This window comes from Amycolatopsis methanolica 239 (assembly GCF_000739085.1).
Classification (GTDB): domain Bacteria; phylum Actinomycetota; class Actinomycetes; order Mycobacteriales; family Pseudonocardiaceae; genus Amycolatopsis_E; species Amycolatopsis_E methanolica.
In genome coordinates this window covers 613,748-668,770 of sequence record NZ_CP009110.1, presented here as the reverse complement: position 1 = coordinate 668,770, position 55,023 = coordinate 613,748, and the positions used below count along the sequence as shown (strand labels likewise).

Here is a 55,023-nt window from a genome sequence, read left to right as displayed (position 1 = left end):
GTCGCCCTTCTTCACCTTCATCAGAGCACCTCCGGCGCCAGCGAGATGATCTTCATGAACTTGCGGTCACGCAGCTCACGGCCGACCGGGCCGAAGATGCGGGTGCCGCGCGGCTCGTTGTCGTTCTTGATGAGCACGGCGGCGTTCTCGTCGAACTTGATGTAGGAGCCGTCCGGGCGACGCCGCTCCTTCGTCGTGCGGACGACGACGGCCTTGACCACGTCACCCTTCTTCACCCCGGCAGCCGGGATGGCGTCCTTGACGGTGGCGACGATGATGTCGCCGATACCCGCGTAGCGCCGTCCCGAGCCACCGAGCACGCGGATGCAGAGGATCTCCTTGGCACCCGTGTTGTCGGCGACTCGCAGCCGCGACTCCTGCTGGATCACGTCAACTCCTGTATGTCGCGCCGGTTCTCACCTTCCGGCGAGCCTGGCGGAACGGAGGAGGCCCGAAATGGGCCTCCGATTACTTGGCCTTCTCCACGATCCGCACGAGCCGCCACCGCTTGGTGGCCGAGGTCGGGCGGGTCTCCATGAGGATCACGCGGTCACCGATGCCGGCGGTGTTCTCCTCGTCGTGCGCCTTCACCTTGCTGGTGGAGCGGAGAACCTTGCCGTAGCGGCGGTGCTTCTTGCGGTCCTCGAGCTCGACCACGATCGTCTTGTCCATCTTGTCCGAGACGACGTAGCCCTCACGGACCTTGCGGTAGTTGCGACCGGATCCAGAGAACACAGTGCTCTGCTCCGAGGTCGCGAGCTCTGGGGTCTGCTCACTCATCAGGCAGCACCTTCTTCATTCTCGGCGTCGGGGGAAACGGACAGGCCGAGCTCGCGCTCCCGCATCACCGTGTAGATCCGAGCGATGTCGGCACGGACGGTGCGGAGGCGGCGGTTGTTGTCCAGCTGCCCGGTGGCCATCTGGAAGCGGAGGTTGAACAGCTCCTCCTTCGCTTCCTTCAGGCGCAGCACGAGCTCCTCGTTGGTGAGCTCACGCAGCTCTGCGGCGGCGACACCTGCCTGCGCCATCAGAACTCACCACCTTCACGGGTCACGATGCGGCACTTCATGGGGAGCTTGTGGATCGCGCGGCGCAGCGCCTCGCGAGCCTGGGCCTCGTTCGGGAAGCTCAGCTCGAACATGACGCGGCCCGGCTTCACGTTGGCGACCCACCACTCGGGCGAACCCTTACCGGAACCCATGCGGGTTTCGGCCGGCTTCTTGGTGAGCGGGCGGTCCGGGAAGATGTTGATCCAGACCTTGCCGCCACGCTTGATGTGCCGGGTGATGGCGATACGAGCGGACTCGATCTGCCGGTTGGTCACGTAGTGGTGCTCAAGCGCCTGGATGCCGTACTCACCGAAGGTGACCTTCGTGCCGCCCTTGGCGGCACCGGCGCGCTTCGGCGAGTGCTGCTTGCGGTGCTTGACCTTGCGTGGGACGAGCACGCCTCAGCCCTCCGTCTTCTCGGCCGCGTCCGGCGAACCCTGCGCGGGCGCCTCGCTGGTCGCGACATCCGTGTCGGCCTTCGCGGCGGCAGCGGCGCGGCCGGCTTCGGTCGAGGTCGGCGTCGTGCCCTGGGCGCCGGAACGGCGCGGGCGCGACGGACGCTCCCGGCGCGGACGCTCGTTGGCGGCCGCGGCGTCCCGCTCGGCCTTGGCCTTCAGGCCGCCGACCAGGTCACCCTTGTAGATCCACACCTTCACGCCGATGCGGCCGAAGGTGGTGCGGGCCTCGAAGAAGCCGTAGTCGATGTCCGCACGCAGCGTGTGCAGCGGGACCCGGCCGTCGCGGTAGTGCTCCGACCGCGACATCTCGGCACCGCCGAGGCGGCCGCTGCACTGCACGCGGATGCCCTTGACCTGCGACGAGCGCATGGTCGTCTGGATCGCCTTGCGCATCGCGCGGCGGAACGCCACGCGGTTGGACAGCTGCTCGGCGACGCTCTGGGCGACCAGCTGCGCGTCGGCCTCGGGGTTCTTGACCTCAAGGATGTTCAGCTGGACCTGCTTGCCGGTCAGCTTCTCCAGCGAGCCGCGGATCCGGTCGGCCTCCGCGCCACGGCGGCCGATCACGATGCCCGGACGCGCGGTGTGGATGTCGACGCGCACGCGGTCACGGGTGCGCTCGATCTCGACCTTGGAGATGCCGGCGCGCTCCATGCCCGTGGACAGCAGCTTGCGGATCTTGACGTCCTCGGCCACGTACTCCGCGTACTGCTTGTCGGCGTACCAGCGCGACTTCCAGTCGGTGGTGATCCCCAGCCGGAAGCCGTGCGGGTTGATCTTCTGGCCCACTAGCGGCCACCTGCCTTCTTCTTACCGCTCTTCTTCGCTTCCGGACGCGACTCCACCTCGACCGTGATGTGGCTGGTCCGCTTCCGGATCCGGTACGCACGGCCCTGGGCGCGCGGCTGGATGCGCTTGAGGGTCGGGCCCTCGTCGGCGTACGCGTTCTTCACGAACAGCGTGTCCGGGTCCAGGTTGAGGTTGTTCTCGGCGTTGGCCACGGCGCTGGCGAGCACCTTCGCCACCGGCTGGCTCGCCGCGTACGGCGAGAACCGGAGCACGGCGAGGGCTTCGGCGGCGCTAAGACCCTTGATCAGCTCGATCACCCGGCGCACCTTCGTCGGCGAGTCCCGGACGAAGCGAGCCCGCGCCACGGCCACCTGGGCCGGAGCGGTTTCTGGGGCTGTCATCGCTTGCTTTCCCTAACTCTCGTGTGCCCGCTCAGCGGCGGCGCGACTTCCGGTCATCCTTGACGTGACCCTTGAAGGTCCGCGTCGGAGCGAACTCGCCAAGCTTGTGGCCGACCATGGCCTCGCTGACGAACACCGGCACGTGCTTGCGGCCGTCGTGCACCGCGATGGTGTGACCCAGCATGTCCGGGATGATCGTGGACCGGCGGGACCAGGTCTTGATCACGGTCTTCTTGCCCGACTCGTTGAGCGCGTCCACCTTCTTGAGCAGGTGGTCGTCCACGAACGGGCCCTTCTTCAGGCTACGCGGCATGTTGTCTTACCTCCCTGCTCAGCGCTTCTTGCCGGTACGCCGGCGGCGGACGATCAGTGCGTCGGACGGCTTGCGGCGGCGGGTGCGGCCCTCCGGCTTGCCGTTCGGGTTGACCGGGTGGCGACCACCCGAGGTCTTGCCCTCACCACCACCGTGCGGGTGGTCGACCGGGTTCATGACGACACCACGGACGGTCGGGCGCTTGCCCCGCCAGCGGTTGCGGCCCGCCTTGCCCCAGTTGATGTTCTGGTGCTCGGAGTTGCCGACCTCGCCGACGGTGGCGCGGTTGCGCACGTCCACGTTGCGGATTTCACCCGAGGGCATCCGCAGCTGGGCGTACGGGCCGTCCTTGGCGACCAGCTGCACGCGGGCGCCTGCGGAGCGGGCGATCTTCGCGCCGCCACCGGGGCGGAGCTCGATCGCGTGCACCACGGTGCCGACCGGGATGTTGCGCAGCGGCAGGTTGTTGCCCGGCTTGATGTCGGCGCGCGGGCCGGCTTCCACCGTGTCGCCCTGCTTGAGCTTGTCCGGCGCGATGATGTAGCGCTTCTCGCCGTCCGCGTAGTGCAGCAGCGCGATGCGGGCGGTCCGGTTGGGGTCGTACTCGATGTGCGCGACCTTGGCCGGGATGCCGTCCTTGTCGTTGCGCCGGAAGTCGATGACCCGGTAGGCCCGCTTGTGGCCGCCACCCTTGTGCCGGGTGGTGATCTTGCCCGAGGAGTTGCGGCCGCCCGACTTGCTCAGCGGGCGCAGCAGCGACTTCTCCGGCTCGGACCGGGTGATCTCGGCGAAGTCCGACACGCTCGAGCCACGGCGGCCCGGAGTCGTCGGCTTGTACTTACGAATACCCATGACAGCTTCCGTCCCTTACGCGGCGGGTCCGCCGAAGATCTCGATCGGCTTGCTCTCGGCGGACAGCGTCACGACGGCGCGCTTGACGTTCTTGCGCTTGCCGAAGCCGTAGCGGGTCCGCTTGCGCTTGCCCTGCCGGTTCAGCGTGTTCACGCTGACGACCTTGACGCCGAAGATCTGCTCGACGGCGATCTTGATCTGCGTCTTGTTGGCGTCCGGCCGGACCTCGAACGTGTACTTGTGGTCCTCGAGGAGCCCGTAGGACTTCTCGGAGATCACCGGCGCGAGCACGATGTCACGAGGGTCCGGGATGGCAACGCTGCTCACTGCGCTTCACTCCCTTCAACCTCGCTGGCCCGCGCCGAAGCCTTGGCCGCCTTGCCCTTGACGGGACCGGCGATGAAGGCGTCGTACGCGGCCTTGGTGAACACCACGTCGTCGTTGACCAGCACGTCGTAGGTGTTGAGCTGGTCGGGGTTGATCAGGTGCACGTTCGGCAGGTTGCGGGCCGACAGCCAGCCCTGCTCGTCCTCGCGGTGCAGCACGACCAGCAGGCGCTTGGCCTGGGTCACGGCGGCGAGGACCTTCTTCGCCTCCTTGGTGCTGGGCTTCTCGCCCGACACCAGCTCGGTGATGACGTGCACCTGGCCGGCGCGCGCCCGGTCGGAGAGGGCGCCACGCAGGGCGGCGGCCTTCATCTTCTTCGGGGTGCGCTGGGTGTAGTCGCGCGGCGTGGGGCCGTGGACGGTGCCACCGCCGGCGAACTGCGGGGCGCGGGTCGAACCCTGGCGGGCGCGGCCGGTGCCCTTCTGGCGGTACGGCTTCTTGCCGCCACCGGAGACCTCGCCGCGGGTCTTCGTGTCGTGCGTGCCCTGGCGCGCGGCGGCCTGCTGGGCCACCACGACCTGGTGCATCAGCGGCACGTTGGCCTGCACGTCGAAGATCTCGGCGGGGAGCTCGACGGTGCCCTCGGCGCTGCCGGCCGGGGTCTTCAGCTCGACGCTGGTCATTCGGTAGCACCACCCTTCGCGGCGGTCTTGACGAAGACGAGGCTGCCCTTGGGGCCGGGGACGGCGCCCTTGATCAGCAGCAGGCCCTCTTCGGCGCGCACGTCGTGGACGGTCAGGCCCTGGGTGGTGACCTTGACGCCACCCATGCGGCCGGCCATGCGCAGGCCCTTGAACACACGGCCCGGGGTGGCGCAGCCACCGATCGAACCGGGGGCGCGGTGCTTCGCCTGGTTACCGTGGCTGGCGCCCTGGCCCTTGAAGCCGTGGCGCTTCATGACACCGGCGTAGCCCTTGCCCTTGCTGGTGCCCGTGACGTCGACGCGCGAGCCGGCGGGGAACACCTCTGCGGTGATCTCCTGGCCGACCTCGTAGCTCTCGGCGTCGGTCGTGCGCAGCTCGGCGAGGTAACGCCGTGGGGTCACGCCCGCCTTCTGGAAGTGGCCGGTCACCGGCTTGTTGACCTTGCGCGGGTCCACGGCGCCGAAAGCCAGCTGCACGGCCTGGTAGCCGTCGTTGTCCTGGGTACGGATCTGGGTCACCACGTTCGGCCCGGCCTGCACGACGGTCACCGGAACGATCCGGTTGTCCTCGCCGAAGACCTGGGTCATGCCGAGCTTGGTGCCCAGGATGCCCTTTACTTGCCTGTCAGACATGAGTCTCTTATCTCCGCCGCTCGCCCAACGCTTACTGGATGTTGACGTCGACGCTCGCCGGGAGGTCGATGCGCATGAGCGCGTCGACCGTCTTCGGCGTCGGGTCGAGGATGTCGATCAGCCGCTTGTGCGTGCGCATCTCGAAGTGCTCGCGCGAGTCCTTGTACTTGTGCGGCGAGCGGATGACGCAGTAAACGTTCTTCTCGGTGGGCAGCGGCACAGGTCCGACGACCGAGGCGCCGGTGCGCGTCACCGTCTCGACGATCTTGCGCGCGCTGGCATCGATCGCCTCGTGGTCGTAGGCCTTGAGCCTGATGCGGATCTTCTGTCCCGCCATGGTCGCAGCTCGTTCCTTCGTCTTGTGCCGCTATCTCTACCCGCGCATTCGCGCCGGTTTCCGCACGTCAACGCCCTCGCGTCCGATCCACGCGGTCGGGCGTGTCGCGCCCGCTGCGCAGACTGATCCCGTAGGAGGATCGTCGTCGTGCCGGTTGGTCTTCACCGCGAGACGGCCGTGCCGGCCATCTGTCGCGCCCGCGGTCTCCACCTGGGAAACCCACGGACCAAGGCCGCTCGCGCCGGGGCGGCCGATTTCTCTAGAGATATCGGCCGCCCCGCAACGAGCAACTCAACTAGTGTCGCACACGTGGTTCCACAACCCGGCCCCGGGGTGCTATAAGCACTCCGGGGCCGGATGGAATCACTTGATGATCTTGGTGACCTGGCCCGCGCCGACGGTCCGGCCACCCTCGCGGATGGCGAACCGCAGACCCTCGTCCATGGCGACCGGCTGGATGAGCTGCACCTTGATCTCGGTGTTGTCACCCGGCATGACCATCTCGGTGCCCTCGGGGAGGGTCACGACGCCGGTCACGTCGGTCGTGCGGAAGTAGAACTGCGGGCGGTAGTTGTTGAAGAACGGCGTGTGCCGGCCACCCTCGTCCTTGGACAGGATGTAGACCGAGCCCTCGAACTCCGTGTGCGGAGTCGTGGTGCCGGGCTTCACGACGACCTGGCCGCGCTCGACGTCCTCGCGCTTGATGCCGCGGAGCAGCAGACCGACGTTGTCACCGGCCTGGCCCGAGTCGAGCAGCTTGCGGAACATCTCGACACCGGTGACGGTGGTCTTGGTCGACTTCTCGCGGATACCCACGATCTCGACCTCTTCGTTGACGTTGATCTGGCCGCGCTCCACGCGACCGGTCACGACGGTGCCGCGGCCGGTGATGGTGAAGACGTCCTCGATCGGCATCAGGAACGGCTTGTCGAGGTCACGCACCGGGTCCGGCACGTTGTCATCGACGGCCTGCATGAGCTCGAGAACCGACTCGGCCCACTTGGCGTCGCCCTCGAGGGCCTTGAGGCCGGAGACCTTGACCACGGGGGCGTCGTCGCCGGGGAACTCCTGCGAGGACAGCAGCTCGCGGACCTCCAGCTCGACGAGCTCGAGGATCTCCTCGTCGTCCACCATGTCGGCCTTGTTCAGGGCCACCACGATGTAGGGCACGCCGACCTGGCGGGCGAGCAGCACGTGCTCACGGGTCTGCGGCATCGGGCCGTCGGTCGCGGCGACCACCAGGATCGCGCCGTCCATCTGGGCGGCACCGGTGATCATGTTCTTGATGTAGTCCGCGTGACCGGGGGCGTCCACGTGGGCGTAGTGACGCTTCTCGGTCTGGTACTCGACGTGCGAGATGTTGATCGTGATGCCGCGCTGCTTCTCTTCCGGCGCGTTGTCGATCTGGTCGAACGCCCGGGACTCGTTGAGCTCCGGGTACTTGTCGTGCAGAACCTTGGTGATCGCCGCGGTCAGCGTGGTCTTGCCGTGGTCGACGTGACCGATGGTCCCGATGTTGACGTGCGGCTTGCTCCGCTCGAACTTCGCCTTCGCCACTGGAATGTCCTCCTGGACTCTTGCTTTTGCTTCACCGGACGGCGTGGCAGCCGAACGGCGATCGATCTGGTCGGTTGTGCGGACCCTAGGGGAGGCCCCTGTGCGCGCCCGCGTTGGGTGCTGAGGGGTTTACTCCCCCGTCGCCTTCGCGATGATCTCCTTCGCGACGTTCGAGGGAACCTCGGCGTAGGAGTCGAACGTCATCGAGTAGTTCGCCCGACCCTGGGTACGAGACCGCAGGTCGCCGACGTACCCGAACATCTCGGACAGCGGAACCAGTGCCTTCACGACTCGGGTGCCTGCCCGCTCGTCCATGGCCTGGATCTGGCCACGGCGAGAGTTGAGGTCGCCGATGACGTCACCCATGTAGTCCTCGGGGGTGGTCACCTCGACGGCCATGACCGGCTCGAGCAGAACCGGACTGGCCTGGCGCGCGGCCTCCTTGAGCGCCATGGAACCGGCGATCTTGAAGGCCATTTCCGACGAGTCGACCTCGTGGTAAGCGCCGTCCAACAGGGTCACCTTCAGCCCGACCAGCGGGTAACCGGCGAGGACACCGTACTGCATGGCGTCCTGGGCGCCGGCGTCCACCGACGGGATGTACTCGCGCGGCACGCGGCCACCGGTGACCTTGTTGTCGAACTCGTAGAGGGCGCCGTCGCCAGTGGACAGCGGCTCCAGCTTGATGATCACGCGCGCGAACTGACCAGAACCACCGGTCTGCTTCTTGTGCGTGTACTCGTACTTCTCGACCGTGCGGCGGATCGTCTCGCGGTAGGCGACCTGAGGCTTACCGATGTTCGCCTCGACCTTGTAGTCGGACTTCATGCGGTTGACCAGCACCTCGAGGTGCAGCTCGCCCATGCCCGCGATGATCGTCTGACCGGTCTCCTCGTCCAGCTGGACCTGGAACGTGGGGTCCTCCTCGGCCAGCTTCTGGATCGCAGTCGACAGCTTCTCCTGGTCGGCCTTCGTCTTGGGCTCGATGGCCACCTTGATGACCGGCTCCGGGAAGGTCATCGACTCGAGGACGATCGGGTTCTGCGGGTCGCACAGGGTGTCACCGGTCGTGGTGTCCTTCAGGCCGATGACCGCGTAGATGTGGCCGGCCTGGGCCTCGTCGACCGGGTTCTCCTTGTTGGAGTGCATCTGGAAGAGCTTCCCGATGCGCTCCTTGCGCTCCTTGGTCGAGTTGATGACCTGCGCACCGGCGGCGACCTTGCCCGAGTAGACCCGGACGTAGGTCAGCTTGCCGAAGAAGGGGTGCGCGGCGATCTTGAACGCCAGCGCCGCGAACGGCTCGTCGACCGACGGCTTCCGGGACGCCGGGGTCTCACCGTCGGTGAGGGTGCCCTCGACGGCGGGGACGTCCAGCGGCGACGGCAGGTAGTCGATCACCGCGTCCAGCATGGGCTGCACGCCCTTGTTCTTGAACGCGGAGCCGCACAGCACCGGGTACGCCTCGCGGGCGACCGTCAGCTTGCGGATGCCGGCCTTGATGTCGGCCTCGGACAGCTCCTCGCCGCCGAAGTACTTCTCCATCAGGGCGTCGTCGGTCTCCGCGACGGCCTCGATCAGCTTGTCGCGGTACTCGGCGGCCTTGTCGGCGAGGTCGGCCGGGATCTCCTCGACCTCGTAGTCCTCGCCCTTCTTGACCTCGCCCCGCCAGGTCAGCGCCTTCATGCGGACCAGGTCGATGACGCCCTGGAAGTCGCTCTCGGCGCCGATCGGCAGCTGGATGACCAGCGGGCGCGCACCGAGGCGCTCCTCGATGGTGCGCACGGTGAAGTAGAAGTCCGCGCCCAGCTTGTCCATCTTGTTGACGAAGCAGATGCGCGGGACCTCGTACTTGTCGGCCTGGCGCCAGACCTGCTCGGACTGGGGCTCGACACCCTCCTTGCCGTCGAAGACGGCAACGGCACCGTCGAGCACCCGCAGCGAACGCTCCACCTCGACGGTGAAGTCGACGTGGCCGGGGGTGTCGATGATGTTGATCTGGTGGTCGGCCCAGAAGGTGGTGGTGGCAGCCGAGGTGATGGTGATACCCCGCTTCTGCTCCTCCTCCATCCAGTCCATCGTCGCGGCGCCGTCGTGCACCTCGCCGATCTTGTAGTTGATCCCGGTGTAGAACAGGATCCGCTCGGTGGTGGTGGTCTTACCGGCGTCGATGTGAGCCATGATGCCGATGTTGCGGACCTTGTTCAGGTCGGTCAGCACGTCGCGTGCCACTGCACTGTTCCCCTGTCTCGAAGCTTGGGGCCCGGCCTGGCTTGTCTCGGCAGCCGGGCTACGTTCACCACCGGTAGTGGGCGAACGCCTTGTTGGACTCGGCCATCTTGTGGGTGTCCTCGCGGCGCTTCACGCTGGCCCCGAGGCCGTTGCTCGCATCGAGCAGCTCGTTCTGCAGACGCTCGATCATGGTCTTCTCGCGGCGGGCACGGGAGAAGCTGACGATCCACCGCAGCGCAAGGGTCGTCGAGCGGCCCGGCTTGACCTCGATCGGCACCTGGTAGGTGGCACCACCGACGCGGCGGCTCTTCACCTCGATGCTCGGCTTCACGTTGTCCAGCGCACGCTTCAGCGTGACGACGGGATCCGTGCCAGTCTTCTCACGGGCGCCTTCCAGCGCGCCGTAGACGATGCGCTCGGCCAGCGAGCGCTTGCCGTCGGTCAGCACCTTGTTGATCAGCTGCGTGACCAGCGGAGAACCGTAGACCGGGTCGGAGATCAGCGGCCGCTTCGGGGCCGGACCCTTGCGGGGCATTAGCTCTTCTCCTTCTTCGCGCCGTACCGGCTGCGCGCCTGCTTGCGGTTCTTCACACCCTGGGTGTCGAGCGAACCGCGGATGATCTTGTAGCGAACGCCGGGCAGGTCCTTCACACGACCACCACGCACGAGCACCATCGAGTGCTCCTGCAGGTTGTGGCCCTCGCCCGGGATGTAGGCGGTGACCTCGATGCCGCTGGTCAGCTTGACACGCGCGACCTTGCGCAGCGCCGAGTTCGGCTTCTTGGGCGTCGTGGTGTACACGCGGGTGCACACGCCACGCCGCTGCGGACTCCCCTTGAGGGCCGCGGTCTTCTGCTTGGCAGCCTTGTCCTGGCGGCCCTTGCGGACCAGCTGCTGGATCGTGGGCAATGGACCAGCCTTCTGTCGCGTCTTGCTTGTTCCGTCTTGGTCTCCCCGGCCCCCGAGGTCGGGCGTGTCGGCCCGCGTCTGGGTCTCTCGACCGCTAACGTTCCCTCGGATTTCCGTGGAGCTCCGCTTCGCCGCGGCCGTCGCCACGATGCCGGAGCATCCCCGCTTGGCCGAAAAGCACGCAGAGCGGCCCGACGCATGCCGGGCACAGTCGTCAAAGATACCCGCCCTTGCGGCAGGCGGTGGCATCGGGGGTCCCTAACGGGCTCACACCCCGGCTCCGGCGAGAAGGTGGTGTGGCGAGTCTAGCTGAAAGACGGCCGCACGGGACCGTTCCGCCAACTGGCGGGACACCGTCGGCCGGCGCGTTCGAGCAGGTCGGCGGGCATCTTCGGCAAGAGTTACAACGCCGGAATTGGCTCGGGAATTCCCGCGTGGCGAAAGTGATCAATCGAATCGGTGAGTTCCACAGAAGCGTGCCCGGTGCACACGCGTGTGGTGCATGATCCGATACCGAAGGTGCGTAATTCACCACGGGGAGGGACCTGCATGGCCTACGGCAGCCATGGCGACCTGGTCGAGCAGCTGCAGCAGAAGCTGCGCCGGATCGACGAGCTGAAGCAGCAGGGTGAGCAGCGGCAGGCCGCGTTCACCCGGATGAAGCACGAGATCGGCGAGCTGTCGATCACCGTGTCCTCCCCCGACCGGGGCGTGACGGTCGTCGCCGGGCCGGGCGGGAGCGTGCAGTCGGTGCGGGTGAGCGAGCAGGCGTTGCAGGGCAGCGCGATCCAGCTGTCGTCGACGATCACGACGACGATCCACGAGGCGGTGGCCGCGGCGGCCCGCAGGCAGGCGGCGATCGTGCAGGACGCGCTCGGGCCGTCCAGCAACGTGCTGGAGCAGGTGCTGCAGACCCAGGCGGAGGCGTTCGGCACCAGCGTGGCCGCGCTGAAGGCGACGGTCGCGGACGAGCGCCCGGTGGTGCCGCAGCGGCCCATCGACCAGGGCGCGGACTTCGCCGAAGAGGACTTCCTGGCCGAGCAGCAGCCGGCCCGCCCGGCCCGCCCGGAGGTCCGCCGCAGGCCCGCCGAGGACGACGACTTCCTGGACCCGTTCGACGAGGGTGACCGCCGGTGAGCGGGGGCTACTCGGTCGACGTCGGAGCGCTGCGCAAGACGGCCGCCGCGGCGGCCGCGCAGACCTCGCAGGTCAGCGCCTTGCAGCAGCAGATGCAGGACGCCGACGTGCCGCCGGTGTCGTGGGGCCTGCTCGGGCAGCCCATCGTGCACACCGTCTACCGGGACATGCTGGGCCAGCTGAAGGACCACCTGGCGCAGATGGCCGAGGGCTACCAGGCGATCGGCGCGAAGCTGACGAAGGCGGCCGACATGTACGCCGCCATGGACGACGGCGTGGTCGCCGCGTTCCGGGACATCGGCGAAGATCTGGACGAGGCAGCCGAGGGGGTGGTCTGACGTGCCGACCAACGAAGAGGCGCTGGTCGGCCACCTCGGCGACTTCGCGGGCGAGTACGACGCCGCGGCGAACCTGGAGCGCCTCGAGGACACCCCGGCGGGACAGCTCTACGACAAGGGCGAGCAGGCGTTCGACGCCACGTCCAAGCTCCGGCAGGCCATGGAGGACGGCGACCTCCAGGCGTTGGCGAGCGACGGTTTCCAGGCGCTCAGCGCGGCCACGAGCTTCGTGGACGAGGCGGCCGGCACCATCACCGGCATCGTCTCCGATCCGCTGGGCTGGCTGATCTCCAACGGCGTGAGCTTCCTGATCAGCTGGATCGAGCCGCTCAACGAGGCGCTCGAGCTGGTCACCGGCGATCCAGAGGCGCTGCTGGCCGGCGCGGACGCCTTCAACGCGCTGGGCGGGGACATCGAGCGGCTGTGCGCCGACACCGAGAAGCTGCTCGTCGAAGGCCTCGCCGGCTGGGAAGGTCCCGCTGCCGCGGCGGCGGGCGAGCGGCTCGCGGAGTTCCGGGACGGGCTGAAGGGCACCGCGGGCGCCACCGGCGAGATCGCGACGCTGCTCGCGGTCAGCTCGGCCGTGATGAGCGTGATCAAGGACGTGATCACCAGCATCATCAGCGACTTCGTGGAGTGGCTGATCGTGACCTGGCTCGCCGCGCTCGCGGCGTCCACCGTCACGTTCGGCGGCTCGCTCACCGTGGCGACGGGAGCCACCGCTGCGCGAGCAGGCACGGAGACCATGAAGGCCAACCGCTGGGTCCTCAAGCTCAAGCAGATCATCGACAAGCTCAACGAGCTCATCGGCAGGATCCAGGCGTTCCTGGCGAAGATCCCCGGGTTCCGGAAGCTCGCCGACGGCCTGGGCACCGCGGACAGCCGGGTCGGCAAGCTCGTCGACGGCACGCTGACCGAGAACCTGGGCGACGAACTCGTCGGCAAGCTCAAAGACGGCACCGCGACCCTCGGCGGCGCGATCCGCGAGCGGGCCGGCGAGACGATCCGCGACGCCGCGGTCGAGGCCGCCAAGGAGAAGGTGTTCTCGACCTACGACAACCTCGCGAAGGACGCTAACGTCGAGGAGATCAAGGTCCCGGACCTGGCGGGCACCGCCAAGGCGGCCAGCGAGACCGTTCAGCCGTTCAAGGACGCCGTCGAGCGGCGGGGTGCCGCTGGAGATCCGGACATGGACGACGCCGAGATCAGCGGCAAGCTCGACTTCTGAGCCACGCGAAAAGGGGCCCCTGGCGCCGCGCCTGGGGCCCCTTTCACGTCGGAAGGGCTGGGTTCTGTTTCACAAACGGCGGAGCCGCTTGCGGTGGGCCGTCAACCGGCACCGCCGCGGGTTAGAACGGGCGGAGCCGCGCGGAGTGCGTCCGTCGAGGGTGGTGGCGGGCGGGGCCGCTACCCGCACCGCCACGCAGGCCATCTCCGAAACACCCCCCTAGTCGTCCTCGTCGGGTTTGGCGTGGTCCGGCTTGCCCGGGTTGGGGTCCCTCGACAGGTCGATCGCCGGGTGCGTCGGGGCACCTTCGGGCGCTGCGTGCCGCCCACTCGACGGCGCGTCATCCGGGGTCTGCTCAGCGTTCACAACGCCCTCCTCGTGTCGCTCGTGTGAACTCGCGCCTCACGCTACCTCCGCGACCCGCCCCGGACACGACGAAGCCCCCGGCTCCACGAAGGGAACCGGGGGCTTCGCGAACAACTCAGGTCAGCGGAAGTCCCGACCGAAGTCGTAGTCGTCCAGCGGAACCGCGGCGCCGGTGCCGGTGCCGAAGACGTCCGGGGTGTAGTAGCCGTCGTCGTAGGACGGGATGGCGTACGCCGCCACCCGGGCCTCCTCCGTCGGCTGCACCTGGATGTTCCGGTACCGGTTGATGCCGGTGCCCGCCGGGATCAGCTTACCGATGATCACGTTCTCCTTGAGGCCCACGAGCTTGTCGCTGCGGCCGTTGATCGCCGCGTCGGTCAGGACACGCGTGGTCTCCTGGAACGACGCCGCCGACAGCCACGAGTCCGTGGTCAGCGAGGCCTTCGTGATCCCCATCAGCACCGGGCGGCCCGAGGCCGGCTCGCCGCCCTCGGCCACGACCGACCGGTTCGTGCTCTCGAACTTGGTCCGCTCGGGCAGCTCGCCCGGCAGGAAGTCCGTCGAACCGGAGTCGATGATCGTCACCCGGCGCAGCATCTGCCGGACGATGACCTCGATGTGCTTGTCGTGGATCGACACACCCTGGGCCCGGTACACTTTCTGGACCTCTTCGACGAGGTGCATCTGCGCCTCGCGCGGGCCCATGACACGCAGCACCTCGTGCGGGTCCGGCGTGCCCTCGAGCAGCAGCTGGCCGACGTTCACGTGGTCGCCGTCCTGCAGCGGCCCGTTCGGCGTGTTGGCCAGGCGCTGACGCTTCGACAGCTTGTCGAAGACGATCTCCTCGCCACCGTCGTCCGGGATGAGCGTGATCTTCCAGAACCGCTCGCTCTCCTCGATGCGCACGCGGCCATCGACGTCGGCGATCGGCGCCTTGCCCTTCGGGACCCGGGCCTCGAACAGCTCGGTGACACGGGGCAGACCGGTCGTGATGTCGTCACCGGCGACACCACCCTGGTGGAAGGTACGCATCGTCAGCTGCGTACCCGGCTCACCGATCGACTGTGCGGCGACGATACCGACGGCCTCACCCACGTCGACGAGCTTGCCGGTCGCCATCGAGCGGCCGTAGCACATCGCGCAGACACCGACGGCCGACTCGCAGGTCAGCACCGAGCGGACCTTGACCTTGGTGACGCCGAACGCGATCAGCTTCTCCATGGCCGGGTCGGACAGGTCGTCGCCCGCGTTGAGCACGACGTTGCCCTGCTCGTCGGTGACGTCCTGGGCGAGCGTCCGGGCGTACACGCTGGTCTCCACGTGCGCGCCGCGCAGCACGGTGCCGTCCGGCTGCTTCTCGCCGATCGGCCGGGTCACGCCGCGGCTGGTGCCGCAGTCGGTCTCCCGGACGATGACGTCCTGCGACACGTCCACCAGACGACGGGTCAGGTAACCCGAGTCGGCGGTCCGCAGCGCGGTGTCGGCCAGACCCTTCCGCGCACCGTGGGTGGCGATGAAGTACTCCGCCACCGACAGGCCCTCGCGGAAGTTCGACTTGATCGGGCGCGGGATGTACTCACCCTTCGGGTTCGACACCAGACCACGCATACCGGCCAGCGACCGGACCTGGGTCATGTTGCCCGCCGCCCCGGACTTCACGATCATCGAGATCGGGTTGTCCTCCGGGAAGGCGTCCTCCATGATCTCGGCGACCTCGTCGGTCGCCTGGGTCCACACCTTGACCAGCTCGTTGTTGCGCTCGGCGTGCGAGAGCTGACCACGCTGGTAGCGCTTCTCCACCTGCGCGGCCTTGGCCTCGTACCGGTCGAGGATCTCCTTCTTCTCCGGCGGCACGATGACGTCGAACATCGACACCGTGACACCCGAGCGGGTGGCCCAGTAGAAGCCGGCGTCCTTGAGCCGGTCCAGGACCTGCGCGACCTGCGTCATCGAGTACCGCTCGGCGAGGTCGTTCACGATCGCCGCCTGGCGCTTCTTCGGCAGCGGCTCGTTGATGAACGGGTAGTCCGCCGGCAGCAGGTCGTTGAACAGCACCCGGCCCAGGGTGGTCTCGGCCAGCCACGGCTGACCGGGCTCCCAGCCCTTCTCGGTGAGCTCGGCGATCTGGGCCTTGTTCGGCTGACGGTCCTTGACGCGGATCTTGATCGGCGCGTGCAGGCCCAGCGTCTTGCGGTCGAAGGCCATGATGGCCTCGGCCGGGGAGCTGAACGCCTGGCCGGCGCCGACCGCGTTCTCGTCGAGACGGGTCAGGTGGAACAGGCCGGTGACCATGTCCAGACGCGGCATGGCCAGCGGGCGGCCCGACGCCGGCGACAGGATGTTGTTCGCCGACAGCATCAGGATCCGGGCCTCGGCCTGCGCCTCGGCCGACAGCGGCAGGTGCACCGCCATCTGGTCACCGTCGAAGTCCGCGTTGAACGCCTCGCAGACCAGCGGGTGCAGCTGGATGGCCTTGCCCTCGACCAGCTGCGGCTCGAAGGCCTGGATGCCCAGCCGGTGCAGGGTCGGCGCACGGTTGAGGAGCACCGGGTGACCGGTGATGACCTCTTCCAGCACGTCCCACACCTGCGGGCGGGCCCGCTCCACCATCCGCTTCGCGGACTTGATGTTCTGCGCGTGGTTCAGGTCGACCAGCCGCTTCATGACGAACGGCTTGAACAGCTCCAGCGCCATGTCCTTGGGCAGACCGCACTGGTGCAGCTTCAGCTGCGGGCCGACGATGATGACCGAACGGCCCGAGTAGTCGACGCGCTTGCCGAGCAGGTTCTGGCGGAACCGGCCCTGCTTGCCCTTGAGCAGGTCGGACAGCGACTTCAGCGGCCGGTTGCCAGGGCCGGTGACCGGACGGCCGCGGCGGCCGTTGTCGAACAGCGCGTCGACGGCCTCCTGCAGCATCCGCTTCTCGTTGTTGACGATGATCTCGGGCGCGCCGAGGTCGATCAGCCGCTTGAGGCGGTTGTTCCGGTTGATGACCCGGCGGTACAGGTCGTTGAGGTCCGAGGTGGCGAAGCGGCCACCGTCGAGCTGCACCATCGGGCGCAGGTCCGGCGGGATCACGGGGACCGCGTCGAGGACCATGCCGCGCGGGTCGTTGCCGGTGGCCTGGAAGGCCGCGACGACCTTGAGCCGCTTCAGAGCGCGGAGCTTCTTCTGCCCCTTGCCGTTGCGGATCGTGTCGCGCAGCTTCTCGGCCTCGGCGTTGACGTCGAACTCGGTGGCCAGCTTCTGGATGGCCTCCGCGCCCATGCCGCCGGTGAAGTACTCGCCGTAGCGGTCGTACAGCTCGCGGTACAGGGTCTCGTCCGCGATCAGCTGACGCGGCTCGAGCTTGGTGAAGGTGGTCCAGATCTCCTCGAGCCGGTCCAGCTCGCGCTGCGCGCGGTCGCGGAGCTGCTTCATCTCCCGCTCGCCGCCCTCCTTGACCTTCCGGCGCACGTCGGACTTGGCGCCTTCGGCCTCGAGCTGGGCGAGGTCGGCCTCGAGCTTCTGCGCGCGCGCCTCGATGTCGGCGTCGCGCTTCGCCTCGATGTTCTTCCGCTCGACGCTGATCTCGTTCTCCAGCGTCGGCAGGTCGTTGTGCCGCAGCTCGGTGTTCACACCGGTGATCACGTAGGCCGCGAAGTAGATGATCTTCTCGAGGTCCTTGGGCGCCAGGTCGAGCAGGTAGCCCAGGCGCGAAGGAACACCCTTGAAGTACCAGATGTGCGTGACCGGCGCGGCCAGCTCGATGTGGCCCATCCGCTCACGGCGCACCTTGGCACGGGTCACCTCGACACCACAGCGCTCGCAGATGATGCCCTTGAAGCGGACCCGCTTGTACTTACCGCAGTAGCACTCCCAGTCCCGGGTGGGGCCGAAGATCTTCTCGCAGAAGAGCCCGTCCTTCTCCGGCTTCAGGGTGCGGTAGTTGATGGTCTCCGGCTTCTTGACCTCGCCGAAGGACCACTGACGGATGTCATCGGCGGTCGCCAGGCCGATCCGGAGCTCATCGAAGAAGTTGACGTCCAGCACGTCGTTGCATCCCCTTTGGGGTTGATTCGGCTAGAGGAGTCGGCTACCGGGAGCGGGGCCGCGGGAGGTGGCCCCGCTCCCGGTCGCTACGTCATTGCACGACGTCGTCCACCGAGGGCGACTCGTTGCGGGACAGGTTGATGCCGAGGTTGGCGGCGGCGCGCTCCAGGTCCTCGTCGTCGGAGTCGCGCATCTCGATCGCCGCGCCGTCGCTGGAGAGGACCTCCACGTTCAGGCACAGCGACTGCAGCTCCTTGAGGAGAACCTTGAACGACTCCGGGATGCCCGGGTCGGGGATGTTCTCGCCCTTGACGATCGCCTCGTACACCTTCACGCGGCCGACCACGTCGTCCGACTTGATCGTCAGCAGCTCCTGCAGCGTGTAGGCCGCGCCGTAGGCCTGCATCGCCCAGCACTCCATCTCACCGAAGCGCTGGCCACCGAACTGCGCCTTACCACCCAGCGGCTGCTGGGTGATCATCGAGTACGGGCCGGTGGAACGGGCGTGGATCTTGTCGTCCACCAGGTGGTGCAGCTTGAGGATGTACATGTAGCCGACGGCCACCGGGTACGGGAACGGCTCGCCGGAACGGCCGTCCAACAGCGTCGCCTTGCCGTTCTCCTTGACCATGCGCTCGCCGTCCCGGTTGGGCCGGGTCGACGCGAGCAGGCCGGTGAGCTCCTCTTCCCGCGCGCCGTCGAACACCGGGGTCGCGGTGTTCGTGCCGGGCTCGACGTCGTAGAGCTCCTCGGAGAGGTTCTGCGCCCACTCCGGGTTGCCCTCGATCTTCCAGCCCTGCGAGGCGAGCCAGCCCAGGTGCAGCTCGAGGATCTGGCCGATGTTCATCCGTCGCGGCACACCGTGGGTGTTCAGGATGATGTCGACCGGGGTGCCGTCCTCCATGAACGGCATGTCCTCGACCGGCAGGATCTTGCCGATGACACCCTTGTTGCCGTGGCGGCCGGCGAGCTTGTCGCCCGGCTGGATCTTCCGCTTCTGCGCGACGTAGACGCGGACGAGCTCGTTCACGCCCGGGGGCAGCTCGTCGTCCTCCTCGCGGGAGAACACGCGGACGCCGATGACCTTGCCGGTCTCGCCGTGCGGCACCTTCAGCGACGTGTCGCGGACCTCGCGGGCCTTCTCGCCGAAGATCGCGCGGAGCAGGCGCTCCTCCGGGGTCAGCTCGGTCTCGCCCTTCGGCGTGACCTTCCCGACCAGGATGTCGCCGTCGCGGACCTCCGCGCCGATGCGCACGATGCCGCGCTCGTCCAGGTCCGCCAGGACCTCCTCGGAGACGTTCGGGATGTCCCGGGTGATCTCCTCGGCGCCGAGCTTGGTGTCGCGGGCGTCGATCTCGTGCTCCTCGATGTGGATTGAGGTGAGCACGTCGTCCTGCACCAGGCGCTCGGAGAGGATGATCGCGTCCTCGTAGTTGTGGCCCTCCCACGGCATGATCGCCACGAGCAGGTTCTTGCCGAGCGCCATCTCGCCCTGGTCGGTGGACGGGCCGTCGGCGATGACCTGGCCGGCCTCGACGCGATCGCCCTCCGACACGATCGGACGGTGGTTGAAGCAGGTGCCCGCGTTGGTGCGGCGGAACTTGTGCAGTCCGTAGCTCTTGCGGGTGCCGTCGTCGTGCATGATCGTCACGAGGTCGGCCGAGAGCTCCTCGACGACACCGGCCTGCTCGGCGACGAGCACGTCACCGGCGTCGACCGCGGCACGCAGCTCCATGCCGGTGCCGACCAGCGGCGACTCGGCGCGCAGCAGCGGCACGGCCTGGCGCTGCATGTTGGCACCCATCAGCGCGCGGTTGGCGTCGTCGTGCTCGAGGAACGGGATCATCGCGGTGGCGACCGACACCATCTGACGCGGCGACACGTCCATGTAGTCGATCTCCAGCGGGTCGAGCAGCTCGACCTCGCCACCCTTGCGTCGACCCAGGACCTGGGCCTCGGCGAAGTGACCGTCCTCGGTCAGCGGCGCGTTGGCCTGCGCCTTGACGTAGCGGTCCTCCTCGTCGGCGGTCAGGTAGTCGACCTGGTCGGTGACCCGGCCCTCGACGACCTTCCGGTACGGCGTCTCGATGAAGCCGAACGGGTTGACCCGCGCGTAGGAGCACAGCGAGCCGATCAGGCCGATGTTCGGGCCTTCCGGCGTCTCGATCGGGCACATGCGGCCGTAGTGCGACGGGTGGACGTCGCGGACCTCCATGCCGGCGCGCTCACGGGACAGACCACCCGGGCCCAGCGCGTTGAGGCGGCGCTTGTGGGTCAGGCCCGACAGCGGGTTGTTCTGGTCCATGAACTGCGACAGCTGCGAGGTGCCGAAGAACTCCTTGATCGCAGCCACCACGGGGCGGATGTTGATCAGGGTCTGCGGCGTGATCGCCTCGACGTCCTGCGTGGTCATCCGCTCGCGGACGACGCGCTCCATGCGGGACAGGCCGACCCGGATCTGGTTCTGGATCAGCTCGCCGACGGTGCGGATGCGGCGGTTGCCGAAGTGGTCGATGTCGTCGACCTCGACCGGGACCTCGTTCTCGCCCTCGCCCATCTTGGTCTCGCCAGCGTGCAGGCGGACCAGGTACTCGATGGTCGAGACGATGTCCTCTTCGGTGAGGGTGCCGGTCTCGTACGGCAGGTTCAGGCCCAGCTTCTTGTTCAGCTTGTAGCGGCCGACCTTGGCCAGGTCGTAGCGCTTCTCCTTGAAGAACAGGTTCTCCAGGAGTGTCTGGGCGCTCTCCTTGGTCGGCGGCTCGCCCGGGCGCAGCTTGCGGTAGATGTCGAGCAGCGCCTCGTCGGTGCCCGCCGTGTGGTCCTTCTCGAGCGTCGCGAGCAGGGTCTCCGAGAAGTGGAACCGCTCGCGGATCTGCTCGGTGGTCCAGCCCAGCGCCTTCAGCAGCACGGTGACCGGCTGGCGGCGCTTGCGGTCGATGCGGACGCCGACGGTGTCGCGCTTGTCCACGTCGAACTCGAGCCACGCGCCGCGGCTCGGGATGATCTTGACGCTGAAGACGTCCTTGTCGGTGGTCTTGTCGACGCTGGTGTCGAAGTAGACGCCGGGCGACCGGACCAGCTGGGACACCACGACACGCTCGGTGCCGTTGATGATGAAGGTGCCCTTCTCGGTCATCACGGGAAAGTCGCCCATGAAGACGGTCTGGGACTTGATCTCGCCGGTGTTGTTGTTGACGAACTCGGCGGTCACGAACAGCGGGGCCGCGTACGTCATGTCCTTGTCCTTGCACTCCTCGACGGAGGCCTTGACCTCGTCGAAGCGCGGGTCGGAGAAGGACAGGGACATCGAACCGGAGAAGTCCTCGATCGGCGAGATCTCGTTGAGGACCTCTTCGAGGCCGCCGACGGGGTTCTCCTCGCCCTCGTTCACGCGGCGCTCGAACCACTTCTCGTCACCGGTGAACCACTGGAAGGACTGGATCTGCACGTCCAGCAGGTTGGGGGTGGGGAGGGGCTCGCGGATCTTCGCGAACGAGACCCGCTTGGGGGCTCCGGGAATTCCCGTCGGGTTCGGCTCCGTTACAGCCGAGGTGGTCGCAGCAGTGGCCTGGTTCGCGGGAGAGACTGCCAAGATGCGTCCTTCCGGGGACAATGAGCGGTGCGCAGCCGCGTTAGCAACAGCTAAAGCGACTGTCAAGGGTGCCGTGTGCCCACTATCCTAGCTTCCGTCTCCGGGCAGCCTGAAAGAGGGCAGCGCAAAGAAGCAGTCTAGCCCGAACGACGCGTTCTGTCGAGGGGGCCTCTCGATGGGGCCCGCACCTCGATCACGACATCCTCAGGCATCGCCTCCCGGCAGACCCTCCCGCAGGGTGCTGCCGTTGGCGATAAGCGTGAACCCCCGGCGCCGAAGAGTCAAGATGCCACGCGGCGAACCCGCCGGTTGGCGCAACGCCATTGCCGTCCGTACACGCCGTCGACCTGGGGATTCGTGCGCGCGGAGGCGCTCCGGGACGGATGCGGCCACCAGGGGTTGCGGGCCGGCTCACGCCGGTCCAAGATCGTCCCCGGGTGCTGTGACGGGGCCCCGCGGAGCGCCGCGGCGGCCCCGGTCCGGCCGTCGCGGCGGGGCGATCGCGGCGGTTTCGAGTGGCGCGCTTCACGCGCGGTGGGTGTTGCGTCGTGCCCCGGCGAGCGGCGGCGGGGTCGGCGCGTCCGCGTGCCATCCCCTGGAGGGGCAGCGAGCCCCTCCAGGGGACCAGCCGGGCAAGGACAGCGGAACGGCCCGCCGGGCCGGGGGCTCGGCGGGCCGTAGTGCCGTTGGGGTCAGCGGGACGGCGCCGGGGGCGGCGTCGGCTGGTCCGCCGCGTACGTGTTGAGGGCGGACACCTTCCACTTCCCGTCGACGTACTGCATGTTCAGCCACAGCTGGGCGCTGCCGCTCGCGGTCTGGTTCTGGTCCGTGCGCGTCGAGGTCTGGTCGACGAACACCATGACCTTCGCGCGGTCCCCGTCGAGCATGATCACCGCGCTGCGGGTCGCCTTCACCGTGACGACGATCTTCTGCTGCGGGGCCAGCCGCTCGACCTCGCCGAAGATGCGGTTGTACGTGGCCTTCACCTCGTCGTTGAGGAGCAGGTCCTTGGCCGCGTCCTGGGTCTTCGCGATGTTGTTGAAGTCGTAGGAGAACAGCGACTCCACGGCGTTCGACGCGGCCTTGCTGACGTCCGCGGTGCGGGCGGTGTCCAGCAGGGCGGTGTTCGAGGTCATCGCGTCGACGCGGTTGCCCTCGATCTTGAACCACACCGCGAACCCGGCCAACACCAGCGCCAGGCCGAACAGCGCGCCGGCCAGGACGTACGGGCTGGTCTTGCGCCGCGAGCGAGGCTCCGCGGGCTCCTCCTCCGCCGCGGCGGCCTCGGCCTCGGCGTAGCTCTCCGGCTTCGGCTCCCCCGCGTCGCGGGCCTTCGGCCGCGGGCTGGGCCGCCGGGGCTCAGCCGGGGCTTCCGCGGCCTCCTCGGGCTCAGCCGAAGCGGGCTCCGCCGGCGCCGAAACCTCCTCGACCTCGGGCGCGCTGACGCCCTCGGTCCCGGGGTACTCCTCGTCGCGGGGCCTCGGCGAGGGGCGCCGGATCCCGGCGCCGGCGACCTTGGGGCGGCGGCGCACCGGCGGCGGCTGCCGGCGAGACGGTGGCATTGACTGGTCCTCTCCTCGTACGCCTGGGGCGACGGTCACTGCCCGCTCACGAGCGGCACCGACCCGATCCCGGACACCTTCCACTCGTCACCGACACGGGTCATCTGCACCTCCAGCCGCAACGGCTTGGCGGCCGGCTGGGCGCCCTCCTGCGCGACCAGCGTGCTGATCGCCGCCAGGAAGCTCGCCTTCCCGCCGTGCAGATCCAGCTCCTCCACCCCGATGTCCTGCACCGTGGTGGTCACCTTGGTCTTGGCGTCGGCCATCGCCTGGCGGTAGTTCTGCTCGCTCGCGGTGATCTGGTCGACCAGGTCCTGGGTCGACACGGCCTTCTGCTGCGCGAAGTAGGCGTCCGGGTTGGTGTAGTCCAGCTCGGTGTACGCCTTGACCGCCGCGGTGCCCGCCTTGACCACGTCGTCGCGCGCCTGGGCGAGCGCCAGGTTGTCGTCGGCGGAGGCGACCCACCACTGGACGCCGAAGATCCCGGCGACGATCAGCGCCGCCGCGGCCAGTGCTGCCGTGCCCAGCACCAGGTAGCGGCCCAGCTTGTCCCCGGCCACCTGGTCCTCGGCAGGCGGATCCGGGAAGCCGGCGTCCTCGGTCCGTGCCTCGTCCGAACTCATAACACTCCAGAGTAGGTAGGTCGGGTGTGGGCGGCGTCAGCCGGGCAGCCCCAGCAGCGCGGTCAGGCTGGTGATCGAGACACCGGGCGAGCCGACGACGCCGGGGGTGCCCCGCATGTACGCCAGCTGCTCCTCGTCCCGCGTCGAGTTCTGCTCCACTTCCTGCGGCGTCGGCGCGACCGGCACCCCGTTGTACGGCGCGTTCTGGGCGCCGCGCACGCCGATCGGACTGCCGGCGGGCTCCGCGCAGTACGAGTTCAGGTTCGGATCGCGCGGGGTCGTCTCCGCGCCCGTGCGGTACTCCTCCGGGCTCATGTAGCCCTTGGTGCACACCGGCGGGTCGAACAGGTTGAGCACGAGCCCGAGGTGCGCGGTGCCGTCGCCGGGCGCCACGCTGCGGGCGCCCACCGCCAGCACCGGGTAGCTGACCAGCACCTGCTGGATGCCGTCCTGCCGGGTCAGCAGCAGGTTCGACGTGGTCAGCAAGTTCGCGGTCAGCTCGCCGAGGCCGGGCCCGAGGTCGGTGACGAACTGGTTGAGTGTCTGCGCCGCGCCGGGGGCGACCTCGATCAGCCGCCGGATGTCGGCGTCGGAGCCCTTCAGAGTCGCCGACAGCTCATTGAGGTTGGCGCTGAACTCCTTCAGGTTGCCTGCCTGCTGGTTCTGCGTCTGGAGCACCCGCTCACCGGAGTCGAGCAGCTGCACGGTCTGCGGCAGGTACTGCTGCGCGGTCGCGGTGAAGTCGCGCGCCGTGTCCAGCAGTTGCTGCAGGTCCGGCCCGGTGCCGTTGAACGCGTTGTAGGACTCGTCGACGACAGTCCGCAGCGCGTCCTTGGGCACCGAGGACGCCAGGCTGTCCAGGTCGGTGATGATCTGGTCGGTGCCGATCGGCACCTGGGCCTTCGCGGCCGGGATCACCGAGCCGCCCGCCAGGTACGGACCGCCGTCGGCGACCGGCCGCAGGTCGACGAACTGCTCACCGACGGCCGACCGGTTCGCGATGACCGCCTCCAGGTTCGCCGGCACCTGCGGGGTGTCCGGCGCGATCTCCAGGTCCGCCTCCAGCCCGTCGGCGGTGAGCCGCAGCTGGCCGACCTTGCCGATGTTGTAGCCGCGGTAGGTGACCTCGGCCCCCGTGAAGATGCCGCCGGACTGAGTCAGCTCGAGCTTGACCGTGTACCCGGTCTGGCCGAACACCTGCCCAAGCCCGGCGAAGCGGACCAGCGCGTACACCACGGCCACCACGGAGATGACCAGGAACGCGATCAGTTGGATCTTGGTCTTGCGGACCAGCATCACGCACCCCCCGCCAGCAGGCCGAAGATGCCCGCGACCCCGGTCTGTTGCGGCTGCGCCCCGGTCGCACCGGTGGCCCCGGCAGCCGCTGCGCTCTGCGACTCGCCCGGCAACGGCAGCGGCGGCGGCTGGTTGGCCTGCTCGCCCTCGACGCCGCCGGTGAGCCCGGCCAGGCTGTCCGGCAGCGCGCCGCCGAGCGGGTTCTGCCTGCTGCGGCTCAGGTTCTGCAGCACGTTCTGCAGGTTCAGGTCGATCTTGGCATAGAGGTTGAAGTAGTCGCCCTTCACGCCGTCGATCGCCGCGTCGGTGAACGGGTAGGTCAGCAGGATCTCCAGCGACTTGGGCAGGTCGGCGCCAGCCTCGCCGAGCTTCTGCAGCGTCGGCAGCAGCGCCCGCAGGTCGGCGACCAGGTTCTCCTGGCTCTTGTTCAGCGTGTCGACGGTGACGCCGGAGAGGTTCCGCAGCGCCTGCAGCATGGTGACCAGCTGGGTGCGCTGCTGCTCCAGGACGCCGATGCCGGGGCCGAGGTCGTCGATCGCGTTGACGATCTGGTCCTTCTGCCCGGCCAGCGTGCTGGCGAGCCGGTTGAGGCCGTCCAGCGCGCGGGTGATGTCGCCGGACTGGGCGTCCAGTGTGGACACCAGCTGGTCGGCGTTGTCCAGCAGGCGCCGGATGTCCGGCTCGCGGCCCTCGGTGGCGGCGTTGAGCTCCTTGGTGATGGTGTTGAGCTGCTCGACCCCACCGCCGTTGAGCAGCATGGACAGCGCGCCGAGCACCTCCTCCACCTCGACGCTGCGGTTGGTGCGCGCCAGCGGGATCTCCGCGCCGTCGGTGAGCGTGCCCTGCGCCAGGTCGTCGCCGGGCGAGGCCAGCTCGACGTACTTCTCGCCGAGGAGGCTGGACTGCCGGATGTTGGCGAGCGAGTTGGCGGGCAGCTTGACGTCGCCGTCGAGCTTCACGGTGACCTCGGCGTGCCAGCCGTCCGGGGTCAGCCCGATCGCCTCGACCCGGCCGACCGGGACCTCGTTGACCTTGACCCCGGCCTGCGGCACGAGATCGAGGACGTCGTTGAACTGGACCTTGACCGTGTACGGGTGGTCGCCGAGGTCGGCGCCACCGGGCAGCGGCACGTCGTAGACGCCGCCGAACGAACAGCCGGACAGGATCAGCGCGCCGGCCACGCCGGCGGCGACGAGCGCGATCGTCTTCCTCACCGCGACGCCCCCGTTCCGTAGACCGTCTGCGCCAGCGGGAGCGGCAACGGCGGCGGCTCGCCGTTCTGCAGCGCGTGCACGGTCTGCGCGACCGACGGCAGCGGCACCGCGCCGTCCAGCAGCGGCGCGACCGAGCTGCACAGGTTGCCGAGCGCGTCCAGCGCGTCCGGGGTCTGCTTGAGCAGGTTGCAGATCATCACGATCGGCGGCTGGGTCAGCTCATTGATGTTGGCCCGCGCGTCGAGCGTGCCCGACGAGCCGTTGTAGGCGTTGATCACGTTGTTCAGGCCCACCGGCGCGACGTCGAGGATCTCGGCGAGCGCACTGCGCTGGTCCACCAGCACCTGGGTCACGCTGGCCAGTTTGTCCACGTTGGACTTCAGGCGGTCGGAGTGGTTGTTGATGAACTGCTGCACCGTGGCGAGCGTGGTGCCGAGCTGCTGCACCGTGGCGGCCAGGTTGTCCTTCTCCCCCGCCAGGTAACCGGAGACGTCGGCGAGCCGCTGCTCGAACTGGCGCACCTGGTTGTCGCTGTTGGCGAGCGTGGTGGTGAAGTCGGCCAGGTTGGAGATCGTGCCGAACAGGTCGTCCTCGTTGCCGGACAACGTCTTCGACGCCTGGCTCAGCTTGGTGATCGTGTCGTGCAGGGCCTGGCCGTTGCCGTCCAGGTTCTGCGCCAGCGTGGTGAGCAGGTCCGACAGCGAGCCGTTCTGGTTGACCCCGTTCGGGCCGAGCGAGCGGCTGATCTTGTCCAGGCTGTCGTAGAGCTGGTCGACCTCGATCGGCACCGCGGTCTTCTCCAGCGGGATGGTGGCGCCCTCGCTGATCACCTCGCCGCCGGTGTAGGCCGGGGCGAGCTGCACGTACCGGTCGCTGACCAGCGACGGCGCGACGATCGCGGCCTGCGCGTCGGCGGGCACCCGCACAGCGCGGTCGTACTCCATCACGACCTTGACCCGGTCGCCCATCGGCTCGACCGAGGTCACCTTGCCCATGTCCACGCCGAGCACCCGCACGCTGTTGCCGACGTAGAGGCCGGTCGCGCTGGTGAAGTAGGCGGTGAGGTGCTTCTTGTCGGCGTCCTTGAGCGTCCACCAGAGCACGCCGGCCACGACGAGACCGAGCACGCACGCCGCGGCAACGCCGCGCGCGAGGGATCGGCCGAAGCGGGTCTCCGTCATTTCTGGTTGCACCCCTCTTCGTTCAGGGCGCCGATCGAAGGCAGGATCAGACCGCAGATGTAGTTGTCGAACCAGTGCCCGTTGCCGACGGTGTTGGTGAACACGCGGATGTAGGGCGCGAACCGGGCGATGCCCTGCGCCAGGTTGTCCTGGTTGCGCTGCAGCATCGCGGTGAGCTGGTCCAGCGAGGTCAGCACCGGCGTCAGCTGGGCGTCGTTGTCGCTCACCAGGCCCTGCAGCTGCCGGGACAGCTCCTGCGAGCCGGCCAGCAGCGTGGAGATCGCCTGCTCACGTGCCGCGACCTCCTGCAGCACCAGGTTGCCGTCCTGCAGCAGCCGGGTCAGCTGCTGGTCACGGTCGGCCAGCGTCTGCGAGATCTGGTTGGTGTTCTGCAGCAACTGCGCCAGCTCGGTGTCCCGCTTGGCGATCGTGTCGGACAGCTGCGACAGACCGTTGAGCGCGCCGCGCACGTTGTCGGAGGTGCCGGACAGCGTCTGGGACAGCACGTCGAAGGATTGGGCCAGCTGGTCCGTGTCGATGTCGTTGACCGTCGACGACAGGTCCCGGAACGCGTCCAGCACGTCGTAGGGCGCCAGCGTCCGTTCCTTCGGGATCGGCGTGCCCGGGTCGAGCGCCTTCTCCCCGACCGGGTCGAGCGCGAGGTACTTCTGGCCGAGCAGCGTCTTGATCTTGATCGCCGCCGCGGTCTTGTCGCCGAGCCAGGTGTCCTTGACCTTGAACGTCACCTTCACCGACGCGCCGTCCAGCGTCACGTCGGTGACCTTGCCGACCTTCACGCCGGCCACCCGCACCTCGTCGTCCGCCTTCAGGCCGGCCGCCTCGGTGAACTCCGCCTCGTAGCTGGTCCCGGCGCCGATGATCGGCAGGTCGTCGGCGTTGAGCGCGGCGATGAAGCCCAGCAGCATCAGCACGAGGCCGACAGCCGCGATGGGCACCGGGTTGCGCGACTGGAAGCTCCTCATGATCCGCACCGCGCCTGGGTCGCCGGCATGATCGGGAGGTTGATCTCCTGGTTGATCAGCGGCGGCAGCGACACGCTCCCGCTCGCCGAGCAGAGGTAGAAGTTGAACCAGGAGCCGTAGTCGGCCGTGCGCGCCAGCGCCGTGACCTTCTCCGGCAGGACCTGGATGAAGTGCTCCACCACTGGCTCGCTGTCGTTGAGGTTCTGGGCGAGCCCGCCTAGCGCCGAGATGTCGTTCTTGAGCGGTTCGCGCGCCTCGTCGAGGAAGCCCGCGGTCGTGTTGGCCAGCCCGCCGAGCGCGTCGATCGCGTCACCGATCGAGTCGCGGTCCTGGGCCAGGCCGGTGGTGAGCTGCTGCAGCTTGTCGATCAGGTCGGTCAGCTGCGGGGTGTGCGCGTTGACCGCGTCCAGCACCGTGTTCAGGTTGGTCACCACCTGGCCGATCACCTGGTCCTTCTGCGCGATCGTGCTGGTCAGCGACGCGGTGTGGGCGAGCAGGCTGTCGATCGTGCCGCCCTCGCCCTGCAGGACCTGGATCAGCTCGTAGGACAGCTTGTTGACGTCCTCCGGGTTGAGCGCGCGGAACAGCGGCTTGAACCCGTTGAACAGCTCGTCCAGGTCGAGCGCGGGCGTGGTGCGCTCCAGCGGGATCGTGCTGCCCGGCTTGAGCGTCCCCTTGTCGTCCCCGGTGCCCTGGCCGAGCGAGAGGTACCGCTGGCCGACCAGGTTGCGGTACTTGATCTGCACCGTCACCCCGGCCGGCAGGGTGCGGCCCTGGTCGACCTCGAAGTCGATCTGCGCCTGGCGCCGGTCGACGATCTTGACGTCGGTGACCTGCCCGACCTTCACACCCGCGATGCGGACGTCGTCGCCGGGCAGCACCAGCGTCGCGTCGGTGAAGCGGGCGCTGTAGCCGGTGGTGTCCTGGGTGTTGATGTTGGCGATGCTGATGCCGAGGATCGCCGTGAACAGCACGGTGATCACGATGAAGATGGTCAGCTTGACCAGCGGCGCGACCAGTCCCCTCACTTGACCGTCACCTCCGCACCCCGGTAGAGGGGGCCCACGAGCAGGCCGGACCAGCCCGGCATGGCCGCCGGGTCGAGGCCGACCTGCGGGCCGACGAGCTGGGACAGGAAGTCGAGTTCGGCCCGGCCGTTGGCCGGGTTGCCGCCAGCCGCGCCGCCGCCGTTGTAGCCGCCGGCGTCGGCGATGGTGTTGGCCGGGACGAGACCGTCACTGGCCGGACGCGAGCCCGGCGTCGGCTGGGCGCCGTCCTTGATCGGGCCCTCCGGCGGGTACTGCGGGAACGGCTGCGGGAAGTCCTTGACGTTGTAGCAGCGCGGGCCCCGCTTGTCCTCGAAGCGCGGCTCGTCGCGGCCCGCCACGTACGGCCCGCGGGTGGTGACGATCTCGATCGTGGCGTGCAGGCCCGGTTGGTTCGTGCCCTTGCCCAGCGCCTCGTCCACGTAGGGCACCAGCTCGGCCATCGAGCCGAACAGGCACGGGTACTCCGGCGCGTACTTCGCCAGCAGCTCGGCCGTCGGGCGGGAGTTCTCGGCGAGGCTGATCAGGTTGCTCGCGTTCGCGCTCACGAACGATTCCAGGGTCTGCGACGCGGCCGTCACGTTGGCGTAGAGGGCCTGCAGGTTCTGCTGCTCGTCGAACACCGTCTTCGTCGTGGTCGACAGGTTGTCCAGCGTCTGCACCAGGTCCGGCGCGGCGTCGCTGAGGTTGTCCGAGAACTTCGCCAGCTCGCGCAGGTTCTCCTGGAGCTGCGGCAGGTGCGGGTTCAGGTCGCCGAAGTAGGTGCCCAGCTCCGACAGGGTCTGCCCGAGCGTCTCGCCGCGGCCCTGCAGGGCGGTCGAGATGGCGGTCAGCGTGGTGGACAGCTTCTCCGGCTGCACGGCCTGCAGCACCGGCAGCAGGTTGTCCAGCGCCTGCGACAGCTGGACCGCGTTCTGCGTGCGGTCCTGCGGGATCACGTCACCGGCGGCGAGCGTCCGCGCCGACGGCTGCTCCGGGATCTCCAGCGACACGTACCGCTCGCCGAACAGCGTTTTCGGCAGGAACCGGGCGCTGACGTTCTCCGGGATCAGCTTCGCCGACTCCGGGTCCAGGGCCAGCGTCAGCGTGGCGCCCTCGGCGCTCGCGTCGATCGACTTGACAGACCCGACGATCAGCCCGCGCACCTTCACGTCGGACTGCGGCAGCAGCTGGTTGCCGACCTCGCCCGCCTGCAGCTTCACCTCGACGGTCGGCGTGAACGCCCGGTTGTACATGGCGATCGACAGCGTGACACCGGCCGCGAGCACCACGATCAGGAGCAGGCCGAGCAGCCTGCGGCGCAAGGTCACCACAGTGATGTCACCCCGCGATCCGGACCGTCACCGAGGTCCCCCAGATGGCGAACCCGATGAAGAAGTTGATGATGGCGACCGTGACGATGCTCAGCCGCACCGCGCGGCCCACCGCCACACCCACGCCCGCCGGGCCGCCGGAGGCGCGGTACCCGAAGTAGCAGTGGGTCAGGATGATCACGACGCTGAATATCAGCACCTTGATGAACGAGTAGAAGACGTCCTCGGGAGGTAAGAACAGATTGAAGTAGTGGTCGTACGTCCCTTCGGACTGCCCGTAGATGTAGATGACCACCAGCCGCGACGCCAGGTACGACGACAGCAGGCCGATCACGTACAGCGGGATGACCGCGACGAACCCGGCGATGATCCGCGTGGTCACCAGGTACGGCAGGCTCGGCACGCCCATCACCTCGAGCGCGTCGATCTCCTCCGAGATCCGCATCGCGCCCAGCTGCGCGGTGAACCCGGCGCCGACGGTCGCCGACAACGCGAGGCCTGCGACCAGCGGGGCGATCTCGCGGGTGTTGAAGAACGCGGTCAGGAAGCCGGTGAACGCCGACGTGCCGATCGAGTTCAGGGCCGAATAGCCCTGGAGGCCGACGAGGACACCCGTGAACAGGGTGAGGCCGATCATCACGCCGACCGTGCCGCCGATGACCGCGAGCGAGCCCGACCCGAAGCTGACCTCGGCCAGCAGCCGCAGCACTTCCTTGGTGTAGCGGCGGATCGTGCGCGGCGTCCACGCCAGCGCCCGGATGTAGAACGACATCTGGTCGCCGAAGTTGTCCAGCACCTCGAGTGGACGGTGGGCGATCCGCTTCGCCGTCTGACCGATGTTCGCCATGATCAGCTCAGCTTTCCGGGGACGATCTGCAGGTAGATGAGCGTGATCACGAAGTTCACGACGAAGAGCAGCAGGAACGTGATGACGACGGACTGGTTCACCGCGTCACCGACGCCCTTCGGGCCGCCTGCGGGGTTCAGCCCGCGGTAGGCGGCGACCACGGCGGCGATGAAGCCGAAGATGAGCGCCTTGATCTCGCCCACCCACAGGTCGGGCAGCTGCGCCAGCGCCGAGAAGCTCGCCAGGTACGCGCCCGGCGTGCCGCCCTGCAGCACCACGTTGAAAAAGTAGCCGCCGAGCACGCCGATGACGCTGACCATGCCGTTGAGCAGCAACGCGACGAGCATCGACGCGAGCACGCGCGGCACGATCAGCCGCTGCACCGCGGAGACGCCGAGCACCTCCATCGCGTCGATCTCCTCGCGGATCGTGCGCGCGCCGATGTCCGCGCAGATCGCGCTGCCGCCCGCGCCCGCGACGAGCAGCGCGGTCACCAGCGGGGCGGCCTGCTGCACGGTCGCGAGCACGCTGCCGGCGCCGGTGTAGGACTGCGCGCCGAGCTGGCGCGCGAGGGACCCGAACTGCAGCGAGATGACCGCGCCGAACGGGATCGCGACGAGGGCCGTAGGCAGGATCGTGACGCTCGCGATGAACCACGACTGCTGGATGAACTCCCGCAACTGGAACGGCCGCTGGAAGAACCCGCGGATGATGTCCAGCCCGAGGGCGAACAACTTCCCGGTCTCACGCAGCATTCCGATCCCGGGAACCTTGGCCGAGGAGGCCGTCGAGCTCATGCCTCACCGGCCCCCGGGCCACGGAACCGGTCGGTGGTCTCGGTTCTGCTGGGCCACCCGGACTGCGGCATGCGCGCGATTTCCTCGTCGGAGAGCTGGCCCTGGTGGTGGGTGGGCAGCGGCATGGTTTGGGCGGCGGCGTGGCGGCTGCCGGTGTGCACCGCGCGGCGGGGCGTGACGCCGTAGTGGCGCTGCTCCTCCGGGGACAGGGACTCGATGATCCCCTCCTGCGCGGCGGGCGGCAGCGTGTGCAGGATCTTCATGACGCGGTCCTTGCGGCGGATCGCGCCCTGCCGGGTCGGCACGCCCGGGGTCGGCTGCATCTGGGCCGGGATGCCGGTGACGTCCTCGACCCCGCCCGCGTGGTGGCCTGCCTCGAACATGGCGCGCTCGGCGGCCATCTGGGCGGTGTCCTTCTCCTCGGACATGCCGATCGGGCCGTCCATGCGGCCGCCCAGGAACTGCTTGACGACCGGCTCCTCGCTGGTCAGCAGCACCTCGCGGGGGCCGAACATGACCAGCTCCTTGCGGAACAGCATGCCCAGGTTGTCCGGCACCGTGCGGGCCAGGTTGATGTTGTGCGTGACGATCAGGAACGTCGCGTCGATCTGCGCGTTGACGTCGATGAACAGCTGCGAGATGTAGGTGGTGCGGACCGGGTCCAGACCGGAGTCCGGCTCGTCGACCAGGATGATCTCCGGGTCCAGCACCAGGGCGCGGGCCAGGCCGGCGCGCTTGCGCATACCGCCGGAGATCTCGCCGGGCAGCTTCTTCTCGGCGCCGGCCAGACCGGTCATCTCGAGCTTTTCCAGGACGATCCGGCGGATCTCGGTCTCGGATTTCTTGGTGTGCTCGCGGAGCGGGAACGCGACGTTGTCGTAGAGGTTCATGGAACCGAACAGCGCGCCGTCCTGGAACAGCACTCCGAACAATTTTCGCGTTTCGTAGAGCTTGTGCTCGCTGCACCGCACGATGTCGACACCGTTGATCATGCAGCTGCCCCGGTCGGGCTTGAGCAGCCCGATCATGGACTTCAGGAACACCGACTTGCCGGTGCCCGACGGGCCCAGCATGACCGACACCTCGCCCGGAGGCAGTGTCAAGGTCACGTCCCGCCAAATGGTCTGCCGCCCGAAGGACTTGGTCAGACCCTCGATGACCACCTCGGCACCCATCGAACCTCCCGCAGCTCCGACGCCGTGGATCAACACCCTGGCACACGCCTGCCCGGCGTCAACAAGGTGCAACGAGTCAAGTCTCGAGCAGGTTACTCATGAGTTTTTCAAGCCACAATCCAGGTGAAGAGAAAAAGGCGGGCCACCCGCCGGGTGACCCGCCTTTTTCGAGATGCGGAATTCGCGACTACTTGACGCTGACCTTGGCGCCGGCAGCCTCGAGCTTCTCCTTGGCCGCGTTGGCGGCGTCCTTGTCGACCTTCTCCAGGAGCGGCTTCGGGGCGCCCTCGACGAGCTCCTTGGCCTCCTTCAGGCCCAGGCCGGAGACGACCTCGCGGACGACCTTGATGACCTGGATCTTCTTGTCGCCGGCACCCTCGAGGATGACGTCGAACTCGTCCTTCTCCTCCTCGGCCGGGGCGCCGGCAGCGGCGGCACCCGGGGCGGCGGCCGCGACGGCGACCGGCGCGGCGGCGGTGACGTCGAAGGTCTCCTCGAACTTCTTCACGAAGTCCGAGAGCTCCAGCAGGGTCAGCTCCTTGAACGCGTCGAGCAGTTCGTCGGTGCTCAGCTTCGCCATGTTGGCGTTCCTTTCCTAACGGGTGGTACGGGGCGGGTGGTTACTTCAGCTCTCGGCGGGTGCCTCGTCGCCCTGCTGCTTGTCCGCGAGGGCCTGCGCGAGGCGGGCGACCTGGGACGCCGGGGCCTGGAACAGAGCCGCGGCCTGGGACAGCTTGGCCTTGAACGCGCCTGCCGCCTTGGCGAGGAGAACCTCGCGGCTGTCGAGGTCGGCGATCTGGTTGACCTCGTCGACGGACAGCGGGCGGCCGTCCATGTAGCCACCCTTGATGACCAGGGCGGCGTTGTCCTTGGCGAAGTTCTTCAGGGCCTTCGCGGCGTCGACCGGCTCACCCTGCACGAAGGCGATCGCGGTCGGGCCGACGAAGAGATCCTGGAGACCCTCGATGCCGGCCTCTTCCGCGGCCCGCTGCACGAGGGTGTTCTTCGCAACCCGGTACTTGGCACTGGTGCCGAGAGCGCGGCGCAGCTCGCTGAGCTGGGACACGGAGAGGCCGTTGTACTGGGTGATGACGGTGGCCGAGCTGCTGCGGAAGTGGTCCGCGATCTCGGCGACGGCCGCCACCTTGTCCGGCTTCGCCATGGGTCGCCTCCTCTCTTGGCTGGTTTGACCGCCTTGTGCGAGGAGTCCCGGGAAGAAGAAAACGCCCACGCGCAGCAAGCACGGGGCGTCGGACACACCGGAGGTGTGCAGCCTCGTTCTTCCTGCGCGGGCCGCCCCTCCTGTTCCGGGGCACTTCGCTTCGCGCCTGACGGCGTGAAGAACCAGCGGTCTTCGGTAGAACCGTCGTCCATAGTACCTGGCCTGGGCGGGCGGCTTGCCGGCACCCTGGTTACGCGGTCCGTGATGACTCGGCCACCCCGTGGCAGGCATCATGGGCGCGTGGTGGAGCAGCGACCAGGCCAACAGCCCGACGACGAGCCGACCCCGCTCGGCGGACAGCCCCCGCCCGGTGGCGCGGTCAAGCCCGCCGCACCCCAGCTCGACCCCGAGCAGCTGCGCCAGTTCCAGCAGTTCCAGCAGTTCCAGGACTTCCTCCGCTACACCGAAGCGCAGCGGCAGAGCAACGGAGAGCTGGTGCCAACGCAGAACGCGCCGGTGCAGAGCGCCCCCGGGTACGGCCCGGCGCAGAACGCGCCCGCGCCTGGCCCACCCACGCAGGCGGGGCACGGCGGCCCGCCGGTGCCACCTCCGCCGTACGGCCAGCTCCAGCCACTCCCCCAACCCGGCCCGAAGATCAGGGCGCCGAAGTGGGCGAAGCGACTGGCCGGGAAGCTGCTGTCCGCGCTGCTGTTCCTGATCGTCCTGATCGTCGCCGGCAAGCTGGCGTACAACCACTTCTTTCCCAGCCAGGACGAGGACAGGCCGGCCTCCGAAACCGGCGGGGGGCAGTGGCGCACGAACAAGATCTTCTCGACCTCTCCGTACGAGGCGATCCGCATGGTCTACGCCCAGATCGCCCAGAACCGGCCCGACCTCGCGTGTGGTTCGTTCGACACCCCGATCCAGCAGAAGTTCGCGGAGGACCTCGGGTACCCCGACTGCCAGCAGGCCGTGTTCGCGTTGAAGGCCCAGGTCACCAACATCAACAGCTACGCCGAGTCGATACCCAGCTCGGTCTCGGAACCACCGCCGGGCGACACGCTGGTGATCGACTCGTGCCGGTTCCCGATCCAGGGCGGGCCTGCCCTCGGCACCTTCACCGTGCAGCGCGTCGAAAAGGGTCAGTGGCTGATCACCGGCCACGAGGCGGGCCGGAGCACCTGTCCGCCCCCGAGCACGGCGGGCACTCCCACCAGCCGGTAACGAGAAGGGCCCCGGCGCAGCAGTGCCGGGGCCCTTCGCTCGAACTAGCGTCAGACGGTCGCGTCCTCGGCGAGGAGGTTGCGCGTCCGGGCGGGGTCGACCGGGATGCCGCGCCCCATGGTGGTCGAGATGACCACCTTCTTGATGTAGCGGCCCTTCGCGGCGGACGGCTTCGCCCGCAGGATCTCGTCCAGGGCGGCCGCGTAGTTCTCAACCAGCTTCTCGGCGTCGAACGACGACTTGCCGATCACCAGGTGCAGGTTGGCCTGCTTGTCGACGCGGAAGTCGATCTTGCCACCCTTGATCTCGGTGACCGCCTTCGCCACGTCGGGCGTCACGGTGCCGCTCTTCGGGTTCGGCATCAGGCCACGCGGGCCCAGGATGCGGGCGATGCGCCCGACCTTCGCCATCTGGTCCGGCGTCGCGACAGCGGCGTCGAAGTCGAGCCAGCCACCCTGGATTCGCTCGATCAGGTCGTCGCTGCCGACGGCGTCCGCACCGGCGGCCTCGGCCTGCGCGGCCTTGTCGCCGACGGCGAACGCGATGACGCGGACGGTCTTACCGGTACCGTGCGGCAGGTTCACGGTGCCGCGGACCATCTGGTCGGCCTTGCGGGGGTCGACGCCGAGGCGCATCGCGACCTCGACCGTCTCGTCCATCTTGGACTTGGAGAGCTCCTTCGCCAGCTTGACGGCCTCGAGCGGGGCGTAGAGCCGCTCGCGGTCGATCTGCTCAGCCGTCTGGCGGTAAGCCTTGCTGCGCTTTGCCATGTCTGTCCTTAGCTAGAAAGTGGATCAGTTGTGGTACGAGCCAGCGCCTGGCTCTCCCACTGCAGTCCCGGAGGACTTATTCGACCGTGATGCCCATCGACCGGGCGGTGCCGGCGATGATCTTCGCCGCCTGCTCGATGTCGTTGGCGTTCAGGTCCGACTTCTTGGTCTCGGCGATCTCGCGCACCTGGTCCCAGGTCACCTTGGCGACCTTGGTCTTGTGCGGCTCGGCCGAGCCCTTGTCGATGCCCGCGGCCTTCAGCAGCAGCCGAGCGGCCGGCGGCGTCTTCAGCTTGAAGTCGAACGACCGGTCTTCGTACACGGAGATCTCGACCGGCACCACGTTGCCGCGCTGCGACTCGGTCGCGGCGTTGTAGGCCTTGCAGAACTCCATGATGTTGACGCCGTGCTGACCCAGCGCGGGGCCGACCGGCGGAGCCGGGTTCGCGGCACCCGCCTGAATCTGCAGCTTGATGATCGCTGCAAGCTTCTTCTTCTTGGGTGGCATTCCTAGTTCCTATTCAGTACCGAGTACCCCGCGCGCCTGCCTGCGCGCGAGGGCCAACGATCCAGTGTACTGGGTCGTCAGATCTTGGAGACCTGGTTGAACGACAGCTCGACCGGCGTCTCGCGGCCGAAGATCGAAACCAGGACCTTCAACTTCTGCGCGTCCGCGTTGACCTCGCTGATCGTCGCGGGCAGCGTCGCGAACGGGCCGTCCATGACGGTGACCGACTCGCCCACCTCGAAGTCGACCTCGACCGCGGGCGCGCCCAGCGCGGCCTCCGCCGAGGCGGCCTCGCCCTTGGCCTTCGCCGGGGCGGGCTTTTCGACCTTCGGGGCCAGGAACTTCAGCACGTCGTCGATGCTCAGCGGCGACGGCTTCGAGGTCGCGCCGACGAACCCGGTGACTCCCGGCGTGTTGCGCACCGCGCTCCACGAGGCGTCGTTCAGCTCCATCCGGACCAGGATGTAGCCGGGCAGCACCTTCTGCTGCACGACCTTGCGCTGGCCGTTCTTGATCTGCGTGACCTCTTCGGTCGGGACCTCGATCTGGAAGATGTAGTCCTCGACGTCCAGCGTCTGGGTACGGGTCTCGAGGTTGTTCTTGACCTTGTTCTCGTACCCTGCGTAGGAGTGCACGACGTACCAGTCGCCCGGGAGCGAGCGCAGCTCCTTGCGCAGCTTCTCGACCGGGTCCTCGTCGCCGTCCTCGGCGGGCGCGGCCTCGGCGGCCGGCTCGGCCGCCTCGTCGTCCGCCTGCTTGTCGTCGGCCGCGGCCTCTTCCGGCTCGGCGTCGAGTTCGGCGACCGCGCCCTCGGCGTCCTGGTCGGACTCGACGGCCTCGTCCTCAGCCACCGCCTCGACCGGCTCGTCGTACTCGTCGCCGGCTGCGACGCCGTTCTCGGAGGTCACGTTCCGTCCTCTCACTTGATCGCTTGTCGTGTCCGTGCCGGCCCGCGGGGACGCGCTCAGCCGAACAGCCAGAACACGCCCTTGCGGAACGCGAAGTCCAGCAACGAGACCAGCGCGACCATGAAGGCCACGAAGACCAGCACGACCGTGGTGTAGGTGACCATCTGCTTGCGCGTCGGCCAGATGACCTTGCGCAGCTCGGCCCACACCTCGCGGATGAACCGCACCAGCCTCGCGAACAGCGACGGCTTCTTGTCCTTGCGGGTCCGCTTCGGGGTCGCGCGACCCTTCTTGACCTCGCCCGCCTTGGCCTTGCCGTCGGGGACCGGGCTCGCGGCCGAAGCCTTGCCCGACGGACGCGCCCTGTCGCCGTCCTTGGCCGCCTTGCCGGCAGGGCGCGCGGAGGCGCGACGTTCGCGCCGCGCCGCAGCCGTGACCGGACGCGCAGCCCGCTTGGGCTCCTGCTCCTGGCCCTTGCCGCCGGCGTCGTTGTCGCTCACGACCACTCCTCCGCTAAGGCACCTACATCGACGCAGGGGTGACAGGACTTGAACCTGCAACCTGCGGTTTTGGAGACCGCTGCTCTGCCAATTGAGCTACACCCCTTCGAGCAATCCAGCCGCTCGCTGGACGCCCTTGACCCTCCCCGCATGCCCTGCGGGGTCAGGCTCCGGACGTTCCAAGTTCGGAAGTCTACGGCAAGCCCGGAAGGGGCCCGCAACCGAGGGGCGCAGAACGGCTCCCGCGTGCTCCTCGACACACGCGACGTGCGAACATGAAAGCCATGAGCGCACCCGCAACCGTCACCGCCAGCTCCCGCATTTCGGCCCGGATCGCCGGCATCACGCCGTCGGCCACCCTCGCCGTCGACGCGAAGGCGAAGGAGCTGAAGGCGCAGGGCCGCCCGGTGATCGGCTTCGGTGCGGGGCAGCCGGACTTCCCGACGCCCGACTACGTCGTCGAGGCGGCCGCGAAGGCCGTCCACGACCGGGCCAACCACGGTTACACCGCGGCCGGTGGCCTGCCCGTGCTGAAGGAGGCCATCGCGGCGAAGACGCTGCGCGACACCGGCTTCGCCATCGAGCCCAGCCAGGTCCTGGTCACCAACGGCGGCAAGCAGGCCGTCTACTCCGCCTTCGCCACGCTGTGCGACCCGGGCGACGAGGTCCTGCTGCTCGCGCCGTACTGGACCACCTACCCCGAGTCGATCAAGCTCGCCGGCGGGGTGCCGGTGCAGGTCACCGCCGACGAGTCGACCGGCTACCGGGTCACCGTCGAGCAGCTGGAGGCCGCGCGCACCGACCGCACCAAGGTGCTGCTGTTCAACTCGCCGTCCAACCCGACCGGCGCGGTCTACAGCCGCGAGCAGATCGAGGCCATCGGCAAGTGGGCCCTCGAGCACGGCATCTGGGTGATCACCGACGAGATCTACGAGCACCTGACCTACGACGGCGTGGAGAACCACTCGATGCCGGTCGTGGTGCCCGAGCTGGCCGACCAGACCCTGGTGCTGAACGGCGTCGCCAAGACCTACTCGATGACCGGCTGGCGCGTGGGCTGGATCGCCGGCCCCAAGGACGTGATCAAGGCCGCGACGAGCTACCAGTCCCACCTGTGCGGCAACGTGTCGAACGTCGCACAGCGGGCCGCGCTGGCCGCCGTCGCGGGGCCGCTGGACGTGGTCGCCGAGATGCGCGCCGCGTTCGACGCGCGCCGCAAGAAGATCGTCTCACTGCTCTCCGACATCCCGGGCGTCACCTGCCCGACCCCGGAGGGCGCGTTCTACGCGTACCCGTCGTTCAAGGAGCTCCTCGGCAAGGAGATCCGCGGCGAGAAGCCGGCCGACACGCTGGAGCTGGCCGACCTGATGCTGCGCGAGGCCGACGTGGCCGCGGTGCCGGGCGAGGCGTTCGGGACGCCGGGCTACTTCCGGTTCTCCTACGCGCTGGCCGAGTCGGACCTGGTGGAGGGCGTGGAGCGGATCGCGGCCCTGCTGTCCGAAGCGAAGTAACCCGATCGCGTCAACCGAAGCGCCACTTCCGCATGCCGGAAGTGGCGCTTCGGCGTTTTCGGGGTAGCCGTAGCGGGTGGGGAAGAAGGTGCTGATCGGGGTGGTGGTGGCCGCGCTCGTCGGGGCGGCGACCGCCGGTGTCGTGTACTGGCGCAGCGAGCGCGGCGAGTCCGCCGCGCCGCCGAAGCCCCCTGGTTCGGTGATCGGCCCCGGCACCGGCCGGTACGTCGCGCTGGGCGACTCCTACACGTCGGCGCCGAGAACCGGAGCGCCGGCCGGCGTGCCGCCGGGCTGCGGGCGGTCGGACAACAACTACCCGCACCTCGTCGCCGCCGAGCTGCGGCTGGTCTCGTTCGCCGACGTCAGCTGCGGCGGCGCGACGACGCAGCACCTGTCGGAGCCGCAGACCACGCCGGACGGGGTCAACCCGCCGCAGCTGGACGCCGTCACCCCGGACACGACGCTGGTGACGCTCGGGATCGGCGGCAACGACATCGGGCTGGTAAGCCTCGCCCGCGACTGCCTCACGACCAACCGCACGGTGTCGCTGTGCAAGCCGCGGCTGACCGCCGGCGGGCGGGACCAGCTGGCGGAGCGGATCACGGCGACGGCGACGAAGGTGCGGACCGCGCTGACCGCGATCCACGAGCGGGCGCCGCGGGCGCAGGTGATCGTGGTGGGCTACCCGACGGCGCTGCCGGACGGGAACGGGTGCTGGCCGTTCCTGCCCATCGGACCCGAGGACGTGGCCTACCTGCGGACCTCGCTCGCCCGGCTGAACTCGATGCTGGCCACCGAGGCGAAGGCGGGCCAAGCCGGATACGCGGACACGGCGACGCCGTCCAAGGGGAAGGACATGTGCGCCAAGGCGCGGGTCAAGTGGGTCGAGGACGCGGTGCCGTCCTCGCCGGCGATGGAGCTGCATCCCAACGCGGTTGGGGAACGTGGGATGGCGGACGTGGTGCTCGATCTGGTGGATTGACGCGGCGTCGGTTCGCCGCGCGTCCTCAGTCGAGGTCGAAGGCGAGGCGAATCGCTTCCGTCAGCTCGCGCTCCTGGTCCGGCATCAGGCGGCCGATCTGCTTGCCCAGCGCCGACTTGCGGATCGTCTGGATGTTGTCGCAGCTGACGACGCTCTCGTGGTCCAGGCCGTTGCGGCCGCCGACCCGCACCTCAGTCGACAGGCCGCGGATCGTGCTCGTCACCGGGGCGATCGTGACGCGGGTCAGGTGCGGGCGGATCAGTTCGCGGGTCAGCACCAGCACCGGCCGGACCTTGTCGAGCCGGGCCAGGTGGATCGGGCGCATCAGTCCAGGTCGTCCAGCGGGGCGGCGTGCTCCTCGATCCCGGCGAGATCGTCCGGCACGCCGCCCGTCAGCAGGGCGATGTCGCGCTCCGTCAGCAGGCGCCGGCGCTCCCGTTCCAGGGCGCGGAACACCAGCTCGGCACGGCTCGCGGCGCCGCCCTCCTCCACCACGTGGTCGATGAAGGACACCAGGTCGTCGGGGAGACGGACGGCGATCTGCTTCGTCATACCACTACGGTACCAGTTTGGGATGCACGTCAGCGGACGACGGCCTGCGCCTTCCCGAGCACCGTCCTGCCGTCGAACTTGGCCGTGATGTCCACGCGGGCGGTGCCGTCCTCGCGGACCTCCGCGACCTTGCCGGTGAACTCGACGTCCGCTCCCTCCGGCGAGACCACGACGGGCCTGGTGAAGCGGACGCTGTACTCGACCAGCTTGCCCGGGTCGCCGAGCCAGTCCGTGACGAGACGGCCGCCCAGCGCCATCGTCAGCATCCCGTGCGCGATCACGTCCGGGAGCCCGACCTCCTTGGCGAACCGCTCGTTCCAGTGGATCGGGTTGAAGTCCAGCGACGCGCCCGCGTACCGGACCAGCTGGTCGCGCGTGACGTGCACCTGCAGCGGCGGCAGCTCGGTGCCCTTTTCGTACGCCATCAGGCCCCCTCTCCCCGCACGACGAGCTGCGCGCGCGTCGTGCACACGAGCTGACCGTCGGCGTCGACGACCTCGCCGCGCACGGTCAGGAAGTCGTTGCCCGCCCTGGCCATGATGTCCTCGACCGTCGTGGTGATGCGGAGCCGGTCGCCGGCGTGCACCGGGCGCGTGTAGCTGAAGGCCTGGTCACCGTGCACCATCCGGCTGTAGTCCAGCCCCAGCTCCGGGTCCTCGGCGATGGCGTTGATCGCGTCGAGGTTGATCACCGTGAGGAAGGTGGGCGGCGCGATGACGTCCGGGTAGCCGGCCGCGCGGGCCGCCTCCGGGTCCGTGTAGAGCGGGTTGGCGTCACCGATCGCGGCGGCGAACTCGCGGATCTTCTCGCGGCCGACTTCGTAGGTTGAGTCCGGCGGGTACGTCCGCCCGACGAACGAGGGGTCCAAAGGCACCCGAGCAGCCTACCCACCGCCCGCGCGCGCCCGGAAAGCGCGAAGGCCGCCCCGGTGGTCCGGGGCGGCCTTCGTCGAAACCTGGGGTGCTGGCGTCAGCGGGTTTCCTTGTGAACCCGGTGCGTACCGCAGTTCGGGCAGAACTTCTTCATCTCCAGGCGATCCGGGTCGTTGCGCCGGTTCTTCTTGGTGATGTAGTTGCGGTGCTTGCAGACCTCGCACGCCAGCGTGATCTTCGGTCGCACGTCGGTGGCAGCCACAGCAAAGCCTTTCTCTACACAACGAAAACCCCCACAAGCGACCTGACCTCCCAAGTCGCCCCGGGTGGGGGTCCAGGGGGCTAGCCCCCTGGCGGGGGTCCGGGGGTCCGACCCCCGGATGCAATGGCGAAGCGGATCAGACTCACGCAATCCGTGAGCATAGTCCGCCCATCCGCGTAGCGGTGGCCGGACTTGAACCGGCGACACAGCGATTATGAGCCGCTTGCTCTACCGACTGAGCTACACCGCCTTGACCGGCCTTCAGACTCCCCCGCCGAAGCGGAGTGGCCTGCTGACCACCGAGCCCCAATACGGAATCGAACCGTAGACCTTCTCCTTACCATGGAGACGCTCTGCCGACTGAGCTATTGGGGCGAGTTCCAACGCCTGAACGTTGAAGCCTCGAAGAGATTACATCGTCCGCCGGAGGGCCGCGCAGGGGGGTCCCCTTTAGGTCAGGAGCGTCAGCACCGTCTCCATCTTGCGCCCCACCGACCGGGCCGTCCGGGCCTGCAACCAGGCCTCCAGGCGGTCCTCGGCCAGCGGGCGGGAGATCAGGTAGCCCTGGGCGACGTCGCAGCCCATCGCCTCCAGCTGGTCCCGTGCGACGTCCTCCTCGACGCCCTCGGCGACGACCGCGAGGCCCAGCGAGTGGCCCAGCTCGACGATCGACCGGACGACCGCCAGGTCGCCGAGGTCCGTGCCCATGCCGAGGACGAAACTCTTGTCGATCTTGACCTCGTCCACCGGCAGCTGCCGCAGGTAGGCCAGCGACGAGTAGCCGGTGCCGAAGTCGTCGACCGCCAGCACGATGCCATGCGCGTGCAGCTCGCGCAGGATCGGCAGCGCCTTCTGCGGATCGGCCATCACGCCGGACTCGGTCAGCTCGAACGTGAGCAGCTCGGGCGGCACGTCGAAGTTCCGCAGCGCCTCCACGACCTTCGCCGGGAAGTCCTCGTCGGCCAGGTTGCGCACGGACAGGTTGACCGCGACGGAGATCCGCAGCCCCTCGTCCATCCACTTGCGGACCCGGATCAGCGACTGCTCCAGCACGAACCCGGTCAGCACGCCGACCAGGCCCGCGGCCTCGACCGCGGGCACGAACTCGTCCGGGTCGAGCCGGCCGAACTCGGGGTGCTGCCAGCGCACCAGCGCCTCCACGCCGAGGACCTGCTTGCTCGGCAGGGACACCTTCGGCTGGTAGTGGACGCTGACCTGGCCCTCCTCGATGGCCTGCCGGAACTGGGTGACCATCTGGAACCGGCGCAGGAAGATCTGGCCCATGCTCGGCACATACCCGCGGACCTCCTCGCCGCCGCGGGTGGCCCGCACGGCGACGTCGGCCCGCTGCAGCAGCGCGTCCACGTCGCCCGGGTCGAGGGTGTCATCGTCGGCCGTGGAGGCGTAGCCGACCATCGCGTTCGCCTCGACCGTCAGCCGGTCGACCGGGTACGGCACGGACAGCTGCGAGCGCAGCCGCTCGGCCACCTCGTGCACGCCCTGGCCGCGCACACCGGTGAGCAGCGCCGCGAACGACGCGCCCTCCAGGCGGGCCAGCGGCACGTCCGGGCCGAGCGCGTCACGCAGGCGGCGGCCGGCGGCGACGACCATCCGGTCCGCCCACGCGTAGCCGAGCGCGTCGCTGACCGCGGAGAACACGTCCAGGTCGATGCGCAGCACCGCGGAGTCGGCGGACGCGCTGTGCTCGGCCAGCGGTCCACGCGCGACCTGCCGGAAGCCGGGCCGGTTCAGCAGGCCGGTGAGCGGGTCGTGGTAGGCGTCGTGGCGCAGGGTGGCGAGCAGGCGGCGGTTGTCCAGCGCGGTCGCCAGGTGGCTGGCCATCGTGCCGAGCAACTGGACGTCGTACTTGCCGAAGCCGCGCCAGCGGGACAGCCGGTCGTGCGCCTCGACCACGCCGAGCAGCTGGTTCGCGCTGCGCAGCGGCACCACCAGCGCCTCCTGCGCGCCGCGGTTGAGCAGTCCGGCGGCGATGTCGCTGTTGGCCTCGGCTATGCGGAAGTGCCGCACGTGCGAGCCGGGCAGCCGCAGCATCGGGTCGTCGGCGGGCAGTTCGGCCGACGGCATCGGCTCGCCCGCGACGACGGCGCGCATGTCCGCGGTCGGCTCCAGGCGCAGCCGCAGCACGACGCGGCCGGCGGAGAGCTGGTCCTTGATCCGCTCGGCGATCGTCTCCCACTCGCTGACGTTCACGCCCGCCGCGAGGTCGTCCGCGCCGCTGGCCGGGCGCGCGGCGGCCTGCTGGCCGGAGCGCGCGACCATCAGGCTGACGTCGGAGAGCGCTTCCATGTCCCGCTGCTCGCGCAGCAGGTCGGAGTAGGCCCAGTAGAGCGCGGACAGCCCGGCGAAGACGGCGAGCACCAGCGGCCACGCGTTGGCCGTGCCCGCGATCACCAGGTAGCCGCTCAGACCGACCGAAGCGTTGACGAACCCGACGACCAGGATGCGGCCGGTGAGCCGGAGCGCGGTGCCGATCCGCATCCGGCGGCGCAGCACCCGGACGGCGGCCAGCGCCAGCAGCGTGCTGGTCAGCGGCGCGGTCAAGGTGCCGGCGAGCGCGGCGGGCCACGTCATCTCGGTGGCGCCCATGATCCGCTCGACCAGGCCGGCCACGGCGAACGCGCTGGTGATCTCCAACAGGAACGCGCCGGCGTTGTAGAGCACGCGCCCGGAGACGCGGCGGACCACGAGCGTGCTGATCCCGGCGACCAGGTGCGCCGCCAGCACCACTTCGAACGGCGCCACGAAGAAGCCGATGACCAGCGGGATCTCGGTGAAGGAAATGGTCCAGGAGATGCCGGACCGGACGTCGACGTTGATGCCGAGCTGCTCGGCGAGCAGGAACGACAGGGCCAGCACCGGGCCGATCCACCACAGCTTCGCCGAGCCGTCGAACGGCAGCCACAGCGACACGGCGGCGGCGGTGAGCACGCCGACGGAGAACACGGTCAGCGTGTAGACCCGGAAGCGGCGCTCGTCCGCCCGCGCCTCGGCACCACCAGCACCGGCGGCTGCCGCCGGGACGGGGCCGTCGGGCCTGCCATCGGAGTCCGGCATGCAACCTCCTTCCACCCATTCGCCCCAGTGCGCCCGTTTGCACCCACTCGCGCACGAGATGGTGATCTCGGTGCGAATGAGGGGATCACTGTACCCCGGAGGGCGTACCTCAGCCTCTTTCCGGCCGCCATGACATCACCCCATAGTTAACAACGCGCCAACTACGGTGACCAGCGGAGACTTACGGGTGAGCGGGATCTTTCCGGTGATCGCTCCCGGTAGTCGGTGTTAAGCGCCACGCCCGGCTACGACGAGTTCCCCACGAGCCGTCGCGCTGCACTCACCCGCGTTGATCGCGATTCAATCGAGATCGGGATTACCCGAACCGATGACTGAGCGTGGTCTCGCCGGTTACACCCGGGAAACGTTTCCGGCAATGCGACGATCATCTCAGTCCCGGCACCTGGAACCACTGCCGGACGTGCCCCGGTTTGTTCCCGGAAGCCGTCCGCTCTAAGCGAACTACCTGCGGAAACAAACCCGGCCGCCAGAAAGTTGAGCTAGGCAGACTCAACCAGGTAGGGAGCAACAAGATGACCGACACCAGGCTCCTCCCCGTACTGCCCCTCGACGACGACGTCGTGCTGCCCGGCATGATCGTCCCGCTCGAGCTCGACGACGCCGAGACCCGTGCCGCGGTCGACTCCGCGCAGAGCAAGGCGCCGAGCACACCGTCGTTCCCGGGCATCCGGTCGCTGCCGTCTGCGCAGGCCGAGGTCCTGATCGTCCCGCGGGTGCACGGGGAGTACGCCGAGCTGGGCGCCGTCGCGACCATCGAGCGCGTCGGCCGGATCCCCGGTGGCAAGGCCGCCGTCCTGCTGCGCGGCACCCGGCGCGCCCGTATCGGCGAAAACGGCGACGGCCCCGGCGCCGCCCGCTGGGTGTCCGCCGAGCCGGTCGCCGAGGTCGTCGGCGACCAGGCCCGGACGCTGGCCGCCGAGTACAAGACCGTCGTGATCTCGATCCTCCAGCAGCGCGGCGGCTGGCAGATGATCGACGCGGTGCAGCAGGTCGAGGACCCGTCCGCGGTCGCCGACCTCGCGGGCAACTCGCCGTTCCTGAGCACCGACCAGAAGCTGGAGCTGCTGGCCACACTCGACGTCGCGGCGCGGCTGGAGAAGGCGCTGGAGTGGAGCCGGGAGTACCTGGCCGAGCTCGAGGTGACCGACACCATCCGCAAGGACGTCGCCGAGGGCATGGAGAAGCAGCAGAAGGAGTTCCTGCTGCGCCGCCAGCTGGAGGCGATCCGCAAGGAGCTGGGCGAGCTGGACGGCACCACCGACCAGGACGACTACCGCGCCCGCGTGGAGCAGGCCGACCTGCCCGAGCACGTCCGCACGGCCGCGCTGGCCGAGGTGGACAAGCTGGAGCGCACCTCCGACGCCTCGCCGGAGGGCGGCTGGATCCGCACCTGGCTGGACACGGTCCTGGAGCTCCCTTGGAATGACCGGACCACCGACGTCCACGACATCGCGGCGGCGCGGGCGGTGCTCGACGCCGACCACGCGGGCCTGGACGACGTAAAGGAACGCATCATCGAGTACCTGGCCGTGCGCGCCCGGCGCGCCGAGGCCGGACAGGGCCAGGTCGGCGGGCGGCACTCCGGAGCGGTGCTGGCGCTGGTCGGTCCTCCCGGGGTGGGCAAGACCTCGCTAGGCGAGTCGGTCGCGAAGGCAATGGGCCGGAAGTTCGTTCGCGTCGCGCTCGGCGGTGTCCGGGACGAGGCGGAGATCCGCGGCCACCGCCGCACCTACGTGGGCGCGCTGCCCGGCCGGATCGTCCGCGCCATCAAGGAGGCCGGCTCGATGAACCCGGTCATCCTGCTGGATGAGGTGGACAAGGTGGGCGCCGACTACCGCGGCGACCCGACCGCGGCGCTGCTGGAGGTCCTCGACCCCGAGCAGAACCACACCTTCCGCGACCACTACCTCGAGGTGGAGCTGGACCTCTCGGACGTGGTGTTCCTCGCCACGGCCAACGCACTGGAGACCATCCCCGGCCCGCTGCTGGACCGGATGGAGCTGGTCACACTGGACGGCTACACCGAGCACGAGAAGGTCGTCATCGGCCGCGATCACCTGCTGCCGCGTGAGCTGGAGCGGGCCGGGCTGGGCCGGGACGACGTGCGGTTCACCGACGCGGCGCTGAGCCGGATCGCCGCCGAGTACACCCGCGAGGCGGGCGTGCGCAGCGCGAACCGGACCATCGCGAAGGTGCTGCGCAAGATCGCGACCAGGGTCGCGCTGGACGAGGCGACGCTGCCGGTGACCGTCGACGCGGCGGACCTGGAGGGCTACCTCGGCCGCCCTCGGCACCTGCCGGAATCGGCGCTGCCCGCGTCGACCCAGCGGACCGCGACCCCGGGCGTGGCAACCGGCCTGGCCGTCACGGGCGCGGGCGGGGACGTCCTCTACATCGAGGCGTCGCTGGCCGATCCCGAGTCGGGCAGCTCCGGGCTCACGGTCACCGGGCAGCTGGGTGACGTCATGAAGGAGTCGGTGCAGATCGCGCTGTCCTACCTGCGGTCCCGCGGCGCCGAGCTGGAACTCCCGGTCGGCGACCTGAAGGACCGGGGCGTGCACGTCCACGTGCCCGCCGGCGCGGTCCCGAAGGACGGGCCGAGCGCCGGGATCACGATGACCACGGCGCTGGCGTCGCTGCTGTCCGGCCGTGTGGTGCGGTCCGACGTGGCGATGACCGGTGAGGTGTCGCTGACCGGCCGCGTCCTGCCGATCGGCGGGGTCAAGCAGAAGCTGCTGGCCGCGCACCGGGCCGGGATCAAGACCGTGATCATCCCGCAGCGCAACGAGCCGGACCTGGACGACGTCCCCGCGGACGTGCTGGCCCAGCTCGACGTGCACCCGGTGTCGAACGTCCGTGAGGTCCTCGACCTGGCGCTGGCGCCGGCCACCACCCCCGTGGCCCAGGCCGCCTGACGCCCGCGAGCGGAGCCGCCCTCCCCTGCCCCGGGGGAGGGCGGCTCCGTGTTCACGCCCGGACGCGCTCACGCAGCCGGGTGGTGACGAACACCGCGAGCGCGATCGCGACGGCGCCGATCACCGCGTACTGGAAGAAGCCGGCGTAGCGGTCCACCACGTGCCAGTTCGCGCCGAGCAGGTAGCCGGCGACGACGAAGATCGTGTTCCAGATCAGGCTGCCCAGCGTGGTGAGCACGAGGAACTTGCCGAACGCCATCCGCTCGATCCCGGCGGGCAATGAGATCAGGCTGCGGAAGATCGGCACCATCCGGCCGAAGAACACCGCCTTCGTGCCGTGCTTGGCGAACCACGCCTCGGTGCGGTCGAAGTCGGAGGCCTTGACCAGCGGGATGCGCAGCAGCAGCGCGCGGGTCCGCTCGCGGCCGAGCAGCGCGCCCAGCCAGTAGACGATGACGGCGCCCGCGACCGAGCCGAACGTGGTCCAGGCCAGCGCTTCGAGCAGGCTGAACGTGCCCTGGCCCGCGGAGAACCCGGCGAGCGGCAGCACCAGCTCGCTCGGGATGGGCGGGAACAGGTTGTCCAGGCCGACGATGATGGCCGCGCCCGGGCCGCCGAGCGAATCCATGAGCGAGACGGCCCAGCCGGCGAGTCCCCCGAGCGGTTCGGCCTGTGCGAGTTGGAGCTCCATGATTCGAAGCTAGGTTCGCGGGCGGCGGCCGGACATGGGGCGCGGCACCCGATCATCCTGCGGAAAACCTCAGTACCGGCCGGGCGGAACCCCGCTAACCTCGGGTTGTGCCCACAGTGGACCTGCGCCGCGCGATCCGGGTGACGGCGGGCCTGGCGCTCGGCGGGCTGAGTGCGTTCGCCGAGGCGGCCTTCGTCGTCGTGGCGACGCTCGCCCTCGCGGTGCCGGCCGCGCGCCCCACCGTGTTCCGGGCCACCCGCTGGTTCGCCGAGCGGGAACGGGCGCGGCTCCAGCGGTTCCTCGACTACCCCACCTCGGACGACTACCGCGACTCGCGCGCGCTGCGGTACCTGGCGTCGCGCAGCGTCGCGGGCGGTCTCGGCGCGGGTGTCTTCGCCTTGATCGGGCTGGGCCTGGCGACGGCGGTGATCACGGTGTGGCGGCTGGCGGGCGGGCAGCCGCTCGGCGACGACCAGGACTGGTTCGACGTGCCCGTGCTGCTGCTGATGGGCGCGCTGCTCGTGTTCCTCGCCGTGCAGGGGCTCATCGGCGTCGGCGCACTGGAACGCACGCTGGCGCACCACTTCTTCGGCCCCACGAAGCAGGAACGGTTGCAGCGCCGGGTCGACGCGCTCACCCACAGCCGCGCCGAGGTCGTCGAGGCGGTGAACGACGAGCGGCGGCGGATCGAACGCGACCTGCACGACGGGGTGCAGCAGCGGATCGTGTCGCTGGGCATGCTGCTCGGCCGCGCCCGGCGCGCGAAGGACCCGGAGCGGGCGGAGGCGCTGCTGCGGCAGGCGCACGAGGAGACGCAGCTCGCGCTGCAGGAACTGCGGGACGTGGCGTGGCGCGTGTACCCGATCGCGCTGGACGAAGGCGGGCTTGCCACGGCGCTGGAGGCGCTGGCCGAGCGGTCGAGCCTGCCGGTCGCGCTCTCGTACGCGCTGGCGGAGAGGTTGGATCCGGCGACCGAGACGGTCGCCTACTTCGTCGCGTCGGAGGCGGTGACGAACGCGATCAAGCACGCGGCGGCGAGCCGCATCGAGATCGCGGTGGCGCGGGCGGGCAGGATGGTCGGCGTGACGATCACCGACGACGGCGTTGGCGGCGCTCAGGTCACGGGCAACGGGCTATCCGGCCTGGCCAGGCGGGTCGGCGCGGCCGACGGCGTGTTCACTGTGGACAGTCCGGCCGGCGGGCCGACGGTCGTGCGGGCGGAGCTGCCGTGCGGGTGATCCTGGCCGAGGATTCGACGTTGCTGCGGGAGGGCCTGATCCGGCTGCTCGCCGAGGAGGGCCACGAGGTGCTCGCCGCGGTCGGCAACGCCACGGAGCTGCTCGACGAGGTGGCCCGGGCGCAGCCGGACGTGGTGGTGACGGACATCCGAATGCCGCCCGACCACACCGACGAGGGCCTGCGGGCGGCGCTGGAGATCCGGCGGCGCTGGCCGGACGTCGGGGTGCTGGTGCTGTCCCAGTACGTGGAGAAGCGGTACGCGACCGAGCTGATCACGGACGACGGCGGTCGGGTGGGGTACCTGCTCAAGGACCGGGTGATGCAGGTCGGCGAGTTCCTCGACGCACTGGAACGGGTCGGATCCGGCGGGGCGGCGTTCGACCCCGAGGTCGTCCGGCGGCTGCTGGCACGCACCACGCACGCCGACCCGCTCGCGACGCTGACCGCCCGGGAACGCGAAGTGCTGGCGAAGATGGCCGAGGGGCACACGAACGCCGGCATCGCGGCGGAGCTGTACGTGTCGCAGTCCGCGGTGGAGAAGCACGTGAACGCGATCTTCGACAAGCTGCGGTTGAGCCATACGAGCGGGTACAGCCGGCGGGTGCTGGCTGTCTTGCGGTACCTGGGCTCCTGACCCACCGCGGCGGGTGGGGTGGCGATAGTCTCGATCTTGAGTCTGTTTTGTCCGGATCTCAGGAGGAACTGTCCATGTTCAAGCGGATGCTCAGCGCCTTCGGCATCGGTGGGCCGTCGGTCGACACCGTGCTCGACTCGCCGCACGTGACGCCCGGTGGGGTGGTCACGGGGCAGGTCCGGATCCAGGGCGGCAGCGCAGACGCGGCCATCGACCAGGTCGTCCTGTCGCTGGTCACGCGGATCGAGATCGAGCACGGCGGGCACGAGTCCGCGGCCACCGGGGAGTTCCACCGCCAGCTCGTGCAGCAGGGCGTGCGGGTGCCGTCCGGTCAGCTGGTCACGGTGCCGTTCGAGCTGCGCCTGCCGTGGGAGACGCCGATCACCGCGGTCGGCGACTCGCTCCTGCACGGCATGGCGGTCGGTGTGCGGACCGAGCTGGTGATCTCGGGCGCGCCGGACAAGGGTGACCTCGACCCGGTCCACGTGCACCCGCTGCCGTCGCAGGACCGGGTGCTCGACGCGTTCGGGCAGCTCGGGTTCCGCTTCCGCAACGCCGACGTGGAAGCGGGCCACCTCTACGGCGTGCGCCAGGAGCTGGGCTTCTACCAGGAGCTCGAGTTCTTCCCGCCGGCCGAGTTCGCCGGGCGGATCAACGAGGTCGAACTGACCTTCGTCGCCGGGCCGCACGATCTCGCCGTCGTGCTCGAGGCCGACCGGCGGGGCCGCTTCATGCAGGCAGGCGGCGACTCGTTCGGCCGCTTCCAGATGTCGCACCAGGACGCGGAGAACGCCGACTGGGCCGCGCTCATCGGGCAGTGGCTGAGCGAAGCCGCCCAGCGCGGCGGGCACTCCGCGTTCGGCAACCCGGCCTTCGGTGGCTACCACCCCGGCCACCACGGCCACCACGGTCACGGCCGCGGCATGGGCGTCGGCGGCATGGTGGCCGGCGCCGCGGCGGGTGTCGTCGGCGGCATGATCATGGGCGAGATGCTGGAAGAGGCCTTCGAGTTCGACGGCGAGGAGTAACTCACCGGACCACGAAATTCGCCATCATCATCATGTCCTCGTGTTCGAGGTTGTGGCAGTGCAGGACGTACTTCCCGCGATAACCCTCGAACCGCATGAGCACCTCGGCCTGGTCGCCGTTGCCCAGGTCGACCGTGTCCTTCCAGCCGTGCGCGGCGCCCGGCACCTGGAACGGCGCGAGGTGGATGTGGATCGGGTGCGGCACGTTCTGCGCCCGCAACGGCCACAGCTCCACCGTGCCCAGGGCGGGCTCGGCCACGACGCCGTCCGCGCTGAACGGCATCCCGTTGACCGTCCACAGTGTCATCCCGTGGTGCTCGGCCCCGCCGCGGCGGAACGTGAAGTCGCGTTCCGCCACGGCATCCGAGCGGGACAACGGCCGCACGTCGCCGACCCGCGGTTGCGTGCCGTGTGGGTGGTCGTCCTGACCACGTTCGACACCGACGAGCACATCTTCGACGCGATCCGCGCCGTCGCCTCGGGATTCCTGCTGAAGAACACCGAGCCGGACGACCTGCGGGCCGCGGGTCGGACGGTCGCCGCAGGTGACGCACTGCTGTCGCCGTCGGTCACCCGGCGCGTGATAGCGGCGGCGCACGGGCACCGCACCGACCCGGGGCGGCTGGCGCGCCTGACCGAGCGGGAACCGGAACTGCTCGCCGAGGTCGCCGCGGGCCGGTCCAACGACGAGATCGCCGGGCGGCTGTTCCTGAGCCCGGCCACGACCCGCACCTACGTGAGCCGGTTGCTGTCCAAACTGGATGCCCGCGATCGCGCCCAGCTGGTGCACATCGCCTACGAGTCCGGCCTGGTCCGCCCCGGCGGCCCGGGCCGGTGAGCGCAGCCGCGCCAGCCCGGCGTGGCGGCTCCGGTCAGCACCACGTCCACCACCTGCTCCGCGAGGTGATCGGTGACCGGCAGGTGTCCGAAGAGGACCCGGTAGTAGGTGGTCGAGGCGAGCATGTCGAGCACGAGGTCGAAGTCGAGGTCCGGGTCGAGGTCGCCGCGCTCGACGCCGCGGCGCAGGGCTTCCGCCGTGGACCTCCGTCGCGTGTGGAAGTAGTCGCGCAGGAACACCTCCGCGAGTTCCGGATCGTCGGCGAGGTCGGCGACCAGCGCGGGCAGCACGCGCCGTCCGATCCGGGTCGTGAAGGCCTCGCTGAGCGTCCCGATGCCCGCGATCAGGTCGCAGCGCGTGCACCCGGTGTCCGGCGTCGGCACCGCGCCGACGGTGGCCACCAGCGCGTCGACCACCAGGTGCGGACGCCCCCGCCAGCGGCGGCGTAGCGCGGGTTTGCTCGTGCCCGCCCTGGTCGCCACCGCCTCCAGGGTGAGCGCCGCGTAGCCCACCTCGTTCAGCAGGTCCACCGTCGCTTCGCGGACGGCTCCATCGATGCGCTCGTCGCGTGGCCGGCCGGCCCGGGTGCCCGTCACAGCCGCCACCCTAGCACTTCGATTTCGTTCCGGTATGGAACATAATCGCCGCCATGACCCTCTCCCCGGCTTCCGAGGGTGCTCTCGGCCCGCTACCGGGCCCGCACCGTCGGCATCGTGCTCACCGTCGGACTGGTCGCGCTCGAATCCCTCGGGGTGGCGACCATCCTCCCGGACATCTCCCGCCTGCTCGGCGGCCTCGGCTCCTACGGCTGGGCCTTGGCCGCGCTGATGCTGGCCAACATCGTCGACACCGTCCTCGCCGGTCACGCCGCCGACCGGGGCGGGCCGGCCCGTCCGCTTGCCGCCGGGCTGGTCGCGTTCGCACTCGGCAGCGCGCTGGCCGGCCTCGCCCCTCGTGGCCGGTGTTCCTGCTCGGCCGGTTCACACAGGGCCCCGGGGTCGGCGCGGTGATGGCGATGGCCTACACGCTGATCGGGCTGGTCTACCCCGAACGGCTGCATGCCAGCATGTTCGCGCTGCTGTCCTCGGCCTGGACGATCCCGTCGCTGGCCGGCCCGGTCGTCGCGGCGGCGGTGGCGAGTTCGGCGGGCTGGCGGTGGGTGTTCCTGGCCATGATCCCGCTCGCCGGGGTCGCGGGCTGGTGCACGCTCCCCGGACTGGCACGGCCGGCCGCCACGACCCTGCGATCGTCCCGGTGGCGGCCGCTCGTCAGCAGCACCGCGCTCGCCGCGGGAACCGCGATCCTGTTGGCCGTACTGGAACTCCGCGCCGTCGCGGTGCTGGTTCCGCTCGCCTCCGCCGGTTTCGCCCTCGCCATCCTGGCGCTGCGGCAGGTCACCCTGGCCGGGACGCTCGTCGTCCGGCGCGGCGTCCCCGCCGGGGTGGTCGTGCGGTTCCTGCTGTGCGCGGTGTACTTCGGCACCGGGGCGTTCCTGCCGCTGGGGTTGACCGAACTTCGGCACGTGAGCGCCTTCGAAGCCGGCCTGGGCCTGTCGGCCGGGGCGCTGAGCTGGGTGGCCGGCTCGGCAGCGCAAGCGAACTGGGACCGCAACCGGCGGATGGCGGTGGGTCTGGGTTTCGCAGTCCTGGTGGCCGAGGTGGCGGTACTGGCCTACGGCGTACTCGTCGGTCCAGGGCTGCTCGCGGCGCTCGGCTGGGTGATCGGCGGAGCCGGCATGGGTGTCGCGTTCAACGCCGCCACCACCGAGACCCTCGGCCGCGCCCCGACGAGCAACAGGGCTCGGTCAGCGCGGCGCTCCAGCTGGCGCAGACCCTGGCCACGGCTGTCGCGAGTGGACTCGGTCGCTCATCGCGGCGGAAGGCGCGGCACCGGCGGCGTTCCTCGCGGTCCTCGCCGGGACCGCGGCACTCGGACTCGCGGGCGTCCTCGCGGCGAGGCGGATTACCGTGTGACACAGATCTCCCACACCCGGAGCTTGCCGAGGTGCGCGCCGCTGTATTAGCACTCTTAGTAGGAGAGTGCT

General features: G+C 69.3%; 59 protein-coding genes and 3 tRNA genes (1 of these 62 running past the window's edge). 13 read left to right on the top strand and 49 right to left on the bottom strand.

Annotated elements, in window-relative coordinates; genetic code table 11:
* The 17 genes from rplX to rpsL form a co-directional block, all read right to left on the bottom strand.
* Window positions 1-21 carry the beginning of a 50S ribosomal protein L24 gene (gene rplX / locus AMETH_RS03310; protein WP_017986616.1) on the bottom strand. It extends 294 nt beyond the left edge of the window, so only the first 21 of its 315 coding nucleotides appear in the window; its start codon is at window positions 19-21; the stop codon falls past the left edge of the window.
* Window positions 21-389 carry a 50S ribosomal protein L14 gene (gene rplN / locus AMETH_RS03305; protein ID WP_017986615.1) on the bottom strand — a complete coding sequence of 123 codons (369 nt, stop codon included), beginning with the start codon at window positions 387-389 and terminating at the stop codon, window positions 21-23. The genes rplX and rplN overlap by 1 nt, the downstream gene beginning before the upstream one ends.
* 79 nt (window positions 390-468) lie before the next feature.
* Entirely contained in the window at window positions 469-780 is a 312-nt protein-coding gene (gene rpsQ, locus AMETH_RS03300; protein ID WP_017986614.1) for a 30S ribosomal protein S17, read from the bottom strand.
* A complete protein-coding gene (gene rpmC / locus AMETH_RS03295) occupies window positions 780-1,028 on the bottom strand; it encodes a 50S ribosomal protein L29 (protein ID WP_017986613.1) in 249 nt (82 codons plus the stop codon). Before rpmC ends, rpsQ begins: the two co-directional genes overlap by 1 nt.
* Window positions 1,028-1,447, bottom strand: a complete 420-nt coding sequence (rplP, locus tag AMETH_RS03290) for a 50S ribosomal protein L16 (RefSeq protein ID WP_017986612.1) — start codon at window positions 1,445-1,447, stop codon at window positions 1,028-1,030. The genes rpmC and rplP overlap by 1 nt, the downstream gene beginning before the upstream one ends.
* A 3-nt stretch (window positions 1,448-1,450) precedes the next feature.
* Complete coding sequence (rpsC, locus tag AMETH_RS03285) at window positions 1,451-2,296, bottom strand: 30S ribosomal protein S3 (RefSeq protein ID WP_017986611.1); 846 nt, start codon at window positions 2,294-2,296, stop codon at window positions 1,451-1,453.
* Window positions 2,296-2,697, bottom strand: coding sequence for a 50S ribosomal protein L22 (rplV, locus tag AMETH_RS03280; protein ID WP_026153758.1), 402 nt, complete (start codon window positions 2,695-2,697; stop codon window positions 2,296-2,298). The genes rpsC and rplV overlap by 1 nt, the downstream gene beginning before the upstream one ends.
* A gap of 31 nt (window positions 2,698-2,728) precedes the next feature.
* The gene (gene rpsS, locus AMETH_RS03275) at window positions 2,729-3,010 is read right to left on the bottom strand and encodes a 30S ribosomal protein S19 (protein ID WP_017986609.1); all 282 of its coding nucleotides are present in this window, start codon (window positions 3,008-3,010) and stop codon (window positions 2,729-2,731) included.
* An 18-nt stretch (window positions 3,011-3,028) separates the two neighbouring features.
* Window positions 3,029-3,862 carry a 50S ribosomal protein L2 gene (rplB, locus tag AMETH_RS03270; protein WP_026153757.1) on the bottom strand — a complete coding sequence of 278 codons (834 nt, stop codon included), beginning with the start codon at window positions 3,860-3,862 and terminating at the stop codon, window positions 3,029-3,031.
* Window positions 3,863-3,877: 15 nt separating this feature from the next.
* Window positions 3,878-4,189 carry a 50S ribosomal protein L23 gene (gene rplW / locus AMETH_RS03265; protein ID WP_017986607.1) on the bottom strand — a complete coding sequence of 104 codons (312 nt, stop codon included), beginning with the start codon at window positions 4,187-4,189 and terminating at the stop codon, window positions 3,878-3,880.
* Window positions 4,186-4,872 carry a 50S ribosomal protein L4 gene (gene rplD, locus AMETH_RS03260; RefSeq protein ID WP_017986606.1) on the bottom strand — a complete coding sequence of 229 codons (687 nt, stop codon included), beginning with the start codon at window positions 4,870-4,872 and terminating at the stop codon, window positions 4,186-4,188. Before rplD ends, rplW begins: the two co-directional genes overlap by 4 nt.
* Complete coding sequence (gene rplC / locus AMETH_RS03255) at window positions 4,869-5,525, bottom strand: 50S ribosomal protein L3 (RefSeq protein ID WP_017986605.1); 657 nt, start codon at window positions 5,523-5,525, stop codon at window positions 4,869-4,871. The genes rplD and rplC overlap by 4 nt, the downstream gene beginning before the upstream one ends.
* Before the next feature lie 31 nt (window positions 5,526-5,556).
* The gene (gene rpsJ / locus AMETH_RS03250; RefSeq protein WP_003883485.1) at window positions 5,557-5,862 is read right to left on the bottom strand and encodes a 30S ribosomal protein S10; all 306 of its coding nucleotides are present in this window, start codon (window positions 5,860-5,862) and stop codon (window positions 5,557-5,559) included.
* Between the two features lie 363 nt (window positions 5,863-6,225).
* Window positions 6,226-7,419, bottom strand: coding sequence for an elongation factor Tu (tuf, locus tag AMETH_RS03245; protein ID WP_017986604.1), 1,194 nt, complete (start codon window positions 7,417-7,419; stop codon window positions 6,226-6,228).
* Between the two features lie 129 nt (window positions 7,420-7,548).
* On the bottom strand, window positions 7,549-9,648 hold the full coding sequence (gene fusA, locus AMETH_RS03240; RefSeq protein WP_017986603.1) for an elongation factor G: 2,100 nt from the start codon (window positions 9,646-9,648) through the stop codon (window positions 7,549-7,551).
* Window positions 9,649-9,712: 64 nt separating this feature from the next.
* Window positions 9,713-10,183 carry a 30S ribosomal protein S7 gene (rpsG, locus tag AMETH_RS03235; RefSeq protein WP_017986602.1) on the bottom strand — a complete coding sequence of 157 codons (471 nt, stop codon included), beginning with the start codon at window positions 10,181-10,183 and terminating at the stop codon, window positions 9,713-9,715.
* On the bottom strand, window positions 10,183-10,557 hold the full coding sequence (gene rpsL, locus AMETH_RS03230; RefSeq protein ID WP_003102113.1) for a 30S ribosomal protein S12: 375 nt from the start codon (window positions 10,555-10,557) through the stop codon (window positions 10,183-10,185). The genes rpsG and rpsL overlap by 1 nt, the downstream gene beginning before the upstream one ends.
* Window positions 10,558-11,106: 549 nt before the next feature.
* On the opposite strand from rpsL, the gene AMETH_RS03225 reads away from it, so the two are divergent.
* The 3 genes from AMETH_RS03225 to AMETH_RS03215 are packed head-to-tail and all read left to right on the top strand — an operon-like array spanning window position 11,107 to window position 13,260.
* Window positions 11,107-11,694, top strand: a complete 588-nt coding sequence (locus AMETH_RS03225) for a YbaB/EbfC family nucleoid-associated protein (protein ID WP_017986601.1) — start codon at window positions 11,107-11,109, stop codon at window positions 11,692-11,694.
* Window positions 11,691-12,032, top strand: coding sequence for a type VII secretion target (locus tag AMETH_RS03220; RefSeq protein ID WP_017986600.1), 342 nt, complete (start codon window positions 11,691-11,693; stop codon window positions 12,030-12,032). The genes AMETH_RS03225 and AMETH_RS03220 overlap by 4 nt, the downstream gene beginning before the upstream one ends.
* Before the next feature lies 1 nt (window position 12,033).
* A complete protein-coding gene (locus AMETH_RS03215; RefSeq protein WP_017986599.1) occupies window positions 12,034-13,260 on the top strand; it encodes a hypothetical protein in 1,227 nt (408 codons plus the stop codon).
* 219 nt (window positions 13,261-13,479) lie between these two features.
* On the opposite strand, the gene AMETH_RS38545 is transcribed toward AMETH_RS03215, so the two are convergent.
* From AMETH_RS38545 to rplJ, 16 genes are all read right to left on the bottom strand, one after another.
* Window positions 13,480-13,626 carry a hypothetical protein gene (locus AMETH_RS38545; protein WP_017986598.1) on the bottom strand — a complete coding sequence of 49 codons (147 nt, stop codon included), beginning with the start codon at window positions 13,624-13,626 and terminating at the stop codon, window positions 13,480-13,482.
* 120 nt (window positions 13,627-13,746) lie between these two features.
* Window positions 13,747-17,658 carry a DNA-directed RNA polymerase subunit beta' gene (locus tag AMETH_RS03210; RefSeq protein ID WP_017986597.1) on the bottom strand — a complete coding sequence of 1,304 codons (3,912 nt, stop codon included), beginning with the start codon at window positions 17,656-17,658 and terminating at the stop codon, window positions 13,747-13,749.
* A gap of 91 nt (window positions 17,659-17,749) precedes the next feature.
* Entirely contained in the window at window positions 17,750-21,250 is a 3,501-nt protein-coding gene (rpoB, locus tag AMETH_RS03205) for a DNA-directed RNA polymerase subunit beta (RefSeq protein WP_026153756.1), read from the bottom strand.
* Between the two features lie 692 nt (window positions 21,251-21,942).
* Window positions 21,943-22,812: a hypothetical protein gene (locus tag AMETH_RS03200; protein WP_017986595.1), complete on the bottom strand. Its 870-nt coding sequence runs from the start codon at window positions 22,810-22,812 to the stop codon at window positions 21,943-21,945.
* Window positions 22,813-22,847: 35 nt separating this feature from the next.
* On the bottom strand, window positions 22,848-23,435 hold the full coding sequence (locus tag AMETH_RS03195; RefSeq protein ID WP_017986594.1) for a hypothetical protein: 588 nt from the start codon (window positions 23,433-23,435) through the stop codon (window positions 22,848-22,850).
* Between the two features lie 36 nt (window positions 23,436-23,471).
* Complete coding sequence (locus AMETH_RS03190) at window positions 23,472-24,731, bottom strand: MCE family protein (RefSeq protein WP_017986593.1); 1,260 nt, start codon at window positions 24,729-24,731, stop codon at window positions 23,472-23,474.
* Window positions 24,731-25,945 (bottom strand): MCE family protein, encoded by a 1,215-nt coding sequence (locus AMETH_RS03185; protein WP_017986592.1) that lies wholly within the window; start codon window positions 25,943-25,945, stop codon window positions 24,731-24,733. Before AMETH_RS03185 ends, AMETH_RS03190 begins: the two co-directional genes overlap by 1 nt.
* Window positions 25,942-27,126, bottom strand: a complete 1,185-nt coding sequence (locus tag AMETH_RS03180; protein WP_017986591.1) for an MCE family protein — start codon at window positions 27,124-27,126, stop codon at window positions 25,942-25,944. Before AMETH_RS03180 ends, AMETH_RS03185 begins: the two co-directional genes overlap by 4 nt.
* Window positions 27,123-28,109, bottom strand: a complete 987-nt coding sequence (locus tag AMETH_RS03175) for an MCE family protein (protein WP_026153755.1) — start codon at window positions 28,107-28,109, stop codon at window positions 27,123-27,125. Before AMETH_RS03175 ends, AMETH_RS03180 begins: the two co-directional genes overlap by 4 nt.
* On the bottom strand, window positions 28,106-29,137 hold the full coding sequence (locus AMETH_RS03170) for an MCE family protein (RefSeq protein WP_017986589.1): 1,032 nt from the start codon (window positions 29,135-29,137) through the stop codon (window positions 28,106-28,108). The genes AMETH_RS03175 and AMETH_RS03170 overlap by 4 nt, the downstream gene beginning before the upstream one ends.
* Window positions 29,134-30,468 carry an MCE family protein gene (locus AMETH_RS03165; RefSeq protein ID WP_026153754.1) on the bottom strand — a complete coding sequence of 445 codons (1,335 nt, stop codon included), beginning with the start codon at window positions 30,466-30,468 and terminating at the stop codon, window positions 29,134-29,136. The genes AMETH_RS03170 and AMETH_RS03165 overlap by 4 nt, the downstream gene beginning before the upstream one ends.
* A 7-nt stretch (window positions 30,469-30,475) precedes the next feature.
* Complete coding sequence (locus AMETH_RS03160; RefSeq protein WP_017986587.1) at window positions 30,476-31,315, bottom strand: MlaE family ABC transporter permease; 840 nt, start codon at window positions 31,313-31,315, stop codon at window positions 30,476-30,478.
* A gap of 2 nt (window positions 31,316-31,317) precedes the next feature.
* Window positions 31,318-32,112 (bottom strand): MlaE family ABC transporter permease, encoded by a 795-nt coding sequence (locus tag AMETH_RS03155; RefSeq protein ID WP_017986586.1) that lies wholly within the window; start codon window positions 32,110-32,112, stop codon window positions 31,318-31,320.
* Complete coding sequence (locus AMETH_RS03150) at window positions 32,109-33,287, bottom strand: ABC transporter ATP-binding protein (RefSeq protein ID WP_017986585.1); 1,179 nt, start codon at window positions 33,285-33,287, stop codon at window positions 32,109-32,111. The genes AMETH_RS03155 and AMETH_RS03150 overlap by 4 nt, the downstream gene beginning before the upstream one ends.
* A gap of 187 nt (window positions 33,288-33,474) precedes the next feature.
* The gene (gene rplL, locus AMETH_RS03145) at window positions 33,475-33,867 is read right to left on the bottom strand and encodes a 50S ribosomal protein L7/L12 (protein WP_017986584.1); all 393 of its coding nucleotides are present in this window, start codon (window positions 33,865-33,867) and stop codon (window positions 33,475-33,477) included.
* Window positions 33,868-33,912: 45 nt separating this feature from the next.
* Window positions 33,913-34,449, bottom strand: coding sequence for a 50S ribosomal protein L10 (gene rplJ / locus AMETH_RS03140; protein WP_017986583.1), 537 nt, complete (start codon window positions 34,447-34,449; stop codon window positions 33,913-33,915).
* Between the two features lie 300 nt (window positions 34,450-34,749).
* Here rplJ and AMETH_RS03135 point away from each other — a divergent pair, with 300 nt between their 5' ends.
* Complete coding sequence (locus AMETH_RS03135) at window positions 34,750-35,673, top strand: hypothetical protein (protein WP_017986582.1); 924 nt, start codon at window positions 34,750-34,752, stop codon at window positions 35,671-35,673.
* A 50-nt stretch (window positions 35,674-35,723) separates the two neighbouring features.
* On the opposite strand, the gene rplA is transcribed toward AMETH_RS03135, so the two are convergent.
* The 5 genes from rplA to AMETH_RS03110 form a co-directional block, all read right to left on the bottom strand.
* Complete coding sequence (gene rplA / locus AMETH_RS03130) at window positions 35,724-36,443, bottom strand: 50S ribosomal protein L1 (protein WP_017986581.1); 720 nt, start codon at window positions 36,441-36,443, stop codon at window positions 35,724-35,726.
* Window positions 36,444-36,519: 76 nt separating this feature from the next.
* On the bottom strand, window positions 36,520-36,951 hold the full coding sequence (gene rplK / locus AMETH_RS03125; RefSeq protein WP_017986580.1) for a 50S ribosomal protein L11: 432 nt from the start codon (window positions 36,949-36,951) through the stop codon (window positions 36,520-36,522).
* A 77-nt stretch (window positions 36,952-37,028) separates the two neighbouring features.
* On the bottom strand, window positions 37,029-37,859 hold the full coding sequence (nusG, locus tag AMETH_RS03120; protein WP_017986579.1) for a transcription termination/antitermination protein NusG: 831 nt from the start codon (window positions 37,857-37,859) through the stop codon (window positions 37,029-37,031).
* 56 nt (window positions 37,860-37,915) lie between these two features.
* Window positions 37,916-38,365, bottom strand: a complete 450-nt coding sequence (gene secE, locus AMETH_RS03115; RefSeq protein WP_017986578.1) for a preprotein translocase subunit SecE — start codon at window positions 38,363-38,365, stop codon at window positions 37,916-37,918.
* Window positions 38,366-38,392: 27 nt separating this feature from the next.
* Window positions 38,393-38,465, bottom strand: a tRNA-Trp gene (locus tag AMETH_RS03110).
* Between the two features lie 178 nt (window positions 38,466-38,643).
* On the opposite strand from AMETH_RS03110, the gene AMETH_RS03105 reads away from it, so the two are divergent.
* Both AMETH_RS03105 and AMETH_RS03100 read left to right on the top strand, forming a co-directional pair.
* Entirely contained in the window at window positions 38,644-39,870 is a 1,227-nt protein-coding gene (locus tag AMETH_RS03105) for a pyridoxal phosphate-dependent aminotransferase (RefSeq protein WP_017986577.1), read from the top strand.
* 76 nt (window positions 39,871-39,946) lie between these two features.
* Window positions 39,947-40,852 (top strand): SGNH/GDSL hydrolase family protein, encoded by a 906-nt coding sequence (locus tag AMETH_RS03100; RefSeq protein ID WP_017986576.1) that lies wholly within the window; start codon window positions 39,947-39,949, stop codon window positions 40,850-40,852.
* A 25-nt stretch (window positions 40,853-40,877) separates the two neighbouring features.
* Here AMETH_RS03100 and AMETH_RS03095 read toward each other — a convergent pair whose 3' ends face one another.
* The 8 genes from AMETH_RS03095 to AMETH_RS03060 all read right to left on the bottom strand — a co-directional run bounded on the left by AMETH_RS03095 (window position 40,878) and on the right by AMETH_RS03060 (window position 45,613).
* Window positions 40,878-41,177 carry a type II toxin-antitoxin system PemK/MazF family toxin gene (locus tag AMETH_RS03095; RefSeq protein WP_017986575.1) on the bottom strand — a complete coding sequence of 100 codons (300 nt, stop codon included), beginning with the start codon at window positions 41,175-41,177 and terminating at the stop codon, window positions 40,878-40,880.
* Window positions 41,177-41,404 carry a ribbon-helix-helix domain-containing protein gene (locus tag AMETH_RS03090; RefSeq protein WP_017986574.1) on the bottom strand — a complete coding sequence of 76 codons (228 nt, stop codon included), beginning with the start codon at window positions 41,402-41,404 and terminating at the stop codon, window positions 41,177-41,179. Before AMETH_RS03090 ends, AMETH_RS03095 begins: the two co-directional genes overlap by 1 nt.
* Window positions 41,405-41,433: 29 nt before the next feature.
* Complete coding sequence (locus AMETH_RS03085; RefSeq protein WP_017986573.1) at window positions 41,434-41,829, bottom strand: MaoC family dehydratase; 396 nt, start codon at window positions 41,827-41,829, stop codon at window positions 41,434-41,436.
* On the bottom strand, window positions 41,829-42,278 hold the full coding sequence (locus AMETH_RS03080) for a MaoC family dehydratase N-terminal domain-containing protein (protein ID WP_026153753.1): 450 nt from the start codon (window positions 42,276-42,278) through the stop codon (window positions 41,829-41,831). The genes AMETH_RS03085 and AMETH_RS03080 overlap by 1 nt, the downstream gene beginning before the upstream one ends.
* Before the next feature lie 95 nt (window positions 42,279-42,373).
* Entirely contained in the window at window positions 42,374-42,538 is a 165-nt protein-coding gene (rpmG, locus tag AMETH_RS03075; protein ID WP_005453176.1) for a 50S ribosomal protein L33, read from the bottom strand.
* A 177-nt stretch (window positions 42,539-42,715) separates the two neighbouring features.
* A tRNA-Met gene (locus tag AMETH_RS03070) sits at window positions 42,716-42,788 on the bottom strand.
* A 52-nt stretch (window positions 42,789-42,840) separates the two neighbouring features.
* A tRNA-Thr gene (locus AMETH_RS03065) sits at window positions 42,841-42,913 on the bottom strand.
* Between the two features lie 75 nt (window positions 42,914-42,988).
* Window positions 42,989-45,613 (bottom strand): putative bifunctional diguanylate cyclase/phosphodiesterase, encoded by a 2,625-nt coding sequence (locus tag AMETH_RS03060; RefSeq protein ID WP_017986571.1) that lies wholly within the window; start codon window positions 45,611-45,613, stop codon window positions 42,989-42,991.
* Window positions 45,614-46,146: 533 nt separating this feature from the next.
* On the opposite strand from AMETH_RS03060, the gene lon reads away from it, so the two are divergent.
* A complete protein-coding gene (gene lon / locus AMETH_RS03055) occupies window positions 46,147-48,549 on the top strand; it encodes an endopeptidase La (RefSeq protein ID WP_017986570.1) in 2,403 nt (800 codons plus the stop codon).
* Window positions 48,550-48,601: 52 nt separating this feature from the next.
* Here lon and AMETH_RS03050 read toward each other — a convergent pair whose 3' ends face one another.
* The gene (locus AMETH_RS03050; RefSeq protein WP_017986569.1) at window positions 48,602-49,240 is read right to left on the bottom strand and encodes a DedA family protein; all 639 of its coding nucleotides are present in this window, start codon (window positions 49,238-49,240) and stop codon (window positions 48,602-48,604) included.
* A gap of 116 nt (window positions 49,241-49,356) precedes the next feature.
* Here AMETH_RS03050 and AMETH_RS03045 point away from each other — a divergent pair, with 116 nt between their 5' ends.
* The 3 genes from AMETH_RS03045 (at window position 49,357) to AMETH_RS03035 (ending at window position 52,141) form a co-directional block, all read left to right on the top strand.
* Window positions 49,357-50,478 (top strand): sensor histidine kinase, encoded by a 1,122-nt coding sequence (locus AMETH_RS03045; protein ID WP_017986568.1) that lies wholly within the window; start codon window positions 49,357-49,359, stop codon window positions 50,476-50,478.
* On the top strand, window positions 50,469-51,113 hold the full coding sequence (locus AMETH_RS03040) for a response regulator transcription factor (RefSeq protein ID WP_017986567.1): 645 nt from the start codon (window positions 50,469-50,471) through the stop codon (window positions 51,111-51,113). Before AMETH_RS03045 ends, AMETH_RS03040 begins: the two co-directional genes overlap by 10 nt.
* Before the next feature lie 74 nt (window positions 51,114-51,187).
* The gene (locus AMETH_RS03035; protein WP_017986566.1) at window positions 51,188-52,141 is read left to right on the top strand and encodes a sporulation protein; all 954 of its coding nucleotides are present in this window, start codon (window positions 51,188-51,190) and stop codon (window positions 52,139-52,141) included.
* Between the two features lies 1 nt (window position 52,142).
* On the opposite strand, the gene AMETH_RS03030 is transcribed toward AMETH_RS03035, so the two are convergent.
* Window positions 52,143-52,448: a multicopper oxidase domain-containing protein gene (locus AMETH_RS03030; RefSeq protein WP_026153752.1), complete on the bottom strand. Its 306-nt coding sequence runs from the start codon at window positions 52,446-52,448 to the stop codon at window positions 52,143-52,145.
* Window positions 52,449-52,451: 3 nt separating this feature from the next.
* Here AMETH_RS03030 and AMETH_RS03025 point away from each other — a divergent pair, with 3 nt between their 5' ends.
* On the top strand, window positions 52,452-52,979 hold the full coding sequence (locus AMETH_RS03025) for a LuxR C-terminal-related transcriptional regulator (protein WP_410468224.1): 528 nt from the start codon (window positions 52,452-52,454) through the stop codon (window positions 52,977-52,979).
* Here the strand turns inward: AMETH_RS03025 and AMETH_RS03020 are convergent.
* Window positions 52,937-53,575, bottom strand: a complete 639-nt coding sequence (locus AMETH_RS03020) for a TetR/AcrR family transcriptional regulator (RefSeq protein ID WP_017986563.1) — start codon at window positions 53,573-53,575, stop codon at window positions 52,937-52,939. The genes AMETH_RS03025 and AMETH_RS03020 overlap by 43 nt on opposite strands.
* Window positions 53,576-53,653: 78 nt before the next feature.
* On the opposite strand from AMETH_RS03020, the gene AMETH_RS38955 reads away from it, so the two are divergent.
* A complete protein-coding gene (locus AMETH_RS38955; RefSeq protein WP_209436844.1) occupies window positions 53,654-53,989 on the top strand; it encodes an MFS transporter in 336 nt (111 codons plus the stop codon).
* Window positions 53,989-55,002, top strand: a complete 1,014-nt coding sequence (locus tag AMETH_RS03015; protein ID WP_267283508.1) for an MFS transporter — start codon at window positions 53,989-53,991, stop codon at window positions 55,000-55,002. Before AMETH_RS38955 ends, AMETH_RS03015 begins: the two co-directional genes overlap by 1 nt.
* The last annotated feature ends 21 nt before the right edge of the window (window positions 55,003-55,023 follow it).

Coding starts and splice junctions, on each gene's coding strand:
- AMETH_RS03090 (WP_017986574.1), bottom strand. CDS start 41,404: ATGACGAAGCAGATCGCCGTCCGTCTCCCCGACGACCTGGTGTCCTTC.
- rplK (WP_017986580.1), bottom strand. CDS start 36,951: ATGCCACCCAAGAAGAAGAAGCTTGCAGCGATCATCAAGCTGCAGATT.
- AMETH_RS03095 (WP_017986575.1), bottom strand. CDS start 41,177: ATGCGCCCGATCCACCTGGCCCGGCTCGACAAGGTCCGGCCGGTGCTG.
- AMETH_RS03060 (WP_017986571.1), bottom strand. CDS start 45,613: ATGCCGGACTCCGATGGCAGGCCCGACGGCCCCGTCCCGGCGGCAGCC.
- rplJ (WP_017986583.1), bottom strand. CDS start 34,449: ATGGCGAAGCCGGACAAGGTGGCGGCCGTCGCCGAGATCGCGGACCAC.
- rplL (WP_017986584.1), bottom strand. CDS start 33,867: ATGGCGAAGCTGAGCACCGACGAACTGCTCGACGCGTTCAAGGAGCTG.
- AMETH_RS03175 (WP_026153755.1), bottom strand. CDS start 28,109: ATGAGGAGCTTCCAGTCGCGCAACCCGGTGCCCATCGCGGCTGTCGGC.
- AMETH_RS03030 (WP_026153752.1), bottom strand. CDS start 52,448: ATGACACTGTGGACGGTCAACGGGATGCCGTTCAGCGCGGACGGCGTC.
- AMETH_RS03105 (WP_017986577.1), top strand. CDS start 38,644: ATGAGCGCACCCGCAACCGTCACCGCCAGCTCCCGCATTTCGGCCCGG.
- AMETH_RS03160 (WP_017986587.1), bottom strand. CDS start 31,315: ATGGCGAACATCGGTCAGACGGCGAAGCGGATCGCCCACCGTCCACTC.
- rpmC (WP_017986613.1), bottom strand. CDS start 1,028: ATGGCGCAGGCAGGTGTCGCCGCCGCAGAGCTGCGTGAGCTCACCAAC.
- rplC (WP_017986605.1), bottom strand. CDS start 5,525: ATGTCTGACAGGCAAGTAAAGGGCATCCTGGGCACCAAGCTCGGCATG.
- lon (WP_017986570.1), top strand. CDS start 46,147: ATGACCGACACCAGGCTCCTCCCCGTACTGCCCCTCGACGACGACGTC.
- rplA (WP_017986581.1), bottom strand. CDS start 36,443: ATGGCAAAGCGCAGCAAGGCTTACCGCCAGACGGCTGAGCAGATCGAC.
- rpsQ (WP_017986614.1), bottom strand. CDS start 780: ATGAGTGAGCAGACCCCAGAGCTCGCGACCTCGGAGCAGAGCACTGTG.
- AMETH_RS03190 (WP_017986593.1), bottom strand. CDS start 24,731: ATGCTGGTCCGCAAGACCAAGATCCAACTGATCGCGTTCCTGGTCATC.
- rplB (WP_026153757.1), bottom strand. CDS start 3,862: ATGGGTATTCGTAAGTACAAGCCGACGACTCCGGGCCGCCGTGGCTCG.
- rplV (WP_026153758.1), bottom strand. CDS start 2,697: ATGACAGCCCCAGAAACCGCTCCGGCCCAGGTGGCCGTGGCGCGGGCT.
- AMETH_RS03155 (WP_017986586.1), bottom strand. CDS start 32,112: ATGAGCTCGACGGCCTCCTCGGCCAAGGTTCCCGGGATCGGAATGCTG.
- AMETH_RS03035 (WP_017986566.1), top strand. CDS start 51,188: ATGTTCAAGCGGATGCTCAGCGCCTTCGGCATCGGTGGGCCGTCGGTC.
- AMETH_RS03050 (WP_017986569.1), bottom strand. CDS start 49,240: ATGGAGCTCCAACTCGCACAGGCCGAACCGCTCGGGGGACTCGCCGGC.
- rpsS (WP_017986609.1), bottom strand. CDS start 3,010: ATGCCGCGTAGCCTGAAGAAGGGCCCGTTCGTGGACGACCACCTGCTC.
- AMETH_RS03180 (WP_017986591.1), bottom strand. CDS start 27,126: ATGACGGAGACCCGCTTCGGCCGATCCCTCGCGCGCGGCGTTGCCGCG.
- AMETH_RS03225 (WP_017986601.1), top strand. CDS start 11,107: ATGGCCTACGGCAGCCATGGCGACCTGGTCGAGCAGCTGCAGCAGAAG.
- AMETH_RS03150 (WP_017986585.1), bottom strand. CDS start 33,287: ATGGGTGCCGAGGTGGTCATCGAGGGTCTGACCAAGTCCTTCGGGCGG.
- AMETH_RS03085 (WP_017986573.1), bottom strand. CDS start 41,829: ATGGCGTACGAAAAGGGCACCGAGCTGCCGCCGCTGCAGGTGCACGTC.
- AMETH_RS03195 (WP_017986594.1), bottom strand. CDS start 23,435: ATGAGTTCGGACGAGGCACGGACCGAGGACGCCGGCTTCCCGGATCCG.
- rpsG (WP_017986602.1), bottom strand. CDS start 10,183: ATGCCCCGCAAGGGTCCGGCCCCGAAGCGGCCGCTGATCTCCGACCCG.
- AMETH_RS03015 (WP_267283508.1), top strand. CDS start 53,989: ATGGCGATGGCCTACACGCTGATCGGGCTGGTCTACCCCGAACGGCTG.
- rplD (WP_017986606.1), bottom strand. CDS start 4,872: ATGACCAGCGTCGAGCTGAAGACCCCGGCCGGCAGCGCCGAGGGCACC.
- AMETH_RS03200 (WP_017986595.1), bottom strand. CDS start 22,812: ATGCCACCGTCTCGCCGGCAGCCGCCGCCGGTGCGCCGCCGCCCCAAG.
- rpsJ (WP_003883485.1), bottom strand. CDS start 5,862: ATGGCGGGACAGAAGATCCGCATCAGGCTCAAGGCCTACGACCACGAG.